Annotated in this window: 61 protein-coding genes (1 of these 61 only partly in view); 35 read left to right on the top strand and 26 right to left on the bottom strand. The window is 70.7% G+C overall.

Features of this window, described 5'->3' with window-relative positions; all coding sequences use genetic code 11:
* From VET29_RS28815 to VET29_RS28830, 4 genes are all read right to left on the bottom strand, one after another.
* The coding region (locus VET29_RS28815; RefSeq protein WP_414636643.1) for an ATP-binding cassette domain-containing protein at nt 1–1349 on the bottom strand (1349 nt) is incomplete at its 3' end.
* Nucleotides 1350–1398: 49 nt separating this feature from the next.
* Nucleotides 1399–3072 carry an ABC transporter substrate-binding protein gene (locus VET29_RS28820; protein ID WP_324926130.1) on the bottom strand — a complete coding sequence of 558 codons (1674 nt, stop codon included), beginning with the start codon at nt 3070–3072 and terminating at the stop codon, nt 1399–1401.
* Between the two features lie 11 nt (nt 3073–3083).
* On the bottom strand, nt 3084–4079 hold the full coding sequence (locus tag VET29_RS28825) for an ABC transporter permease (protein WP_324926134.1): 996 nt from the start codon (nt 4077–4079) through the stop codon (nt 3084–3086).
* Nucleotides 4079–4972, bottom strand: coding sequence for an ABC transporter permease (locus tag VET29_RS28830; RefSeq protein ID WP_324926139.1), 894 nt, complete (start codon nt 4970–4972; stop codon nt 4079–4081). Before VET29_RS28830 ends, VET29_RS28825 begins: the two co-directional genes overlap by 1 nt.
* A 433-nt stretch (nt 4973–5405) precedes the next feature.
* Between VET29_RS28830 and VET29_RS28835 the strand changes: the two genes are divergently transcribed.
* The 6 genes from VET29_RS28835 (at nt 5406) to VET29_RS28860 (ending at nt 8758) form a co-directional block, all read left to right on the top strand.
* A complete protein-coding gene (locus VET29_RS28835) occupies nt 5406–5606 on the top strand; it encodes a hypothetical protein (RefSeq protein ID WP_324926143.1) in 201 nt (66 codons plus the stop codon).
* Nucleotides 5607–5722: 116 nt separating this feature from the next.
* Nucleotides 5723–6076 carry a DNA polymerase ligase N-terminal domain-containing protein gene (locus VET29_RS28840; RefSeq protein ID WP_324926147.1) on the top strand — a complete coding sequence of 118 codons (354 nt, stop codon included), beginning with the start codon at nt 5723–5725 and terminating at the stop codon, nt 6074–6076.
* 51 nt (nt 6077–6127) lie between these two features.
* Nucleotides 6128–7267 (top strand): epoxide hydrolase, encoded by a 1140-nt coding sequence (locus VET29_RS28845; RefSeq protein ID WP_324926150.1) that lies wholly within the window; start codon nt 6128–6130, stop codon nt 7265–7267.
* A 58-nt stretch (nt 7268–7325) separates the two neighbouring features.
* Entirely contained in the window at nt 7326–7667 is a 342-nt protein-coding gene (locus tag VET29_RS28850) for a metalloregulator ArsR/SmtB family transcription factor (protein WP_324926153.1), read from the top strand.
* Nucleotides 7664–8170, top strand: a complete 507-nt coding sequence (locus VET29_RS28855; RefSeq protein WP_324926155.1) for an SRPBCC domain-containing protein — start codon at nt 7664–7666, stop codon at nt 8168–8170. Before VET29_RS28850 ends, VET29_RS28855 begins: the two co-directional genes overlap by 4 nt.
* 6 nt (nt 8171–8176) lie before the next feature.
* Entirely contained in the window at nt 8177–8758 is a 582-nt protein-coding gene (locus VET29_RS28860; protein WP_324926157.1) for a dihydrofolate reductase family protein, read from the top strand.
* A gap of 12 nt (nt 8759–8770) precedes the next feature.
* On the opposite strand, the gene VET29_RS28865 is transcribed toward VET29_RS28860, so the two are convergent.
* Nucleotides 8771–10252, bottom strand: coding sequence for an MFS transporter (locus VET29_RS28865; RefSeq protein ID WP_324926159.1), 1482 nt, complete (start codon nt 10250–10252; stop codon nt 8771–8773).
* A gap of 7 nt (nt 10253–10259) precedes the next feature.
* Nucleotides 10260–11156, bottom strand: a complete 897-nt coding sequence (locus tag VET29_RS28870; protein WP_324926161.1) for an ABC transporter substrate-binding protein — start codon at nt 11154–11156, stop codon at nt 10260–10262.
* Between the two features lie 170 nt (nt 11157–11326).
* Between VET29_RS28870 and VET29_RS28875 the strand changes: the two genes are divergently transcribed.
* From VET29_RS28875 to VET29_RS28890, 4 genes are read left to right on the top strand one after another with little or no spacing between them, the layout of a single operon-like run.
* A complete protein-coding gene (locus VET29_RS28875) occupies nt 11327–12940 on the top strand; it encodes an ABC transporter substrate-binding protein (protein WP_324926163.1) in 1614 nt (537 codons plus the stop codon).
* 8 nt (nt 12941–12948) lie between these two features.
* Nucleotides 12949–14010 carry an ABC transporter permease gene (locus VET29_RS28880; RefSeq protein ID WP_324926165.1) on the top strand — a complete coding sequence of 354 codons (1062 nt, stop codon included), beginning with the start codon at nt 12949–12951 and terminating at the stop codon, nt 14008–14010.
* Complete coding sequence (locus tag VET29_RS28885) at nt 14007–14867, top strand: ABC transporter permease (protein WP_324926167.1); 861 nt, start codon at nt 14007–14009, stop codon at nt 14865–14867. Before VET29_RS28880 ends, VET29_RS28885 begins: the two co-directional genes overlap by 4 nt.
* Nucleotides 14864–16474 (top strand): ABC transporter ATP-binding protein, encoded by a 1611-nt coding sequence (locus tag VET29_RS28890; protein ID WP_324926169.1) that lies wholly within the window; start codon nt 14864–14866, stop codon nt 16472–16474. The genes VET29_RS28885 and VET29_RS28890 overlap by 4 nt, the downstream gene beginning before the upstream one ends.
* Before the next feature lie 2 nt (nt 16475–16476).
* On the opposite strand, the gene VET29_RS28895 is transcribed toward VET29_RS28890, so the two are convergent.
* From VET29_RS28895 to VET29_RS28905, 3 genes are all read right to left on the bottom strand, one after another.
* Entirely contained in the window at nt 16477–16920 is a 444-nt protein-coding gene (locus tag VET29_RS28895) for a hypothetical protein (protein WP_324926171.1), read from the bottom strand.
* A gap of 95 nt (nt 16921–17015) precedes the next feature.
* Entirely contained in the window at nt 17016–17369 is a 354-nt protein-coding gene (locus VET29_RS28900) for a transposase (RefSeq protein ID WP_324926173.1), read from the bottom strand.
* 420 nt (nt 17370–17789) lie between these two features.
* Nucleotides 17790–18455, bottom strand: coding sequence for a fasciclin domain-containing protein (locus tag VET29_RS28905; protein ID WP_324926175.1), 666 nt, complete (start codon nt 18453–18455; stop codon nt 17790–17792).
* A gap of 224 nt (nt 18456–18679) precedes the next feature.
* On the opposite strand from VET29_RS28905, the gene VET29_RS28910 reads away from it, so the two are divergent.
* The 5 genes from VET29_RS28910 (at nt 18680) to VET29_RS28930 (ending at nt 23691) form a co-directional block, all read left to right on the top strand.
* Nucleotides 18680–20455 carry a cytochrome c biogenesis protein DipZ gene (locus VET29_RS28910; RefSeq protein ID WP_324926177.1) on the top strand — a complete coding sequence of 592 codons (1776 nt, stop codon included), beginning with the start codon at nt 18680–18682 and terminating at the stop codon, nt 20453–20455.
* A gap of 13 nt (nt 20456–20468) precedes the next feature.
* Nucleotides 20469–20789 (top strand): thioredoxin, encoded by a 321-nt coding sequence (gene trxA, locus VET29_RS28915; RefSeq protein WP_324926179.1) that lies wholly within the window; start codon nt 20469–20471, stop codon nt 20787–20789.
* A 72-nt stretch (nt 20790–20861) separates the two neighbouring features.
* The gene (locus VET29_RS28920) at nt 20862–22115 is read left to right on the top strand and encodes a cyclopropane-fatty-acyl-phospholipid synthase family protein (protein ID WP_324926181.1); all 1254 of its coding nucleotides are present in this window, start codon (nt 20862–20864) and stop codon (nt 22113–22115) included.
* Nucleotides 22112–22777 carry an anti-sigma factor gene (locus VET29_RS28925; RefSeq protein ID WP_324926183.1) on the top strand — a complete coding sequence of 222 codons (666 nt, stop codon included), beginning with the start codon at nt 22112–22114 and terminating at the stop codon, nt 22775–22777. Before VET29_RS28920 ends, VET29_RS28925 begins: the two co-directional genes overlap by 4 nt.
* Complete coding sequence (locus VET29_RS28930; protein WP_324926185.1) at nt 22774–23691, top strand: endonuclease/exonuclease/phosphatase family protein; 918 nt, start codon at nt 22774–22776, stop codon at nt 23689–23691. Before VET29_RS28925 ends, VET29_RS28930 begins: the two co-directional genes overlap by 4 nt.
* A gap of 52 nt (nt 23692–23743) precedes the next feature.
* On the opposite strand, the gene VET29_RS28935 is transcribed toward VET29_RS28930, so the two are convergent.
* A complete protein-coding gene (locus VET29_RS28935) occupies nt 23744–24520 on the bottom strand; it encodes an NYN domain-containing protein (protein ID WP_324926187.1) in 777 nt (258 codons plus the stop codon).
* A gap of 151 nt (nt 24521–24671) precedes the next feature.
* On the opposite strand from VET29_RS28935, the gene VET29_RS28940 reads away from it, so the two are divergent.
* A complete protein-coding gene (locus tag VET29_RS28940; protein WP_324926189.1) occupies nt 24672–25490 on the top strand; it encodes an enoyl-CoA hydratase-related protein in 819 nt (272 codons plus the stop codon).
* A gap of 28 nt (nt 25491–25518) precedes the next feature.
* Here the strand turns inward: VET29_RS28940 and VET29_RS28945 are convergent, their stop codons facing one another.
* Nucleotides 25519–25899 carry an anti-sigma factor antagonist gene (locus tag VET29_RS28945; RefSeq protein WP_324926192.1) on the bottom strand — a complete coding sequence of 127 codons (381 nt, stop codon included), beginning with the start codon at nt 25897–25899 and terminating at the stop codon, nt 25519–25521.
* Complete coding sequence (locus tag VET29_RS28950) at nt 25874–26314, bottom strand: ATP-binding protein (RefSeq protein ID WP_324926194.1); 441 nt, start codon at nt 26312–26314, stop codon at nt 25874–25876. Before VET29_RS28950 ends, VET29_RS28945 begins: the two co-directional genes overlap by 26 nt.
* Nucleotides 26315–26697: 383 nt before the next feature.
* Between VET29_RS28950 and VET29_RS28955 the strand changes: the two genes are divergently transcribed.
* Together VET29_RS28955 and VET29_RS28960 are read left to right on the top strand one after the other, a co-directional pair.
* Nucleotides 26698–27117 (top strand): ATP-binding protein, encoded by a 420-nt coding sequence (locus VET29_RS28955; protein ID WP_324926196.1) that lies wholly within the window; start codon nt 26698–26700, stop codon nt 27115–27117.
* A gap of 47 nt (nt 27118–27164) precedes the next feature.
* Nucleotides 27165–28262, top strand: a complete 1098-nt coding sequence (locus VET29_RS28960; RefSeq protein ID WP_324926198.1) for an epoxide hydrolase — start codon at nt 27165–27167, stop codon at nt 28260–28262.
* Here VET29_RS28960 and VET29_RS28965 read toward each other — a convergent pair.
* Entirely contained in the window at nt 28259–28807 is a 549-nt protein-coding gene (locus VET29_RS28965) for a hypothetical protein (RefSeq protein WP_324926201.1), read from the bottom strand. The two genes, VET29_RS28960 and VET29_RS28965, sit on opposite strands and share 4 nt — an antisense overlap.
* Before the next feature lie 152 nt (nt 28808–28959).
* Here VET29_RS28965 and VET29_RS28970 point away from each other — a divergent pair, with 152 nt between their 5' ends.
* The 4 genes from VET29_RS28970 (at nt 28960) to VET29_RS28985 (ending at nt 33346) form a co-directional block, all read left to right on the top strand.
* Entirely contained in the window at nt 28960–30489 is a 1530-nt protein-coding gene (locus tag VET29_RS28970) for a hypothetical protein (RefSeq protein WP_324926203.1), read from the top strand.
* Nucleotides 30486–31472 (top strand): alpha/beta hydrolase, encoded by a 987-nt coding sequence (locus VET29_RS28975; protein ID WP_324926205.1) that lies wholly within the window; start codon nt 30486–30488, stop codon nt 31470–31472. The genes VET29_RS28970 and VET29_RS28975 overlap by 4 nt, the downstream gene beginning before the upstream one ends.
* 54 nt (nt 31473–31526) lie before the next feature.
* Nucleotides 31527–32291 (top strand): SDR family oxidoreductase, encoded by a 765-nt coding sequence (locus VET29_RS28980; protein ID WP_324926207.1) that lies wholly within the window; start codon nt 31527–31529, stop codon nt 32289–32291.
* 116 nt (nt 32292–32407) lie between these two features.
* Entirely contained in the window at nt 32408–33346 is a 939-nt protein-coding gene (locus tag VET29_RS28985; protein ID WP_324926209.1) for an oxidoreductase, read from the top strand.
* Between the two features lie 3 nt (nt 33347–33349).
* Here the strand turns inward: VET29_RS28985 and VET29_RS28990 are convergent, their stop codons facing one another.
* The 4 genes from VET29_RS28990 to VET29_RS29005 form a co-directional block, all read right to left on the bottom strand.
* Nucleotides 33350–33949 (bottom strand): TetR/AcrR family transcriptional regulator, encoded by a 600-nt coding sequence (locus tag VET29_RS28990; protein ID WP_324926211.1) that lies wholly within the window; start codon nt 33947–33949, stop codon nt 33350–33352.
* A 57-nt stretch (nt 33950–34006) separates the two neighbouring features.
* Nucleotides 34007–35080 (bottom strand): hypothetical protein, encoded by a 1074-nt coding sequence (locus VET29_RS28995; protein WP_324926214.1) that lies wholly within the window; start codon nt 35078–35080, stop codon nt 34007–34009.
* The gene (locus tag VET29_RS29000) at nt 35077–36531 is read right to left on the bottom strand and encodes a hypothetical protein (protein WP_324926216.1); all 1455 of its coding nucleotides are present in this window, start codon (nt 36529–36531) and stop codon (nt 35077–35079) included. The genes VET29_RS28995 and VET29_RS29000 overlap by 4 nt, the downstream gene beginning before the upstream one ends.
* Before the next feature lie 163 nt (nt 36532–36694).
* Nucleotides 36695–37447 carry a class I SAM-dependent methyltransferase gene (locus tag VET29_RS29005; protein ID WP_324926218.1) on the bottom strand — a complete coding sequence of 251 codons (753 nt, stop codon included), beginning with the start codon at nt 37445–37447 and terminating at the stop codon, nt 36695–36697.
* A 177-nt stretch (nt 37448–37624) separates the two neighbouring features.
* Between VET29_RS29005 and VET29_RS29010 the strand changes: the two genes are divergently transcribed.
* Nucleotides 37625–38269: a class I SAM-dependent methyltransferase gene (locus VET29_RS29010; protein WP_324926220.1), complete on the top strand. Its 645-nt coding sequence runs from the start codon at nt 37625–37627 to the stop codon at nt 38267–38269.
* 24 nt (nt 38270–38293) lie between these two features.
* On the opposite strand, the gene VET29_RS29015 is transcribed toward VET29_RS29010, so the two are convergent.
* The 3 genes from VET29_RS29015 to VET29_RS29025 all read right to left on the bottom strand — a co-directional run bounded on the left by VET29_RS29015 (nt 38294) and on the right by VET29_RS29025 (nt 42789).
* A complete protein-coding gene (locus VET29_RS29015) occupies nt 38294–39433 on the bottom strand; it encodes an NAD(P)/FAD-dependent oxidoreductase (protein ID WP_324926222.1) in 1140 nt (379 codons plus the stop codon).
* 79 nt (nt 39434–39512) lie between these two features.
* The gene (locus VET29_RS29020) at nt 39513–39959 is read right to left on the bottom strand and encodes a MarR family winged helix-turn-helix transcriptional regulator (RefSeq protein ID WP_324926224.1); all 447 of its coding nucleotides are present in this window, start codon (nt 39957–39959) and stop codon (nt 39513–39515) included.
* An 85-nt stretch (nt 39960–40044) separates the two neighbouring features.
* A complete protein-coding gene (locus VET29_RS29025) occupies nt 40045–42789 on the bottom strand; it encodes a ricin-type beta-trefoil lectin domain protein (protein WP_324926226.1) in 2745 nt (914 codons plus the stop codon).
* Nucleotides 42790–42994: 205 nt separating this feature from the next.
* Between VET29_RS29025 and VET29_RS29030 the strand changes: the two genes are divergently transcribed.
* Nucleotides 42995–43192 carry a hypothetical protein gene (locus tag VET29_RS29030; protein WP_324926228.1) on the top strand — a complete coding sequence of 66 codons (198 nt, stop codon included), beginning with the start codon at nt 42995–42997 and terminating at the stop codon, nt 43190–43192.
* A gap of 34 nt (nt 43193–43226) precedes the next feature.
* Here VET29_RS29030 and VET29_RS29035 read toward each other — a convergent pair whose 3' ends face one another.
* Entirely contained in the window at nt 43227–43664 is a 438-nt protein-coding gene (locus VET29_RS29035; RefSeq protein ID WP_324926230.1) for an SRPBCC family protein, read from the bottom strand.
* 31 nt (nt 43665–43695) lie between these two features.
* Nucleotides 43696–44541: a DUF1295 domain-containing protein gene (locus VET29_RS29040; protein ID WP_324926231.1), complete on the bottom strand. Its 846-nt coding sequence runs from the start codon at nt 44539–44541 to the stop codon at nt 43696–43698.
* 483 nt (nt 44542–45024) lie between these two features.
* Here VET29_RS29040 and VET29_RS29045 point away from each other — a divergent pair, with 483 nt between their 5' ends.
* The 10 genes from VET29_RS29045 to VET29_RS29090 all read left to right on the top strand — a co-directional run bounded on the left by VET29_RS29045 (nt 45025) and on the right by VET29_RS29090 (nt 49913).
* Nucleotides 45025–45432 carry an SRPBCC family protein gene (locus VET29_RS29045; protein WP_324926233.1) on the top strand — a complete coding sequence of 136 codons (408 nt, stop codon included), beginning with the start codon at nt 45025–45027 and terminating at the stop codon, nt 45430–45432.
* Between the two features lie 25 nt (nt 45433–45457).
* Nucleotides 45458–46057, top strand: coding sequence for an RNA polymerase sigma factor (locus tag VET29_RS29050; RefSeq protein ID WP_414636647.1), 600 nt, complete (start codon nt 45458–45460; stop codon nt 46055–46057).
* On the top strand, nt 46048–46668 hold the full coding sequence (locus VET29_RS29055) for an Asp23/Gls24 family envelope stress response protein (RefSeq protein ID WP_324926237.1): 621 nt from the start codon (nt 46048–46050) through the stop codon (nt 46666–46668). Before VET29_RS29050 ends, VET29_RS29055 begins: the two co-directional genes overlap by 10 nt.
* Before the next feature lie 4 nt (nt 46669–46672).
* A complete protein-coding gene (locus VET29_RS29060; RefSeq protein WP_324926239.1) occupies nt 46673–47104 on the top strand; it encodes an Asp23/Gls24 family envelope stress response protein in 432 nt (143 codons plus the stop codon).
* Nucleotides 47101–47406 (top strand): hypothetical protein, encoded by a 306-nt coding sequence (locus tag VET29_RS29065; protein WP_324926241.1) that lies wholly within the window; start codon nt 47101–47103, stop codon nt 47404–47406. The genes VET29_RS29060 and VET29_RS29065 overlap by 4 nt, the downstream gene beginning before the upstream one ends.
* Nucleotides 47407–47559: 153 nt before the next feature.
* A complete protein-coding gene (locus VET29_RS29070) occupies nt 47560–48045 on the top strand; it encodes an Asp23/Gls24 family envelope stress response protein (RefSeq protein WP_324926243.1) in 486 nt (161 codons plus the stop codon).
* Between the two features lie 134 nt (nt 48046–48179).
* Nucleotides 48180–48362, top strand: a complete 183-nt coding sequence (locus VET29_RS29075; protein WP_324926244.1) for a hypothetical protein — start codon at nt 48180–48182, stop codon at nt 48360–48362.
* A 2-nt stretch (nt 48363–48364) separates the two neighbouring features.
* Nucleotides 48365–48796, top strand: a complete 432-nt coding sequence (locus VET29_RS29080; RefSeq protein WP_324926246.1) for an Asp23/Gls24 family envelope stress response protein — start codon at nt 48365–48367, stop codon at nt 48794–48796.
* Nucleotides 48793–49347, top strand: coding sequence for a DUF6286 domain-containing protein (locus VET29_RS29085; RefSeq protein ID WP_324926248.1), 555 nt, complete (start codon nt 48793–48795; stop codon nt 49345–49347). The genes VET29_RS29080 and VET29_RS29085 overlap by 4 nt, the downstream gene beginning before the upstream one ends.
* Nucleotides 49344–49913 (top strand): alkaline shock response membrane anchor protein AmaP, encoded by a 570-nt coding sequence (locus VET29_RS29090; protein WP_324926250.1) that lies wholly within the window; start codon nt 49344–49346, stop codon nt 49911–49913. Before VET29_RS29085 ends, VET29_RS29090 begins: the two co-directional genes overlap by 4 nt.
* A 31-nt stretch (nt 49914–49944) precedes the next feature.
* Here VET29_RS29090 and VET29_RS29095 read toward each other — a convergent pair whose 3' ends face one another.
* The 4 genes from VET29_RS29095 to VET29_RS29110 all read right to left on the bottom strand — a co-directional run bounded on the left by VET29_RS29095 (nt 49945) and on the right by VET29_RS29110 (nt 54323).
* Nucleotides 49945–50550 carry a DUF5134 domain-containing protein gene (locus VET29_RS29095; RefSeq protein WP_324926252.1) on the bottom strand — a complete coding sequence of 202 codons (606 nt, stop codon included), beginning with the start codon at nt 50548–50550 and terminating at the stop codon, nt 49945–49947.
* Nucleotides 50547–52004: a PepSY-associated TM helix domain-containing protein gene (locus VET29_RS29100; RefSeq protein ID WP_324926253.1), complete on the bottom strand. Its 1458-nt coding sequence runs from the start codon at nt 52002–52004 to the stop codon at nt 50547–50549. The genes VET29_RS29095 and VET29_RS29100 overlap by 4 nt, the downstream gene beginning before the upstream one ends.
* Before the next feature lie 244 nt (nt 52005–52248).
* Nucleotides 52249–52653, bottom strand: coding sequence for a VOC family protein (locus VET29_RS29105; protein ID WP_324926256.1), 405 nt, complete (start codon nt 52651–52653; stop codon nt 52249–52251).
* 50 nt (nt 52654–52703) lie between these two features.
* Entirely contained in the window at nt 52704–54323 is a 1620-nt protein-coding gene (locus VET29_RS29110; RefSeq protein WP_324926258.1) for an alpha-amylase family protein, read from the bottom strand.
* 425 nt (nt 54324–54748) lie between these two features.
* On the opposite strand from VET29_RS29110, the gene VET29_RS29115 reads away from it, so the two are divergent.
* A protein-coding gene (locus VET29_RS29115) for an NAD(P)/FAD-dependent oxidoreductase (RefSeq protein ID WP_324926260.1) crosses the window boundary here: on the top strand, nt 54749–55212 show its start. The gene runs 1036 nt beyond the window's last position; the window shows 464 of its 1500 coding nt (coding positions 1–464); it begins with the start codon at nt 54749–54751; the stop codon falls past the right edge of the window.

The raw sequence follows: 55212 nt of genomic DNA on the forward strand, positions 1-55212 counted from the left end.
CGCAGGTTCGCCGGCAGGGTGACCATCTCGAGCAGCTGGTCGACCCGTTCGGTCACGCCGGCGCCGCTCAGTGTCCGATGTAGACGGATGGGCTCCGCGATGCTGGCGGCCACGGTGGCGCGCGGGTTGAGCGAGGACAGCGGATCCTGGAACACCATGCCGATCCGGCGACGCACCAGCCGGCCGGCGCGTCGCCCGGCACGATGGATGTCGGTGCCGCCCACCCGGACCACGCCGTGTTCCGGGGTGATCAGGCCGGTGACGGCGCCAGCGACGGTGCTCTTGCCGGAACCGGACTCGCCGACGAGCCCGAGGATCTCGCCGGGTTCGACGTGCAGGCCGACGCCGTCGGCGGCGCGGATGGTGATGCGCCGGAACCGGCCGCGATAGGTCACCGACAGGTTCTCCACGTGCAGCACGGGGTCCACGGCGGCCGTGTCCGGCACGGAACCGTCCGCGGGATGGCCCGCCGCCGCGAGGTGGTTGTCGGAGTCCTGCCGGAGCTCGCCCCGCAGTGCCTGCGCCACCCCGTGTGCCGCGGCGTCACCGAGGGAGACGACCGCGCCGAGCAGCTGCTTCGTGTAGTCCTCGCGGGGCGCGGTGAAGATGGTCGTGACGTCGCCCTGCTCGACCACCTGCCCGTCGCGCATCACCACGACCCGGTCGGCGATGTCGGCGACGACACCCATGTCGTGGGTGATCAGCAGGATGGCGGTGCCGAGCTGCCTGCGCAGGTCGCGGAGCAGCTCCAGGATCTCGGCCTGCACGGTCACGTCGAGCGCGGTGGTCGGCTCGTCGGCGACCAGCAGGACCGGGTCGTTGGCGATGGCCATCGCGATGACCACCCGTTGCAGCTGTCCGCCGGACAGCTCGTGCGGGTAGGACCGCAGCCGCCGCGTGGGCTCCGGAAGCCGCACCAGGTCGAGCAGCTCGACCGCCTTCCGCCGTGCCGCGGCGGCGGTGACGTCCTGGTGCGTGCGGACGGCCTCGACAAGCTGTGCGCCGATGGTCAGCACCGGGTTCAGCGCGCTCATCGGCTCCTGGAAGATCATGCCGATGTCGTTGCCCCGCACGGCCCGCAGCTCCGCCCGGCTCAGCGTGTACAGGTCCCGCCCGTGCAGGCCGGCGCGGCCGGTGACGGTCGCGCTGCTCGGCAGCAGGCCGAGCAGCGACATCGCGGTGACCGTCTTGCCGGCGCCGGACTCGCCGACCACGGCCAGCACCTCGCCGGCGGCCACCGCGTAGCTGACGTCCTGTGCGGCGGGCACACCGCCGGTGGAGAACGTGATCGTGACGTTCTCCACCGACAGCAGTGTCTCGCTCACGACCGGCTCACAACCGCTCCGCATGGGCGAAGGGCGGTGTTCGTCCGGTCCTGGTGGCCATGGTTCGCTCCGCTCACCGGGACAACCCGACCAGCCGGTAGTCCTGGTAGGCGGGGAACTCGCCGATCACGAAGTTGACCACCCTGGACCCGCGCAGGAACGAGTTGCGGGTGTAGATCAGCGGCACGACAGGGGAGTCCTCGAGGATCTTCCTGTCGATCGCGGCCCACTTCCTCCCGGCGTCGTCCGCGTCGACCGTGCTCTGTGCCTCCTCGATGAGCTGGTCGACCTCCGGGTTGTCGTAGCGTGCGGTGTTGAAGCCGCCGCCGCCGATCTCGGAGGAGGCGAACAGCGGCTGCAGGTTGGCGTTCGGGCTCGGGAAGTCCGGCTGCCACGAGGTGAGCGTCAGGTCGTAGGTCGGGTTGGGGTTGGTGGTGACCTCCGCGTCGTAGGCGTCGCTGTCCAGCGAGCGGATGTCGACCTTGATGTTCGCCTTGGCCAGCGCGGCCTGGATGGCCTGCGCCTTCTCCGGGTAGTTGTTCTCGGTGCCGACCACGAGCTGCAGGCCCTCGAGACCGTTCGGGTGCCCGGCGTCGGCGAGCAGCTTCTTGGCCTTGTCGGGATCGCCGGTCGGCTTCGTCCTGTACAGGTCGAACTCCTCGCGGCCGCTGATGCCCGGGGTGATCAGCGTGGTGGCGATGTCGCCGGCGAGCTTCGCGTTGCCGGCCGAGGCGACCTGGTAGGCGCTCTTGTCCACCGCGTACTGGAACGCCTTGCGCACCTTGGGATCGGTGAGCGGGCCGCGCTGGGTGTTCAGCGCGAGGAACGCCAGGGCACCGGACTCCGACGTGACGAGCCGCAGCGCGGCCTTCGGGTCACCCTGCAGCTGTGCGAGCTGGGAGGGGGAGACGAACGACGCGCTGAACGCCGACCGGTCGTCGCCGGAGTCCTCGACGAGCCGCTGGGAGACGACCGTGGCGTCCTGGCCGAGCGAGAACACGATCTCGTCGGGCAGCCCGAGCCGCACGTCGTCGGTCTTCTTGTCCCAGTTGGGGTTGCGGGTGAGCTTGACCTGGACGCCCTTCTCGTAGGCGGCCACCTGGTAGGGCCCCGAGGTGACCGGGTGCTCGCCGTAGTCGGCCTCGGCGCCCTTCCCCTTCGGCACCGGGGCGAACGCGGGCGTGCTGACCACCCACGGCCAGTCGCCGTAGGGCCGGCTCAGGTGGAAGACGACGGTCTGGTCGTCCGGGGTCTCGATGGACTGCAGTTCCTTGCCCTCGAACGGTCCCTGGTACTCGGGGCCGCCGTCGAGCAGGGTCTTGTGGTAGCCGAGCCCGCCGCTGAACGCCGGGGCGAACGACCGCTCGACACCCCACTTGACGTCGGCGGAGGTGATCGGGGCGCCGTCGCTGAACTTCAGGCCGTCCTTGAGCTTGAACGTCCAGGTCCGGCCGTCGTCGCTCGCCTTCCCGGTGTCCGTGGCGAGGTCCGGCACCACGGTGGTCGGCTGTCCCTTCTCGACCTTCCACGTGGTGAGCCTGCGGTGCACCAGGCTGTTCGAGGTGATCGCGAGCCCCTGGCTCTTGGCGGGGTCGAACGGGAACGTGGTGTTGTCGGTCAGGATCGTCAGCGTGCCGCCTGGCTTGAGGTCCTGCCCCGCCGGTGTGGACGACGGCTCGTCGTTGGCGCCGCACGCGGCCAGCAGCAGTCCCACGCCGATCGCCGCGACCGCCTTTCCGAGATGCATCGTGTCTCCCCTTAGTTCAGGCGTACCCGCGGATCGAGTACGCCGTAGAGCACGTCGACGACGAAGTTCGCGACGACGATCAGGGCCGCGCCGAACAGCGTGCAGCCCAGCAGCAGTGGCAGGTCGACCGCGTGCACCGCGTCGACCATCAGTGAGCCCACGCCGGGCATGGCGAACACCCGCTCGGTGATCACGGCGCCGCCGAGCAGCCCGCCGAGGTCGATCCCGAACACGGTGACCACCGGCAGCAGCACGTTGCGCAGCGCGTGCCGCCTGACCACCCGCGCCTCGGTGAGCCCTTTCGCCCGTGCGGTGCGGATGTAGTCCTCACCGAGCACCTCGAGCATCTGGTTCCTGGTGAGCCGGGCGTAGAGCGCGCCGTGCAGGAAGGCCAGCACCAGCCACGGCAGGACCAGGTGCCAGGCCCAGTCCACCGGGCTGTCCGCGAGCTGGACGTAGCCGTGGGTCGGCACCATGTCGAGGGTGAAGCCGAGGACGAGGATGCCGATGAGACCGGTCAGGAACACCGGCGTCGACACCCCGGCCACCGCGCCGGCCATGGCGATCCGGTCGACCGGCCGTCCCGGCCGCAGCGCGGACAGCACGCCGACGCCGACGCCGGTCAGCAGCCAGATGATCGCCGCCCCGGCGGCGATCGACGCGGTCACCGGCAGCCGGCTCAGGATCAGGTGGAGGGTCTCCTCGTTCTGCTGGAACGAGTAGCCGAAACACGGTGCGGGGCAGTGGATCGCGGTCACTCCGCTGCCGAACGTCCGGCCGGCGAAGATGCCGCTCAGGAAGCTCAGGAACTGCTGGTACCACGGCTGGTCGAGCTGCATGAAGCTCTTCGCCGTGGCCAGCGACTCGGGGCTGCACGGGCGTCCGCACGACATCCTGGCGGGATCGGACGGCAGCAGGTAGAACACCACGAACGTGACCAGCGCGATGATCAGCAGCACCACCACCATGCCGGCCAGCCGGCCGAGGACGAACCGGGCGATTCCCACTACGCCTTCGCCTTTCCTCTCGGGTTCGCCTTCGGGTCCAGCGCGTCGGCGAGACCGTCGCCGAGCAGGTTGAACGCGCAGGTGGAGAGGAACAGGAACAGGCCGGGGAAGATCAGGAACATCGGGTCGGTCTGGATCCAGCCGACCGCGTCGCTGATCGACCGCCCCCAGCTCGCCGTCGGTGGCGGGATACCGACCCCGAGGAACGACAGCGCGGCCTCGATGCCGATTCGCTCCGGAATGGACAGTGTGGCCACGACGATGATCGGCGCCCACAGGTTGGGCAGCAGCTCGGTGGTGAAGACGTGCCACGGTCCGGCGCCCATCACGCGGGCGGCGGCGACGAAGTTCCGCTTGCGCAGTGTGAGGGTCTGCGCGCGCACGATGCGGGCGACCTTCGGCCAGCCGAAGAAACCGAGCACCACGATCAGCAGCAGCGGCCGTGGGATGCTCGCCGGCGCGACCGCGCCGAGCGCGATCATGAACACCAGGTAGGGGAACCCGAAGATGACATCGCTCGTCCAGCGCACCGTCCGGTCCCACCAGCCACCGAGATAACCCGCGCTGGCGCCCAGGAGCACACCGATCAGCATCGCCAGCGCGGTCGCGGCGAGGCCGATCAGGAACGAGGTCCGAGCGCCGTACACGACGATCGCGAACAGGTCCCGCCCGGTGAGCGGTTCGACCCCGAACCAGTGGTCGCCGCCGACGCCGCCCAGCGGACCGGCCGGCAGACCGGTGTCGGCCAGGGCGTCGTTGTGATAGGTGTACGGGTCCTGCCCCTCGATGGCGGTGAGCACCGGCGCCGCGACCGCGACGAGCACCAGCACGGCGATCGTGACGGCCCCGGCGAACGCCCACCGGTCGGCGCGCACCGCGCGCCACACCGCCACCGGCAACGACCGCGTGACGGTTGGACTGTTCAGCTCGTTCAGCCTTACACCACCATCAGATCAGTGACCCAGCCCACGGTGTGGACCTGGTATCGAGGCGAGACAAGGGAGTCGGGTCCGGGCAGGGACGCTCGCGCCCGCCGGCGGCCGACGTGTACGCGGTGCGCGATTTTCTACCCGAGCCACGGGCGGCAGCGTCACACCACCGGATCCCCCGGTCAAGCGCCGGAAGCGCGATCTCAGGACGTGGAACGGCCGCTCGCCGTACGTGATGGCCCTGGTGATGGTTCCGTCATGTGGGAAACGGCTTCGTCGCGTGGACTTGCCGGGGGAACACCGCTGAACTGTCCCGCATGGCAGGCCGTGGTGTCGACGTGGTGGTGGTCGGTGGGGGCGCGATGGGCTCCGCGGCCGCACGCAACTGGCGGCTGCCATGAGCACGCGACGTGCTCGCGTGTTCGCCTGGCTCGGCCGGAGGCTGGCCGGGTTCGGCGCGGCACTGGCCGCCGTACCGGATCCGCAGGGCCAGTTTCCCGCCGTGCCACTGCTGTGGCACCTGCCCGAGAAGCCGCAGGTGCCGGACCAGGCGGACGGACCACCGCCCGGCCACCCCGAGAAGCGGGTCACGCCCTAGCCTCACCGTCCACTGAGGACGCTTACCGCACCGCACCGCACCGCACCGCGGCGTGGCTCGTGGCGGCGCAGCGCCCGCCGCGGCGATAAGCTCGTGTCGGACGACGGAGGGCGGCGATGGCGGTGGGTGCACGGCCGGCGTTCGTGCTGCACGAGCACCACCGGCCGCGGCACCACTTCGATCTCCGTCTCGAGGAGAACGGGGTGCTGCGCTCCTGGGCGGTCCCACGCGGCCTGCCGGCCGGCGCGGGCGAGAACCGCCTCGCGATCGCGGTGCCCGACCACGACCTGGACCACCTGACCTACACCGACGAGCACAAGGAGATCGCCGACATCGGCTGGTGGGAGGAACACGACCGCACGGACCGCCGGATCCTCCTCACGCTGCACGGCAGGCAGGGATCGGTGCGGTACGCGCTCATCCACACCGGCCCCGACTGGCTCCTGCGCCGCACGACCGAACAGCCGTGACCGGACGTCGCCGCACCGCGGCCGGCCGTCGGCTGTGGGAGTGTTGGCGACATGGTCGAGGCGAGACGGTGGACGGTCCCGGTGGACGACGCGGCGGTGGACGACCTTCGTGCGCGGCTCCGGCACACCCGGTGGCCCGATGAGATCAACGACGGCTCGTGGGGTTGGGGCGTGGCCGCCGGCTACCTGCGTGAGCTGGTGACCGCGTGGGTCGCGTTCGACTGGCACGGCCGGGTGCGTGAGCTGAACGGCGTGGCGCACTACCTCGCCGACATCGACGGGCACCAGGTGCACTTCATCCATCTGTCGGCGCAGGAGGCGGGCGCGGCCAGGGTGCCGCTGCTGCTGTTGCACGGCTGGCCCGGGTCCTTCGTGGAGATGCTCTCGCTGGCGCCGCACCTGCGGGACGCCGCGCGGGCGCGTGGTCTCGCCGTCGACCTCGTGATCCCCTCGCTGCCCGGCTTCGGGTTCTCGTCCCGGCCCGGTGCGCCCGGCACGTCGCCGGAGGTGGCGGCCGGGCTGTTCCACCGCCTGATGACCGGGCTCGGCTACGAGCGGTACGGCGTCCAGGGCGGCGACATCGGCGCCGGCATCGCCGTCCGGATGGCGTTGCGGGAGCCCGAATCGGTGATTGGCGTCCACGTCAACTACGCGTCGTTCGGGGTGGAGAGGTCCTGGCCGGAACCGGACGACGGTCCCGGGGCCGCCTACGACCGCAGGCGGGAGCAGTGGGCGAAGGAGGAAGGCGCCTACGCCCACGTCCATGCCACGCGTCCGCAGACCCTGGGTTACGCACTGACCGACTCGCCCGTGGGACTGGCCGCCTGGATCGTCGAGAAGTTCCACGCCTGGACCGACCGCGGGACGAGTGGCGACGTCCCGCCCGTGGCACTGGACGAGCTGCTGATGAACCTGTCGATCTACTGGTTCACCGGGACCATCACCTCGTCCATGCGGATGTACAAGGAAAGCTCGGCCGATCCGCTGGTGCTGTCCGAGCGCAGGCGGATCCAGGTGCCGACGGGGGTGGCCGCCTTCCCGCACGAGCTGCCGATCCAGCCCCGGGAACGCATCGAGCGCGTCGCGAACCTCGTGCGCTGGACCGACATGCCGCGTGGCGGGCACTTCGCCGCGCTGGAGGCGCCCGAGCTGCTCGGTGCGGACGTGGCCGCCTTCTTCGCCGAACTCTGACCGCGAGGTACGCGGCGGACTTGCCAAGGTGATCGGGCCGAGACTAACGTACAACCACATGGTTGTACTTCGAGATGAGAGTGAGGAGTCGCTCAACCAGCTCTTCCGTGCCCTGGCCGACGGCACGCGCCGCGACATCCTCGAACGGTCGCTCACTGGGACGCCGTCGGTGTCCGAGCTCGCCGCGTGCTACGACATGAGCTTCGCCGCAGTGCAGAAGCACGTGGCCGTGCTCGAGCGGGCGGGCCTCGTGCGCAAGCGTGCCAACGGCCGCGAGCAACTGGTCTCGACCGACCGCGTGCGGCTCCAGCGCGCCGGTGAGCTCCTCGACCACTACGAGTCCATCTGGCGCCAGCGGGTGGCACAGCTCGACGACGTTCTTCTACCGAAAGAAAAATGACGATGCCGGTTACCTCTGTCACCAAGGACCCCGAGACGCTCACGCTCACCCTCGTGGCCGACTTTCCCGTTCCGCGGCAACGCCTGTGGGAGGCCTGGGCCGACCCGCGGCAGCTCGAGCGCTTCTGGGGGCCGCCCTTCGCGCCCGCCACCTTCACGCATCACGACTTCAGGGTCGGGGGCCGTGCCGAGTACTTCCTGACCGGACCGAACGGCGAGAAGTGGGCCGGCTCCTGGAAGTTCACCGCGGTGAACCCCATCGACTCGTTCGAGGCCTACGACGGCGAGGACAACGCCGACGACGAGAACGGGCCGGTGTCGATGACGTTCGCCTTCGACGACACGCCGACGGGCTCGCGCATGACCAGTGTGACCCGGTTCGCGAGCGTCGAAGCCATGGAGCAGACGGTCCCGGGCATGGAAGAAGGGCTCCGCGCCGGGCTGCCCCAGCTCGACGCGCTGCTGGCAGAGCCAGGCACGGCCGCGGCGGACACACAGGACTGAGGCACGATGAGAAACCTCAAGATAATCGAGCACGTCTCACTCGACGGTGTGATCCAGCACTCCGCCGATGAGGACGACTTCCCCTACAGCGACTGGAGTGCGCCCTACCGGACCCCCGCCGGCCGGGACGCCGTCATGGCCGCGCACGGCGAGAGCTTCGACCTGCTGCTCGGCCGTCGCACCTACGACATCTGGTCGGGCTTCTGGCCGACGGCGACGGCCAACCCGCTCGCGGACCGCATCAACGCGGCGAGGAAGTACGTCGTCACCCACCGTCAGGAAAGCCTGGGCTGGGGCCCGTCCGAGGGACTTGGACCGGACGTCGTCGAGGGCGTACGCCGCGTCAAGTCCCACGACGGCCCGGGCCTCGTCCTCACAGGTAGCTCCACCCTGACCTCGGCGGTGCTCGAACACGGGCTCGCGGACGAGGTCGTGCTGATCGTCTCGCCGATCCTGTTGGGCACGGGCAAACGCCTGTTCGCGCAGGGAACCCCGGCACAGTCGTTCGAGCTCACCGGCACGGCCGCGACCCCGTCCGGCGTGCTCCTCAACACCTACCGGGTGGCCGGTCCACTGAAGACCGCTTAGTTCGACGGGGCCTCACCGGGGGCCGGCTCGGACGGTCTCGGGCTGCGGGACCGGCGGCTGCCGCCGCAACCGGGTCTGGCGGTGCAGGTCGACGACCACGACGGTGATCGCCGCGGACAGGAACAGGCAGCTGGTCGTGGTGGCGAGGTCGAGTGCGTGGCGGTGCAGGAGGGCGGGGGCGTTGGTCAGCGTGTACCCGGCGCCGTAGATGGGGGAGTAGTAGGCCATCGAGGCGGTCGCGACGCCCATGCTGTTGCTGATGCGTTGGCCGAGCTGGCCGATGGCGCTCGCGGCGCTGCCCTGGGTGGCGGGGACGTCCATGAGCGTCATCGAATGGTTGGGGGAGACCACGAGGCCGCCGCCGAGGCCCCCTACAAGCTGCAACATCGGGATGCACGCCAACAGAACCGGTGTCGGGAGGCCGGTGTGCAGCATCGCCACCGTCCCCACCGTGCTGACCAGTACCAGCAGCATGCCAGTCCCGGTGAGCAGGCGGCCGAGACGCACCACGTGGCGGCCGCCGAGCCAGGCGCCCAGGACGGCGGTGGCCGACGACGGCAGCATGACCAGGCCGGCCAGGAACGGGCTTACCCCCAGGGCTTCCTGGAGGTACACGGTCAGCGCGAGTGCGACGCCCGGGCCGGCGGCGAACCAGGTCAGGGAGACGAGCACGCCGTTGCGGAACGACGGGATGCGCAGCAGGCCGGGATCGATGACGCCGGCGCGACCGGCCGTGACACGCCTGCGGCCGCGGGTCGCGAACAGCACCGCGAACCCGGCCGCCGGGACCAGCGAAAGCCAGCGGACCGCGACGTCGCCGGGACGCCCGGTGGTGAAGATGAACGGGGTCAGCAGCGCAACCAGTGCCAGGCTGCCGAAGGCCAGCCCGAGCACGTCGATGTCGGGCCGGCGGCGCTCGCCCTGGTCCCGGCCGACGGCCGGCAGCAGCGTGTGCGCCGCGACGACCAGCACGACGCCGACGGGCACGTTCAGCACGAACACGCCCCGCCAGCCGAACAGGGGCGCGGTGACGAGCAACCCGCCGAGACTGGGACCGAGCGCGGTGGCCAGGCTGACGCACATGCCGTAGACGCCGAACGCCCTACCGCGCTCCGCCTTGGAAAAGAGCTGCTGGACGATGCCCATCATCTGCGGCATGAGCAGGCCGGCCGCGACCCCGAGCAGGGCGCGGCCGGCGATGACCGGGCCCGCGGTGGGGGCGACGGCGCACAGCGCGCTGGCCGCCAGGTAGAGGTAGAGCCCCGCGTAGGTGAGCGTGAGCCGTCGTCCCGCGTCGCCGACGCGGCCGGCCGGGACCAGGGTGACGGCGAAGCAGACGACGTAGGCGGCCTGGATCAGCTGGATGCCGGCCGGACCGGGGTGCAGCGCGCGCTCGATCGACGGGACGGCGATGGACACCTTGTGGAGGTCCAGCAGGAGGAAGCCCGCGGTGCTGCCACACAGCAGCAGCACCGCGCGTCGGTTCACCGCCACGTGGTCGTCAGGCCTCCTGGAGGATCTTCGTGGCGTCGACGAGCCGGCCGAACTCGTTGTCCGAGTCGATCAGGCCCCAGCTGGCCACCCAGTCGAGCGTGCGGTTGAAGTGGTCCTCCGGGTACGGCCCGGGGTGGATGTAGCGCAGCCTGCCGAGCTTGAAGTCCTCCGGCACCAATTCGGCGACCGGCGCCGCCTGGGTGATGAAGTACTTCAGGTACGGCCGGATGTCCTCGTGGATCCTGTCGACGCCCCGCGTGACCGCCCGGTTGATCTTCGTGAACGTCTCGGCGTCGAGGCTGTCGTTCGCGACCTCCGCGCCGTAGTAGTGCGCCTCGGCGAGGACCTTGTAGCCCTGCTTCTCGGCCACGGTGATCCACGGCTCCATCACCGCGACGGCGTCGATGTCCCCGTCGCGCAGGGCCTCGAACCGCTCCTTGCCCTTGATGCCGACGAGGTTGATGTCCGCCCGCGGCAGGAAGCCCTCCAGCGTCTGGAGGACCAGGTAGTGCGAGCCGTGGTGGAAGTTGACGCCCACCCGCACGCCGGCGAGGTCGCCGGGGATGTTGTACGGCGAGTCGGGCCGGACGATGATCGCCTGGCTGGCCACCGCGGCGCGGCGGGCCACCACCTTGCCGTTCACCTGGCTGTCCTGCGAGCGGCGCAGCTGACCCCACTCGCACGCGTTGTAGAGCTGTGACGCGCCGGCCTCGAACAGCTTGAAGCTGGAGAACGACGAGACGTTGCGTGGGTCCTCGATGAACCGGAGCTCCGTCTCCTCGGCGGGCCTGCGGCGGATGAGCTCGACGTCGAGCCCCTCCGCGGAGAAGTAGCCCTCTTCCTCGGCCACGTAGTAGGGCAGGTAGAAGACGGCGCTGGTCGCCTCGATCTTGATCTTGGACATGAGTGACCTCGTGGCACATTAGAAGTTATACGACGATCACCTTGGATTCTAAGCAAGTTCTAACAGGCTCTCGTATAACTTTCACATAGTGGGAAGGGGTCCCATAACGCTCTCTACGGGCTTACGTTCCAAACGCACGTCGGTCTTCGGACGAGAGTGAGTCACCAACGATGAAGCGCCATTCCCACCACGCGACCGGTCGGACCCGGCTGTCCAGACGCGTCGCGGCACTCCTCGCCGTGGCCGGCCTCGCGCTGTCGGGCTGCGCCGCCGCCGGTGGCACCGAGGGGTCGAGCGGCAGCACTCCGGTCAGGGGCGGTGTTCTGAAGTACCGCGCGGCGGGCGGCGGCAAGTCGTTCGACCCCGCCACGACGACCGGCTACGGCCTCGCGGTGCCCGTGCGCGGCCTGGTCGACTCGCTCGTGTTCAACAACCTGGACGGGACGTTCGCGCCGTGGCTCGCCACCAGGTGGACGGTCAACGACAACGCCACCCGGTTCGACTTCACGCTGCGGGACGGTGTGACGTTCAGCGACGGCGAGAAGCTCGACGCCACCGCGGTCGCGGCCAGCTACCAGGCTCTACGCGACGGTGGCGCCAAGTACGCCGTCGCCAACCAGTGGATCGGCGCGCTCAGGTCGATCAACACACCCGACGAGCACACCGTGGTGTTCGACTTCGCCAAGCCGAACTCCTCGTTCCTGCAGTCGGCGTCCAGCACGGTGCTCGGCATCGTGGCGCCCGCCACGGCCAAGCTGCCGTTCGAGAAGCGCCAGGAAGGCATGGGGATCATCGGCTCCGGTCCGTTCGTCGCGGCCGAGAGCAGGGGCGAGGAGGGCTACACGCTCGTCCGCCGCAAGGACTACGCCTGGGCGCCGGCCCCCGCGAAGAACCAGGGCCCCGCGTACCTGGACAAGATCGAGGTCCACAACATCCAGGACAACAGCATCGCCGCGGCCGAGCTGCGCTCCGGCGGCCTGGACCTGCTGCACAACACCGAACCCGCGGACAAGACCGAGTTCGCCAGCAGCACCGAGATCACCATCCGGCGCGAACCTCTGCCCGGCTCGGCACTCGGGTTCGCCGCCAACATCGAACAACCCGGCCTCGACGACGTGAACGTGCGCCGCGCGCTCGCCCTGGCGATCGACCGCGACGCGGTGCTCAGGCGGGCCTCGGCCATCGACATCCTGCCCAGGAGCGCCTACACCGCGAGCAACCCGTACTTCACCGACCAGTCCGGCAAGATCAGGACGGACGTGCGGCAGGCGACCAGACTGCTGGACCAGGCGGGCTGGCGACCTGGCCCGGACGGCGTTCGCACCAAGAACGGCAATCGGCTGTCCTTCACCCTCGTCTACAGCCCGTCGACCATCTCGCACGAGCCGAACATCGCGGTGGTGCAGGCGCAGTGGAAGAAGATCGGCATCGAGCTGAACTTCGGCAGCCTCACCCAGGCCGAGCTGAACCAGCGCCTCCAGTCCGGTGACTACTCGTTCTCCTGGGGCTCCGGCACCCGGCCCGACGCCGACGTGCTGCGCTCCACCTACGGCGGGCTCGACCCGGAGCTGGACGCGGTGTTCGCGGCGATCCTCGCCGAGCCGGACATCGCCAAACGCAAGGTGCTGGCCGCCAAGGCATCGGGGATCGTGCTGGACAAGGCGTACTACATCCCGCTCTACGACTTCATCCAGCCGCTCGCGTACCGCGACAGCACCCACCTGCCGCTGTTCGAGGCCACCCACATCCCGTGGCTCGGCGACGCCTGGGTCGACAAGAAGTGAGTCGCGAAGTGACCCACACCGTGACCCACACCATGACCCGCGCGGAGACCCGCCAGGACGCACGGGCGCGAGCCGCGGAGAGCGGTGCGCGTGGCCTCGCCAGGCTCGCCGCGGGCAAGCTCGCACGTGCCGTCGTCGTGATCCTCGCCGCGTACTCCGCGTCGTTCTTCCTGCTGTTCGTGCTGCCGGGCGACGCCGTGCTGGCCCGCATCGGCACCACCGACACCATCGGCTCGGCCGACGTCTCCGACCTGAACCTGGACCTGCTCCGCGACCAGGTCGGCCTGTCCGGCAGCCTGTGGACGCAGTACCTCGACGGGCTGTCCGGCCTGGTGCGCGGCGACCTCGGCCACTCGCTGATCACCGAGCAGCCGGTCACCACGATGCTGGGCGAGGTGCTGCCGAACACCGTCACGCTGGCGGCCGTGTCACTGGCCGTCTCGGTGCCGCTCGGCTTCCTGGTCGCGGTGCTCGCGGTCCTCCCGCGTACCCGGTGGATCCGGTCGCTGGCGTCGCTGTTGCCGTCCGCCTACGTGAGCCTGCCGGTGTTCTGGGTCGGCATCCTGTTCGTCTACTTCTTCGCCATCACGCTGGGCTGGTTCCCGTCCAGCGGCAGCCAGGGCGCCGCGTCGCTGGTGCTGCCCGCCACGGTGCTGGCGTTGCTCGGGGCGGCGCAGTTCGCCCAGGTGCTGATCAGCAGCCTGCGCACCGAGCTGGGCGCCACGTACGCGGCGGTCACCGCGCCGGCGAAGGGCGCTGGCCGCTTCCACACCCTGCTGCGGCACTGCCTGCGCAACGCGTCGTTCCCGTTCCTGGCGGTGTTCGGGCTGCGGATCGGGCAGCTGCTCGGCGGCACGGTGGTCGTCGAGATGGTGTTCTCCCGTGTCGGACTCGGCCGGCTGATGGTCGACTCGGTGAAGGCCGTCGACCTGACCGTCGTGCTCGGCATCGTCGTGGTGCTGGCCGCGGTGTACGTCGTGATCAACATCGTGGTCGACCTCGGCTACGTGCTGCTCGACCCGCGCCTGCGCCGCCGGCCGGCCGCCGTCGCCCAGGAGCCCGGGGCATGACCGGCACCCTCGCGACGGTCGACCCCGTCGTCGTGACCGAGCGCCCGGCCGCGCCCCGGCGCGGGCGGCGGATCCGTGAGCTGCACGTCCAGCTGGCGCTGCTGGCCCTCCTGGTGCTCGTCGCGGTCTTCCCCGGTCTGGTCACCTGGCACGACCCGTACGAGCTGGACGGGCTGCCGTTCAGCCCGCCGGGCGGCGACTTCTGGTTCGGCACCGACGAGATCGGCCGTGACCTGTTCTCCCGGGTGGTGCACGGACTGCAGATCTCGCTGTTCTCGTCGCTGCTCGCCATCGGCGTCGCGCTGGCGGGCGGGCTGGTGATCGGCGTGCTGTCCGGGCTGCGGCCCGGCGGCCTGCTCGACCGCGTGCTGGGGGTGCTCTCCGAGGCGGTCATGGCCATCCCGGCCGTCCTGCTCGCCCTCGCGGTGATCACCACCTACGGGCGCGGCGCGTTCGTCGCGGCCGTCGCCATCGGCATCGGCGAGGCCACCGGGTTCGCCCGGCTCATCCGTGGCTGCGTGATCCAGGCCGGCACGCTGACCTACGTCGAGGCGGCCCGCACCTGCGGCGCGGGCCCGCTGCGCGTGATCACCCGGCACGTCATCCCGAGCATCTACCACCCGGTGCTGTCCTACACCGCGCTCCACTTCGGACTGGCGATGCTCGCCATCGGCTCGCTGTCCTACCTCGGCTTCGGCGAGGCGCCGCCGTCCGCGGAGTGGGGTGTGCTGATCGCCAGCGGGCAGAAGTACCTGTCCCACGCCTGGTGGGTCGCCATCATCCCGGGCCTGGCCCTGACCGCCGTCGTGATCCTGCTCAGCCGTATCGCCTACCTGCTCCAGGAGGACCGGGCATGACACCGCTGCTGCGGGTCAGCGACCTGACCGTCACCTACCAGCGCCGCGACGGGGCCGGCACCGCGCTGGCGTCCGCGAGCCTCGAGATTCCCCGGGGCGAGGTGACCGCGGTGATCGGCGAGTCCGGCTCCGGCAAGAGCACCCTTGCCCACGCCATCGTGCGCCTGTTGCCACGCAACGGGAACATCGCCTCGGGCGCGATCGAGCTCGCCGGCGAGGACGTGCTGCTGCGCAAGGACAAGGAGTTCCGCCCGTTGCGTGGCCGGCGGATCGGGTTCGTCCCACAGGACCCGCTCGGCGCGCTCAACCCGACCAGGACCGTCGGCGCGCAGCTGCGCGAGGCGTTCAGGCTCGCCCACTCACCGCTCTCGCCCGCGGCGGTCGACGAACGGATCCGCCAGGACCTGCGTGACGTCGGGTTCGCCGAGCCGGATGTGCTGCTGGCACGGTACCCGCACGAGCTGTCCGGCGGCATGCGGCAGCGCGTGCTCGTGACCATCGCGTTCTCGCAGCGGCCCGCCCTGGTCATCGCCGACGAGCCGACCAGCGCCCTGGACGTGCTGGTCGGCCAGGAGGTCATGCGCGCGATCCACGGCGCCCGTGCCCGGCACGACACCACGGTCGTGCTCATCACCCACGACCTGGCACTGGCCAGCCGCAACGCCCGGCACGTCGTGGTACTGGAACGCGGGCACGTGGTGGAGACCGGCCCGATCGACGAGGTGTTCACCGAACCGCGGCACGCCTACACCCGTGCGCTGCTCGCCAGCTCGGCGCGGCTGGCGGGCGGCCGGGTGCTCAGCATCGCCGAGACCCACGTACGCAAGGCCCCGCCCCCGGCCGCCGACCCGGACGCGCCGCCGGTGGTCGAGCTGGTGTCGGTCGCGAAGCGGTTCGGCACGGCCAGGCGCGGCACGCAGGCCGTCGACGACGTGTCCCTCACCGTGCGGCGCGGCACGACGTTCGCACTGGTGGGGGAGTCCGGCTCGGGCAAGACCACCACCAGCAGGCTGATCCTGGGCCTCGAACGCCCCGACCGCGGCACCGTGCGGGTGCTCGGCCAGGACGTGGGCGCGCTGCGCCGGACCGGGACGCGGCAGCTGCGCCGCGACATGCAGGTGGTGTACCAGAGCCCGTTCGAGTCGCTGAACCCCTGGCTGTCGTTGGGGGGCATCATCGGCGAGCCACTGGACGCCTACCGGATCGGCACCCGCGCACAGCGGCACGAACGGGTCCGCGAGCTGCTCGACCTGGTGCGCCTGCCGCGGACCTATGTGGACCGCCGGCCGCGGGAGCTGTCCGGCGGCCAGCGGCAGCGGGTGGCCATCGCCAGGGCGCTGGCACTGCACCCGAAGCTCCTGGTCCTCGACGAACCGGTGTCCGCCCTGGACGCCACGGTCCAGGCCAGGATCCTGGCGCTGCTCGCCGACCTCCAGCGCGAGCTCGGCCTGACCTACTTCCTGGTGACCCACGACCTCGCGGTGGTGGCCGACGTCGCCCAGCACGTGGCGGTCATGCGGGCCGGTCGCATCGTCGAGCACGGCCCGGCGGCCGACGTGGTGCTGACCCCGCGTGACGACTACACGCGGGCGCTGCTGGCCGTCTGAGATCAGGCGCTGACCGCCGCCGGGACGACTGCGCGGATGTCGACGTCCAGCACGGTCGACACCGCCGGCAGCACGCGGCAGCCCGCCCGGTACTGCTCGAGCAGGAGGTCCACGTCCGGCTCGGCCAGCCCGTCGACCATGACCTCGACCAGCACCCGGCCCGCCTTGAGCCGGTTGCGGGGGTAGCGCGACGTACGGGCCCGGACATGCACGGCACGGGTGTCCGGGTTGTCCACGTCGGGGTCACCGCCGGAGCTCACCACGTTGAGGAGGTTCACGACCAGCGCGGAGACCAGCAGGTCCAGCGGACCGGGTGCCCTACCCGGCCCGCCGGACGCCACCGACCCGTCCGCGAGCAGCTCGAACGCCGGGCCCCGCACGGCGAACCGGCCGTGGACATCGGTGGTGCAGCCGGTGAGCGCGCTGATGTAGTCGTATCCGGTCATGTGGTCTCCAACAGGCATGAGTTCGGCACGTCAAGTGTGCGCCACACACCGACCGGTGGGAGTGCCGTACCGCCATCTGGACACTGTGGACGAGCTCACCGCTTTGCCAGCTCCGCGGCGAAGATCGCGGACGCCTTCTTCAGCACCTCGATCTCCTCGCGCATCCCGTCGATGCGCTCGTTCGCGGTCGCCAGCTCCGCCTCCAGTTCGGCGATGCGGGCGAGCAGCCGTTCCCGGGGCGCCTGCCGCAACCGGGCGGCGTCGTCGGCGCTGAACATGCCGTCGTCCAGCCGCTTCACCCAGATCCGCAGCGACTGCTCACCGACGTCGAACTCCTCGGCCACCTCACGCAGGATCGACCGGTTGCCCGGCTCGGCCTGGCGGCGCTCGACGACCCGGCGGACAGCGGCGTTGCGCACCTCGTCGCTGTACTTCCGCTCGAACGCCATGTCCGCCCTTCCGCCATCACCGTCTCGACACAGCGTAACGACTGGCCACGGGCTCCTGCCCGCGACAGCCGGGATCGGGTGGGTGACGGCCGGTTGCCCGGCGAGGGTCGGCCCACCAGCCGGGCCGGAAGAAAGTTTTCACAGAACCGTCGGAAGATGTCGAGAGTCAACTCGGCGTGAGGCGGCAGGGCACAGCCATCGCGGGCAGAAGAGATGCAGGAGCGTGGGCCTTGTTCACCTGCCAGGCCTGGGGGTCGCCCGGCGGGATGGGCACCACGCCCCTGCACCTAGGGGTATCGCGAAACCGCGGCGAGCGTTACTCGACCCTCGTGGGTCGGTTGTGGACGGTGTCCGGGTGGGACCGGACAGTGTTCGATGTGGCGCCCACCAGGCTGATGGGCGCCACACCGAGGGTTCGCGTCAGCTCGTCGGCATGAGGACCGAGTCGATCAGGTAGACGGTGGCGTTCGCGGTGTGCACGCCGCCGCAGATGACGTTGGCGTCGTTGACCTTCAGGTTGTCACCCGAGCCGGTGACGTTGACCATGCCCTTCTCGACGGTCGCGTGCTCGCCACCGATCGCGTCCGGGGCCAGCTGGCCGGGGACCACGTGGTAGGTCAGGATCTTGGTGAGCAGCGCGCTGTCGGTCTTCAGCTTGTCGATGGTCGCCGCGTCGATCTTGGCGAAGGCGTCGTCGACCGGCGCGAAGACGGTGAACTCGCTGCCGTTGAGGGTGTCGACGAGGTTGACCTGCGGGTTGAGCTGGCCGGACACGGCCTGCACGAGGGTCTTGAGCAGCGGGTTGTTGCTGGCGGCGACCGCGACCGGGTCGGCTGCCATGCCCGCGACCGAACCGGCGCCGCTCGGCACCTGCTGCGCGTAGCCGGCGCAGCCGGGGCCGACCAGGTCGGCGGCGGGGTCGGCCATGGCCCCGCTGTCCGAAGAGGACTCGGTGGTCATCTGCTTGGTGGTCGCGGAGCCCGTGTCGTTGGAGGCTCCTTGTTCGGAGCCGCTGCACGCGGCGCCGAAGAACGCGATGAACGCGACACCGATGGCAAGCGTGCCGCGACGGATGTTCCGCTTCATGACAGGTATTTCTCCTCGTTCGATCTACGGATGGCCCAGCGTCGGGGGCCGCAATCACCCCGTGTTCGGAGGAGCCGCGGCGGCCGGATGGGTGCCGTCTCCGGTCGTTACCTGTCCGTTATCTCGCGGGGTTTTCCGTGTACGGAAACCAATCCGCGCACGGCCGTGGCGGCGAACCACCTCACGAACCGAAGTGGATCGTCGAGAAACCCTGTGAGGACACCGTGCTGACACTCGCGTTGATCGGGCTCATCGGCGGGTTGGTGACGGGGATATCGCCCTGCATCCTGCCGGTGCTGCCCGTCATCTTCTTCTCCGGCGCGCAGGCGGCCGACACCGGACAGGCTGGAACGACCGCGGCGCCGGCCGTCGCGGGGTCGGGTGGCGTGACGGTCGCCGAACGTGCCCCGGCCGCGCCGAAGGCGTCGCGTTCGCGTCCGTACCTGGTGATCGCCGGTCTGGTCGTGAGCTTCACGCTGGTGACCCTGTTCGGCTCGCTGCTCCTGTCCGTTCTCGGTCTGCCGCAGGACGTTCTGCGTTGGGCGGGCCTGGTCGTGCTGGTGCTGATCGGCGTCGGCCTGATCGTGCCGCGGTTCGAGCACCTGCTGGAGAAGCCGTTCTCCTGGCTGCCGCAACGCAGTCCGGACGCCGCCAAGGGCGGCTTCCCGCTCGGTCTCGCGCTCGGCGCGGTCTATGTTCCTTGTGCGGGACCGGTTCTCGCGGCGATCACCGTCGCGGGGTCGACCGGGCAGATCGGCCTCGACACCGTCGTGCTCACGCTGAGCTTCGCGGTCGGCGCCGCCATTCCGTTGCTGGTCTTCGCCCTCGCCGGCCGCCGGGTCGCCGAGCGGGTCAGGGCGTTTCGCAAGCGGCAGCGCGGCATCCGCCTCACCGCGGGCGTCGTGATGATCGCGCTCGCCGTCGGCCTCGTGTTCAACCTCCCGCAACTGCTCCAGCGCGCCATCCCCGACTACACCGGCGGCCTGCAGGACCAGGTCAACAACTCGAAGCAGGTGCAGGAGGCGCTCAACCTCGGCGGCATCGAGAACGACCAGAACAAGAACCTCGACAAGTGCACCAATGGCGCCGACACGCTCGAGGCCTGCGGCACCGCGCCCGACCTCCGGGGCATCCAGGGCTGGCTCAACACCCCGAACGGCGCCCCGGTCGACCTTCGGGCCCTGCGGGGCAAGGTCGTGCTGCTCGACTTCTGGGCGTACTCCTGCATCAACTGCCAGCGCTCCATCCCGCACGTCGTCGCCTGGGACAAGGCCTACCGCGACGCCGGTCTGGAGGTCATCGGCATCCACTCGCCGGAGTACGCGTTCGAGAAGGAACCCGGCAACGTGGCGTCGGCCGCCGCCAAGTTCGGCATGACCTACCCGGTCGCGCTCGACAACAACCTGGGCACCTGGACGAACTACCGCAACCGGTACTGGCCGGCGCACTACCTCATCGACGCCAACGGCACCGTGCGGCACATCAAGTTCGGCGAGGGCGACTACGACGGCACCGAGAAGCTCGTCCGTGAGCTCCTCCGCGACACGGACCCGAACGTGAAGCTGCCCAGGGCCACCGACACCGCCGACGACACCCCGAACACCACCGACATCACCCGCGAGACCTTCCTCGGCTCCACCAAACGCGTGAACTACGCGGGGAAGGGCACCTACTCGGCGGGAGACCGGTCCTTCACGTTCCCGGACAAGCAGGCCAGGGACACCTTCGCTCTCGACGGCGCGTGGACGCTCACGTCCCAGAGCATCACCCCCACCGCCGACCAGGGTCTCCTCCGCCTGAACTACCGGGCGAAGGAGGTCCGCATGGTCCTCTCCGGCAACGGCACCGTCACCTACCGGATCGGTGACCGGACCAGGACCATCCACGTCACCGGCACCCCTGACTCCTACCAGCTCGTGTCCACAAAGGACATCGAGGCGGGCACCGTCATCGTCACGGTGAGCAGGGGTGTCCAGGCTTACTCGTTCACCTTCGGCTGAGAGGCAGAAACCCATGGAGCTCAAGCACGTCACCGACGACACGTTCACCGCCGAGGTGCTCGAGGCCGGCAGGCCCGTGCTCGTCGACTTCTGGGCGCCCTGGTGCGGCCCCTGCAAGGCGCTCGCGCCGGTGCTCGCCGAGATCGCCGAGCAACACGCGGACAAGCTCACCGTCGTGAAGCTGGACATCGACGACAACCCGGCCACCGCGGGCAGCCTGCGCATCATGTCGATCCCGACCATGACCCTGTTCGTCGACGGCCGGCCGGCCACCACCATCAGCGGCGCCAGGTCCAAGAAGGCCATTCTCGACGGCCTCGCGAAATGGCTCTGACCGGAGGCCAATCCGTCCGACCGTCCACATCGAACACATCATGTCAGGTCATACCACCTGAGGAGGCGCGCGATGACCATATCGTCCACACGCGACACGACTCTGCTCCCGGACACGGAGCGGCTGCTGCGGTGGCCCGGTCTCGCCATCCCGCACCAGGCGCCCACGAAGGCATGGCTGGCCGCGAAGCTGTTCCGGCGGACCGTGCGACCGCTGCCGGTGCGGGTGGTGTTCCCCGGCGGCGAGGTGCTCGGCGCCGGCGGTCCCGGCTCGCCGGTGATGCGGATCGTGCGGCCGGTCACGTTCTTCCACCGCCTCGGCATCGACGCGAAGATCGGGTTCGGCGAGGCGTACATGGCCGGCGACTGGGTCAGCCGCGACCTGGCCGCGCTGCTCACCCCCTTCGCCGAGCGCATCACCACGCTCGTGTCCCCGGCGCTGCAACCGTTGCGCCGCTGGGTCGACGCCGTCCGGCCGACCGACGAGCGCAACACCGTCGCCGGGGCGCGGACGAACATCCACCGCCACTACGACCTGTCCAACGAGATGTTCGAGTCCTTCCTGGACGAGTCGATGACCTACTCGTCGGCGTGGTTTCCCACCGGCTCCGACGACCTGCATGCCGCGCAGCTCCGCAAGATCGACGGCGTTCTCGACCTCGCGGGCGTCCGGGCCGGCACGCACGTGCTGGAGATCGGCACCGGCTGGGGCGCGCTCGCCGTCCGCGCCGCGCGACGGGGCGCACGCGTCACCACCCTGACCATCTCCGCCGAGCAGAAGACCCTTGCCGAGAGGCGCGTCGCGGAGGCCGGGGTCGCCGACCGGGTCCAGGTCCTGCTGCGCGACTACCGCGAGGCCCGCGGTGAGTACGACGCGGTCGTGTCCGTCGAGATGATCGAGGCCGTCGGCGACGAGTACTGGCCGGCCTACTTCGGCGCGATCGCCGGCCTGCTGCGGCCCGGCGGCCGGGTCGGGCTGCAGGCCATCACCATGCCGCACGACCGGATGCTCGCCACCCGGCGGTCGCACACCTGGATCCACAAGTACGTCTTCCCCGGCGGCCAGATCCTGTCCGTGCCCGCGGTGCTCGACAACGCCGCCCTGGCGGGCCTCGACGTCACCGAACGTCACAGCCTCGGCCCGCACTACGCCCGCACCCTCGGCCACTGGCGCGACCGTTTCCTCGCCGGCTGGCCCCGCGTCGCGGCGGCCGGCTTCGACCCGACCTTCCGCCGCATGTGGGAGTTCTACCTCGCCTACTGCGAGGCGGGGTTCCGTGCCCGCTACCTCGACGTCTGGCAGTTCGCCATGTCCAGGCCGACATGAGCGCCGACCTGCACACCCTCACCGGCGCCTACGCCCTCCACGCCGTCGCCGACACCGAACGGGTGACGTTCGAACGTCACCTCACCGAGTGCGCCTCCTGCGCGCAGGAGGTTCGGGAGCTGCTCGCGACCGCGGCCCGGCTGGGCAGCGCGACCGCGGCCGAGCCGCCACCGCACCTCCGGCACGTGGTCCTCGCCCGCATCCACACCGAGCACCAGATCCGACCACGCCGGCGTCGCGGTCCAGCGCTCGCGACCCGGCTGCTCGCCGGCGCCGCGGCGGTGCTGGTCGCCGTCACCGTGTCCCTCGGCGTGCTCGTCGCACAGCGTGGCGACGAGCACCGGCAGGCCGATGTGCTCACCTCGGTCCTGCTGGCCCGGGACGTGCGAGCGGTCCACGCCGGGGGAATCACCGTCGTCGTCTCGCGGGCACAGGACCGGGGCGTCCTGCTCGCCGACCTCCCGCCCGCGCCGGACGGGCACGCCTACCAGGTCTGGACCATCGACTCCCGGTACCACCCGGCCGGCACGCTCGCCGCCGGCCGCGCCACCAGCGAGCTGACCGGCGTCGCCGCGGCGGACCGCGTCGCCGTCACCGTCGAACCGGACGGCGGCTCCCCGCGACCGACCACCGCCGCGGTCGCCGAGGCGGTGATCCCGTGACCGGCCGCGGCCGGCCACCCGGCCGTCGTCAGGTCCTCGGACTGGTCGCCGCCGCGGTCGTGCTGGTGTGCCTGACGATCTCACCCGCGTCGGCCGAGCGGCCCGACGGCCCGCCGTTGCTGGGGCCCACCGACGGGCCCGAACTGCGGGTGATGACGTTCAACCTGCGGTACGCGTCGGCGCGGTCACCGCACCAGTGGGCCCGGCGGCGTCCGGTCATGGCCGAGCTCATCCGCCGCGAACGACCGACCGTGCTGGGCACCCAGGAGGGCCTGGCCGGCCAGCTCCGCGACCTCGACGCCGACCTGCCGGACCACTACGACCGCGTCGGGCAGGGTCGCGGGGGCGGCGACCGCGACGAGTTCGTGGCCGTCTACTTCGACACCAGACGCCTCGTCCCCATGGCGCACGGCGACTTCTGGCTCTCGGACACACCGGCCGTGCCGGGTTCGGCGTCCTGGGGCAACACGACTTCCCGCATGGCCACGTGGGTCCGCTTCCGCGACCGCCGCACAGGCAGGGCGCTCGTCGTCGTCAACACCCACCTCGACAACGTGTCCGAGACGGCCCGGGTCCGCGGCGCGGAGCTCCTGCGCGACATGATCGGGGCGTTCGACCCCGGGCTGCCCGTCATCCTCACCGGTGACTTCAACGCCCCGGCCGGGCGATCCGCGGTGTACCGGACCCTGACCGCCGGCCTCGCCGACTCCTGGACCGCCGCGGCCACCCACCTGAGCCCGCGCTACGCCACGTTCCACGGTTTCCGCCCGCCACGGCCCGGTGACCGGATCGACTGGATCCTCACCCGCGGCGCGGTGTCCGTGCCCGCCGCCGGCATCGACACGTTCACCCGCGGCGGCGAGTCGCCCTCCGACCACTTCCCGGTCGAGGCACTGGTGTCGTTCGGCCCGTGACCCCGTGCCGCCGCCCGCGGGTCACTGCCGTGGACGGCACGCCGCGAGCCGGCTACTTGCCTGGTCGGCGGCGTTTGTCGCGCGCGTAGATGATGCTCTGTTTGCCGTCGCCGGGGCTGCGGCGGTCCATCTCGAACAGGGTGGTCTCGGTGACGAGGTCGCTGAGCTTGGCGTAGCCGTAGGTGCGGGAGTCGAAGTCGGGGCTCTGGTTGGTGAGGATGTGGCCGACCGAGGCCAGCGGGGCCCAGCCGTCGTCGTCGGAGGCCGCCTCCACGGCGTTGCGGAGCTGGTTGATCAGCGCGGCGTCCCGCTTGAGCTGGGCGGCGGCCGTGGACGATCGTGGCTTGCTCACCGCGTCGTCGGCCGTGACCGGGCTCTGCGGGTGGTTGAGGTTCTCGATGTAGATGAACTTGTCGCAGGCCGCCACGAAGGGTTTCGGGGTCTTGCGTTCACCGAACCCGTACACGGTCAGGCCGGACTCGCGCAGCCGCGAGGCGAGCCGGGTGAAGTCGCTGTCGCTGGAGACGAGGCAGAAGCCGTCGAAGCGGCCGGAGTACAGCAGGTCCATCGCGTCGATGACCATCGCGGCGTCGGTGGCGTTCTTGCCGGTGGTGTAGGCGAACTGCTGGATGGGCTGGATCGACTGGGCGAGCAGCTGGTCCTTCCAGCCCTTCAGGTTCGTGCCGGTCCAGTCGCCGTAGGCGCGCTTGACGTGCGCGGTGCCGTACTTGGCGACCTCGGCCAGCAACCCGTCGGTGATGGACGGCCGGGCGTTGTCCGCGTCGATGAGCACCGCGAGCTTGGCGGTGTTCTCGTTGACGGTGACCATGGTGCTCCTCGTTGGGGACGGTTCGTGCCCGACCCATGATCCTCGGGGGAGCCGCCGGTGGCCTGTTGGGACCGAGGGTTGATGCTGGAGGACGACTCGCGACGGCTCGCCAGGGAGGGCACGCCGCGGGTGGACCGAAAGGCTCGGACACATGCGTGAGATCGACACCGGCACCACCGACCTGCTCGCCCACGTCGAACGCGGCGTCGGGGTGGTCACGCTCAACCGGCCCGACCGGCGCAACGCGCTGTCGCCGGAGATGCTGAGCGCGCTCGCCGCGGTGCTGCCGGAGCTGGAAGCCGCGGCGGACGTGCGCGCGCTGCTGCTGACGGGTGCCGGCGCGGCGTTCTGTGCCGGCGGGGACGTCAAGGAGTTCGCGGCCCGGGGCGGGGAAGGCGGGGGCACGACGGTGCCGCACGAGGAGCGGATCAGGCGCCAGCAGGTCCTGCAACGCGCGACGACCGGGCGGCTGTACGGGTTCGCCAAGCCGACCGTCGCCGCGCTGCCTGGTGCGGCCGCGGGCGCCGGACTGGGGTTGGCACTGGCCTGCGACCTGCGGATCGGGCACGCGAAGACCGTGTTCGCGACGGCGTTCGGCAAGGTCGGGCTGTCCGGCGACTACGGCGCGACCTGGCTGCTGTCCCGGCTCGCCGGCCCGGCACGGGCGCGGCGCGCGATGTTCCTCGGCGAGCGGATCGACGCGGCGACCGCGCAGCGCTGGGGCCTGCTGGACTGGGTGGTCGACGCCGAGGAGCTGGCCGGCTTCGCGCTGGACACGGCGGGGGAGCTGGCGGCCGGGTCGCCGGAGTCCCTCGCCGCGATGAAGAAGAACCTTCTTGACGCGGACCGGTTCGACCTACCGGACGCCATGGACCGCGAGGTGCCGCGCCACCTCGCGTGCGGGCTGACCGAGAACCACCGGGAGGCGGTGCGGGCGTTCGTGGAGAAGCGCCCACCCGCCTTCAGCTGACACCGCCAGGACGTGGTGGTCCCGGCCGTCAGCGGGCCACGGCCTCCTCGACCGACGGGACCACGGTGATGATCTCGGTCAGCCCGGTGAGCTCGATGGACCGGAGCACCGCGCGGTGGGGAGCGACGACGGTCAGCCGGGCACCCAGGTCGGCGTAGCGCTGGGAACGCTCGGCGAGCAGGCCCAGCCCGGACGACGCGAGGAAGTCGACGCCCGTGAGGTCGACCACCAGCGGGACGTCCACCTGGACCGGTTCCTGGTCGAACCGTTCGGCGAGCAGCGGGGTGGTGCTCAGGTCGATCTCACCGGTGGCCCGGAGGATCACGACACCGCCCTCGACGAACCGTTCTACTCGTAACAGCGGGGCGACAGACGGACCGCCTTCACGCTGGATGGAAAGGTCGGCCATTGCTGCCTCCGGTGCTGGATGGGTCACTGTGCCGGGCGAACCGCGCCCACACGGTCTTTCCGCCGTCGTCGGGGTGAAGGGTCACTCCCCACTCCGTGGCGAGGCCGTCCACGAGGACCAGGCCGTTGCCCCGATGGGTTCCGGCGGCGAACCGGGAGCTGCCCATGGTGGGCAACCGCGCGTTGGTGTCGTCGACCTCGATCACGACCTGCCACGGGGAGTCGGAGCGGAGAAGCCGTACCTCGCACGGTCCGCCACCGTGGTCGTAGGCGTTGCTGACCAGCTCGGTGACCACGAGCAGGATGTCGCCGCGGGTCTCACCGGCGTGACCCGCCAACTCCGCCGCCACCCAGTGTCGTACGTCGGTCACCATGTCCGGCCGGGAGTCACGCAGGTCCATCGTCGAGGACGTCATCAGATGGCCTGGACGGTCCGCCAACGTTCCTCGCTCGGGTTCTGACCACCTGTCAACCAGGTCGTCGTGCCCGCGGGTTACCCACTGGGACGCCGTTCATGCGTGTGTCGCGCAGGTCGCCGCGACGCACTCAGCACCCCACTGGACTCTCGGCGTACCGGGACGAACTCAGTCGCCGGATCGCGGATACAAACGCCCGCCCACGGGAACCTCCGGTGCAGGTGTCCGGTCGGTTGAGAACCCAGCCGACCGGCCGCCGCAAACTCACCCGGCTCCCGGCCGTCGCCGATGGACCGTCCAGCCAGGTCCGCCGGCGAGTTTGCGTCCGGGCCGGCCGGGTATTCAGCTCTCGCATCGACACCGAGAGGCGGGGTGCGACAGCCATGGACGTGGTTTCGGACGACACGGAAGACGGCGCGGCAGACCTGGGGTTCTGCGTGCCGGCCGCCAGTGAGCGACTCCACCAGCTCCGGCAGGCGCTGATCGCGTGGGCTCGCCGCGTGGGCCTCGCGGCCGAGGCCGCCAGTGATCTCGTGCTCGCCACGTACGAAGCCATGGCCAACGTGGTCGACCACGCCTACCGCGGCCGCTCGAACGGCCTGCTCGACCTCCAGGCACGCGCCGACCGAACCCGCCGCACCGTCACGGTCACCGTCACCGACTACGGCCGCTGGCGGCCACCCACTCAGGGCCCCACCCTCCGCGGTCGCGGGCTCGCGCTCATCCGCGGCCTGGCCCAGCACACCGAGATCCGCCCCGGCCGGCACGGCACCACCGTGGCGATGACCTACCGCCTGGCGTGAGACCGGACGCTTGATCTCCACCATACTGGAGGTCCTACGGTCGGCCCGTGGCGTCAGAGACAGAGATCGACCCGTTCCGTATCGACATCCCCCAGCCCGCCCTCGACGACCTGGCCGACCGGCTCGCCCGTACTCGTTGGCCCAACGAGGTCGCCGGCGCCGGGTGGGACTACGGCTTCCCGATGGCGCGGCTCAGGGAACTGGCCCAGTACTGGCGCACCGGCTACGACTGGCGCGAGCATGAGGCAGCGCTCAACGAGCTGCCGCACTTCACCACCGAGATCGACGGCCAGAACATTCACTTCGTCCACGTCCGGTCCGCGAAGCCGGACGCGCTCGCGCTGGTCCTCACCCACGGCTGGCCCGGCTCGTTCCTGGAGTTCCTCGACGTGATCGAGCCGCTGTCGCGCGACTTCCACCTGGTGGTTCCGTCCATCCCGGGCTACGGCTTCTCCGGGCCGACCCACGAGCGCGGGTGGGATGTCGTCCGGGTCGCGCGGGCCTGGGCCGAGCTGATGTCCCGTCTCGGGTACGAGCGCTACGGCGCTCAGGGCGGCGACTTCGGCTCGGGCATCTCGCTGGCGCTCGGCGCGGTGGCCCCCGATCGGGTCGTCGCGGTGCACGTCAACTTCCTCCCGACCCGGCCGGTCCCCGGCGTCGAACTGTCCGAGCCGGACGAGGCTCGGCTGGCCAAGGTCCGGCAGCTGATGGCGAACCGTCCGCCCTACCAGGCCCTGCAGGCCCTCACCCCGCAGACCATCGGCTACGCCCTGACCGACTCGCCGGTCGGCCAGCTGGTCTGGATCGCCGAGCGCTTCGCGCAGTGGACGGACCCTCGCTCGCCGATCAGTGACGAGCGGATGCTCACCAACATCTCGCTGTACTGGCTGACCGCCACCGCGGCCTCCTCGGCGCGCCTGCACCACGACACGCCCCGCCGGACGGAGCCGTGCCCGGTACCGGTGGGCGTGGCGGTGTTCGCGCACGACATCACGCAGCCGGTGCGACCGCTGGCCGAGCGGCTGTACGACATCGCGCACTGGTCGGAGTTCGACCGCGGCGGCCACTTCGCCGCGATGGAGGTGCCGGACCTGCTCGCCGAGGACGTCCGGGAGTTCTTCCTCAACCGCCTGAAGCAGGACTAATGGATCGGACCGGCTCGGGAGGAGAGGCGTTCGCGTAGGCCGGCGGCCAGCCCGGCGACGGTGGCGAGGTCGACGAGCCCGCCGGCCGTAACGGCGAGGCGGCGATGCCGGACCGGGGCCATCCGCAGCCGGAGCAGCACCCTGGTTCGCGCCGTGCCGAGTGGGCGCAGCGTGATCGACCAGCTGACGAGGGTGTGGCCGCGGCGTGAGGTGTAGACCAGGAGCCGGGGCGGTTCGACCGCGGCGACCGTGAAGGTCTCGTCGCGGCCGCCGTAGTCCGGGACCACGTCGCCGACGTGCAGTTCGGACCAGCGCGGGTCCAGCCGCCGTGCCGCGCGGCGGTTCGCCGGCAGGAGTCGTTCGACGCGCCGGGGGAGGTACCAGCCGGCACGTCGTTTCCCGAGCTGGACCAGCCAGGGCCACACGGCCTCCGGTGCCGCGTCGACGGTGAAGCCGCGGTCCATCACCACGTCGGCCGGCGAGACGATGTCGTCGCCGGGACGAGGCTCGGCGCGCTCGCCGGGCGTGGCCCGAACCGAGGTCACTTTCGCCACGACCTTGCCCTTCGTGTCCGGTGGTGTGCCGGCTCGTCCCGAGGTGCCGACGTCACGAGATGAGGCGGCCCCGCAAGTGTGTGATGATCGTTCCGGGAACCCGTCACACCGATTTCTCCAGTTGAGCATCCCCTGGGAGCGCCATGATCACCGCGCGGGCATCGATCCGTTCGTCGCTTGCCGCGGTGGCGGTCGGCGTCACGGTCGCCGCCTGTACGGCGTCCGTCCCGGCGGCGTCCACCCGATCGTCCACCACCTCCGGACCCGTCGCACAGGCAGCGGAGCTGGTGTCGCCCACCGCGGACATGACGGTGCTCGACACGACGCCGGGAGCAGGGTCCGCGATCGCGGTCAGCTCGTTGCTGTTCCGGCACGCGCCGGTGGTGGTCGTGGTCGCCGAGGGGGATCCGGCGGGCGTGGCCACCGCGGCGGCGGTCGCGCCTCGGGTGGGTGCGCCCGTGCTGGTGCTGCCCCACACTGGACGGGAGGCGGTGACGCGGCAGATCGCCCGGCTGTCACCGTCGGCGATCCTCGCCGCGGGTGCCGCGGCGCGGCAGGCTGTGCGGGGGAGCGCGGTGCCGGCCTTCCTGCTCGGCACGGGGACCGGCGCGCTGCCCGCGGGCCTGCCTCCCGTCGTGGCGCCGAGGCCCTTGGCCGTCACGGTGCTCGTCGACGTCACCCGCGACGACGCGGCCGCCGCGGCGACCGCGCGTGCGGCGGGCGCGCGGGTCGTGCCCGTCCACGGCGCCGACCCGCGCGCCGACCCCGCGGCGATCGAGGCACTGCACGCGGCACCACCGAAGTCGGTCGTCGCGGTGGGCGGTGGCTTCGGGCCCGTCGAACGCCTGCGTGCACGGCTGGCCGCGGCGGCGACCGGCGTCCAGCTGCCGGGTGGCGGGCAGGTCATGATGCCGGGCCGGCGGCTTGTCTGCCTCTACGGTCACCCCGGGGCGAGGTCGCTCGGCGTGCTCGGCGAGCAGGACGTCGGCGGCAGCGTCGAACGCGCGAAACAGACCGCCAGGGCGTACGAGCCGTACAGCGACGTGCCGGTGGTGCCGGCGTTCGAGATCATCACCACCATCGCCGAGGGCGGTCCGGGCGCCGACGGCGACTTCTCGCGGGAGTCGAGTGTCGAGGCGCTGCGGCCGTGGGTCGAGGCAGCCGGCAACGCGGGTCTCTATGTCCTGCTGGACCTCCAGCCGGGGCGCGCGGACCTCACGGGGCAGGCACAGCGGTACGAGCCGCTGCTCAGCCTGCCGTACGTGGGCCTCGCGGTCGACCCGGAGTGGAAGCTCGGCCCCGACCAGCTGCCCCTCAGACAGATCGGCGGGATCGACGCCGCCGAGCTCAACCGGACCTCGGCCTGGCTGGCCGGGCTGACGGCCCAACACGCGTTGCCGCAGAAGTTGTTCGTCATCCACCAGTTCCGCCTGTCGATGATCCGCGACGAGCCCGCGCTGAACACCACCCAGGACGAGGTGTCCGTGTTGATCCACATGGACGGCCAGGGCTCGACCGCCCAGAAGGACTCGACCTGGCGCGCGGTGGTGACCGCGCGCCCGAGCGACATCCCCCTGGGCTGGAAGAACTTCTACGACGAGGACCACCCCATGCTCACCCCGGAGCAGACCATGTCCCGCCAACCCGCGCCGGTGATGATCAGCTACCAGTGACGAGCCATCCACCCGCGTCGCCACCCGCCGTCGAGCGGCGGGTGGACGTCGGCGACCTCGAACTCCGTGTGGTGGAACAGGGTTTCGGGCCTGCGGTGGTGCTGTGTCACGGCTTTCCCGGTCTCGCCCACAGTTGGCACCGTCAGCTGCCGGTGCTCGCCGCCAGCGGCTTCCGTGCGGTCGCACCGGACATGCGTGGCTACGGCGGCAGCGGCCGGCCCGCGGACCCGGCGGCCTACGACCGGCGCGGCACCGTCGCGGACATGGTCGGGCTGCTGGACGCGCTCGACATCGAGACGGCGGTCTTCGTCGGGCACGACTTCGGCGCCGACCTCGTGTGGGACCTTCCGCAGTGGGCTCCCGGCCGGGTCCGGGCGTTGGTCCAGCTCAGTGTGCCTCGCGGCGACACCTCACCGGTCCTGCCGAGCACCGCCTACGCCCGGGTCGCCCGTCGGCACTTCTTCCACCTGCAATACTTCCAGGACCCGTCGGCGGCCGACACCGAGTTGGCGGGAGATCCCGCAGGTTTCCTGTCGAGGGTGTTCTGGGCGCTCAGTGGCGATGGCCGGTATCTCGACGTCTTCCGGCACCCGAGCGAGGGAAACGGCTATCTCGACGTCCTCCCCGAGGCGCCCGCCCTGCCGTGGCCGTGGCTGTCGGAGGACGACTTCGCCGTGTACGTCGACGCGTTCACCCGGACGGGCTTCACCGGGGGCCTGAACTGGTACCGCGCCGCCGACCACGTCTGGCGCGAGAAGCAGGTTCGGCCCGACGAGCCGGTCACGGTGCCCACGGTCTTCCTCACCGGCGAGCGGGACCCGGTTCGCCGGATCGTGGGTGACGCGTCGACCGCCGAGATGCTTGCCTCGGTGCCCGGGCTGGCCGGTGTCCACGTCATTCCCGGGGCCGGTCACTTCGTCCAGCTGGAGGCGGCCGACGAAGTGAACCGGATCATGCTGGAGTTCCTCGGTTCGCTGAGTTGAACAAGAGGATTAATGCCCTGTAAACCTTTCCGGCTGATGCGGCACCCTTTAGCGATGATCATCTCTGGGAACACTGTCTTCATTCCTGGTGCGACGAGCGGGATCGGCTTGGCTCTGGCTCTTGCGTTGCGGGCGCGGGGGAACACCGTGATCGTCGGTGGGCGCCGTGTCGAGTTGCTCGAGCGGATCGCCGAGGAGCACCCCGGCATCGACACCGTGCGGATCGACACCGCCGACCCCGCCAGCATCGCCGCCGCCGCCGAGCAGGTGCTGACCACGCACCCGGATCTCAACGTCCTGATCACGATGGCCGGCATCATGCGATTCGAGGACTGGCACCAGCCCGAGTCGTTTCTCAGCACGGCGGAGGCGGTGATCACGACGAACCTGCTCGGCACCGTGCGCCTCGTCGCCGCGTTCGTCGAGCACCTGCGGACCCGCCCCGACGCGACGATCATGACCGTCACGTCGGGCCTCGCCTTCGTGCCGCTGAAGGTCACCCCCAGCTACAACGCCTCGAAGGCCGCGATCCACATGCTCACCGAGTCGCTCCGCCTGCAGCTCGCCGACACCACGGTGAAGGTCGTGGAGCTGGTGCCGCCCGCGGTGCGGACGGCGCTGGTGCCCGGCCAGGAGACCAGTGAGTTCGCCGTACCACTGGACGAGTACGTCGGCGAGGTCGTGAAACTGCTCGAAGCACAACCCGACGCCGACGAGATCCTGGTCGAGCGCGTCAAGTTCTTCCGCCACAGCACGGCCCGCGGCGAGTACGCCCAGGTCGTGGCGTTCCTCAACGAACACGACCCGCTCGGAAAGTAGCCGCCACCCACCGGGGTCCGCCTCCTTGCCGGGGTAAGCCGGCAAGGAGGCAGGTGTGGATATGCTTTCCCGCGGCGTGTGGATCATGCGTGTTTCCGTACCGGGAGAGGAAATCCGTGACTGGGGCGAGTTCGGGATGGTCGTCTGCCGACATCCCCGACCAGCGAGGCCGCACCGCGGTGGTGACCGGCGCGAACTCCGGCATCGGGTTCGAGACCGCGAGAATGCTCGCCGAGCACGGCGCGCGAGTGGTGCTGGCGTGCCGCAGCCTCGAGAAGGCGGCGGTGGCACGAGACGCGATCCGCGCGACCGCGCCGGAGGCCGAGCTGTCGCTGGTGCGGCTGGACCTGGCGTCGGCGGAGTCGGTGCGCGAGGCGGCGGCGACGGTCGGCGCCGAGCTCGACCGGATCGACCTGCTGATCAACAATGCCGGCGCGGCGTTCGGCAGGCTCACCCTGATCGACGGGATCGACCGGACCTTCGTCACGAACGTGTTGGGGCCCTTCGCCTTCACCGGGTTGCTGTTGCCGCGCGTGCTGGCCGCGTCCGCCGGGCGGGTGGTCACGGTCAGCAGTGGCAGTCACGAGGCGGGCCGGCTCGATCTCGACGACCTGGCCTACACACGCGGTCGCTACGGCCGTTGGCGTGCCTACGCGCGGTCCAAGCTCGCCAACCTGCTGTTCGCCTTCGAGCTCCAGCGGCGGTTGGCGGCGGCCGGAGAACGGGCGATCGCGGTGGCGGCACACCCGGGCGCCGCGGCCACCGACTTCGGCCGCAACAGCGGTGGCTTCACGCGCATAGCGTCCGCGCCACCACTGCGCTGGCTGGCGGCCCCGCTGGTCGCCACGGCCGCGGCAGGCGCGCTTCCCGTCCTGCGTGCCGCCGTCGACCCCGACGTTCGCGGCGGCGAGTTCTACGGCCCGGACGGGTTCCACGGCATCAAGGGGGCACCGCACAAGGTCCGGCCGGCGGCGGTGGCGGAGGACACGGCGGCGAGCGCGACGCTGTGGGAGACATGCGAACAGCTCACCGGCGTGCGCTGTTCGTCGCTGTGAACCTCACCCGTGGAGGGCCGGTCCGATCCAGCGCCGGACGAGGGCGCGGAGCTGGTCGTCGGTGAGTGGCGGCGTCGAGGGGTACCGCAGGAACGAGATGAACAGCCGCATGAGGATCTCGGCGAGCCCGCGCAGGTCGGCATCGGTGGTGACGCCGGCGGCGGACCAGTCGACGGGCAGGTTGCGCAGGATCCGGGCGCCGAGGGAGAAGGCGACAGGTGAGGTGACCCCTGCCGTGAACGAGTCGGTCTCGCCGGCCTGCAGGAGCAGGCCCAGGTAGGGCTCGTCGGGGAGGGTGCGGACGGCGAACACGACGGACTCCACGGCGGCTTCCGCCGCACTGCCGAACGTGGACAGGTGCCGTTCCATCCGCTCGGCGAACTCCTCGGCCCCGGCCACGGCGACGGCGGTGAGGATGTCCGCCAGGCTCGGGAAGTAGCGGTAGACGGTCTGGCGGGTCACCCCGGCCTCGGTGGCGATGTCGGAGAGGCTGGTCCTGGCGAGCCCGAGCCGGTCGATGCACGCCGTCGCCGCCCGCACGATCCGGCGGCGCGCCTCGTTCTCGGTGCCGGGTGGGTTGCCCTGCCACCCGTGGTAGCCCATGGCGGTTCGCCTCCCCGTGCTTGTGGCTGGTCCGCCATTTTGCCCTTACGTGGCAGGTCAGACGGTGGCAGGGGTCGGGCGGCGGTAGAGCGCGGCAAGCAACAGCCCGGCACCGGCGAAGCAGGCGAGCGCGTAGAGCCCGCTGCCGACCGGGGTGCCCTCGCTCGTGACGCCGTCGTCCGCGGCGAGGTACGCCGGGAGGGCGCCGGCCCAGAACACCGCCATCCCGCCGAGGTAGACGGCGGGGTAGAAGCGGGCGAAGGCCGACAGGGGCTCGGGTCGGGCGGACCGGAGGTGCGACACGAGGAGCCAGGAGCCCGCCAGCCAGAGCAGGGCCAGCTCGACGCCGAGGACCCAGGCCTGTGCCGTGGGGTTCCCCCTGAAGAGGCTCGACGGGATGCCGGCGATCGCCATGGCGGGTGGTGTCAGCACCCCAGCGACCAGGATGCGTGGCACCAGCGACCACCCGCGCCGCGAGCCGCCGGTCAGGCGCACGGCCAGGTAGGTCATGGCGCCCATCGAGACCGAGGCGAACAACAGCATGCTGTTCATCGGCACCGACGCCAGCGCGGGGTGGTTGACGATGTCGTTGTCCATGTTCCAGGTCCACCACCTCAGCTGGGGACCGAGGTGGTCGAACACCTCGTAGAACACCTGGCAGGTGAAGGCGACGGCCACCGCCCCGGTCAGCGCGCCGCGGCGGCGGAAGATCCCGAGCGACCGCACGACCTCGTAGGCGAGCTGGCTGAACGCGGGGTAGAACGCCACGATGTAGAGCGGCAACCGGTCCCACATGAACTGCACGGTGAACCGGTTGTGGGCGAAGATGAACCCGTACAGCTCGTCGAGACCGAACCATTCCGGGAAGTACAGCGGGGGCTCGGTCACGAGGAGGTAGACCAGCGAGGCGCACCACAGCGACAGGTTGACCGGATCGCCCGCGCGGTAGCGGCGGACGGCGTGCGCCAGCGCGAAGACCGCGCCGCCGATGATGATCACCTCGAGCAGCGGCATGGTCCAGTTGGCGAGCTCCCACGGGACGCGGACCGAGACCACGGGGGAGACGTCGTGGCAGTCGAAGCCGAGCTCGCGGGTGGCGGCCGCCGCGCCGGGGCCGCACACCGGGCTCACCGCGCCGCCGGCGCGGCGGTGGCCGCCGAGTAGTCCGTGGCGGGCGGCTCGGCGCGGGGGTCGAACCCGAAGGGCACCCGGCGTCGCCCCAGCGCGGCACGGATGCCGTGGCGCGCCAGTCGCGCGAGCACCCACGGGTTGCCCAGCATGTCGCCCAGCGACTCGTCGAGGTTGAACACCTTGGCGAAGTGCTCGTCGATCACCGGGTCCTCGCGGGCGGCGCCGACGATGAAGCTGAACGCGGGGTCTCCGACGGCCGCGAGGAGCCGGCGGCGCCACTCCGGCGGCTTCTCGGTGCCCACCGCGCACGCGTAGCCCTGGTCCCGTGCCATCGCCAGGCGCCAGGGCACGCCGAGCAGTTTCCGCTGTGCCACGAGGAACTGCGCGAAGAACGCCGCGTCGAGGTGGTCGGCGCGGGAGAGGTGCTCGCGCAGCAGCAGCGCGGAGCTCGCCGCGGAGCTGATGCCCTGGGCGTAGAACGGGTTGAACGCGCAGATCGAGTCGCCGACGAAGGCCAGGCCTCGTGGCGGTGTCGTCCACCGGTCGTAGCGGCGCCACGTGTTGCCGGTCGACCGCGTCAGGTGGACCTCCGAGGTGGGGGTGCACTCGTCCATGGCGGCCGCGAACAGCGGCGTCCGCACCCGGCGGGCCGACTCGACGAACGCGTCGTCGGTGCGTGGCATGTCAAGGCCCCACGAGCCCATGCAGGCGATGACCCGGTTGCCTTCGATCGGGAAGAAGTTCACCAGGAACTCGTGCTCGGCGGGGTGGTCGCCCCTGTCCCGGGTCGGCATGATCGCGAGGTGGCGCCACCACCAGGACGGCGGCCGCCGGGCGGGCAGGTCGTACCAGCGTGAGGTGTAGGTGACCTTGGCGTCGAGGGTCCTCGTCTCGACCTCGGGCCAGCCTGCCGCGACGAGCCATGTCCCGACCGAGGAGCCGCGCCCCATCGCGTCCACCACGAGGTCGGCGTCGAGGTGCTCCCCGCCGGCGAGGTCGACCCCGGTGACCGCGCCGGCGTCGGTGCTCAGGCCGGTCACCTGGACCTGCTCGCGGATGGTCACGTTGGCCAGCCCGCGAACCTTGTCGCGGAGCACCCGCTCGATGAGGACGCGTGAGCCGTAGATCATCGTCATCGCGCTGCTCTTGCGTGCCGACCAGCCCGCCCCGTCGAGGTAGGCGGCGTCCATCGACGGCATCAGGTGCAGCCCGCCGGCGGCGACGAGGTCGTCCTCGAAGCCGGGGAACAGCTCGCCGATCGCGCGCCGGCCCGAGTTCAGCAGGAAGTGGGGGTGCTTGCTCTGCGGCACGCCACGCCGGTGCTCGGCCTCCGCCGGCAGTTCGTCCCGTTCCAGCACCAGCACCTGGCCGAAGTACGGGGCGAGCGCACCCGCCGTGCAGAGACCGGCGGCACTGCCACCGAGGACGACGGCGGTCCTGCCCAGCTTCATCGCCGACCAACTCCCTCGTCATTCATACAGATTTTCATCGAATGTATGAATGAGGCCGCGGGGTGTCAAGAGTGGCCGACGTGGGCCGGCGGTGGAATTTCACGCGTCACCGCCGGCCCATGCGGTCGCGCGGGCAGCGAGAGCGGTTGACCGCGCGGGAACCTCAGCGGAGAACCAGGAGATCGAGCCAGTTGGTTCTGGTCTCCGCGCCGTGCTCCGCCACGGCGCGGCGGAGCAGTTCCTTGCCCCGCAGGAACTCCTCCTCGGTGAGGCCGCGCATGTTGGTGTCGGCGTGGCGGAAGGTGTCGATCCGGTCGAGGAACCCGGCAAGGCTGGTGAGTGTCTCGGGGACCCGTTCGAGTGCGTCGCGGCGGAGTCCCGCGGTGGCGAACGCCTCGCACACCTGCTCGACGGACGGATAGGTGTCGGTCACCATCTGGGCGATCTCGGGATAGAACTCCCAGGGAAAGGTGTGCGTCGTGTCGACCCTGCCCGCGAACCCCTGACGGAGCAGCACGGGGGCGCCCGGCCGGAGCACGCGCCGAATCTCTCGCGCGGCGGCCGCCAGGTCGGGGACGTGGTGGATCACGAGGGACAGCCAGGCGCCGTCCACCGAGCCGTCCGGCAGCGGGAGCGCGCCGGCATCGCCCGCCAGTGCCTCGATGCCCGCGCGGCGCGGAATCTGGGCCCGCATCGCCGCCGACGGTTCGACCGCGAGGACGCGCAGGCCGAACCAGTCGCTGAAGGCGCCGGCGAACGCACCGGTCCCCGCGCCGATGTCGGCCACGGTCATCCCGGGTGACGGGTCCAGGTGACGTCGGATCGCGTCGCGCCAGTGTTCGAGGCCGTCCCGCGGAATCTCGCGGACCGCCTTGAACGCCGCCGCGGTCTGGTCGTCATAGCTGATGCGGGCCATGTCCTGCCTCCTGGCCGACACCGCGTCGAGACCGGTCGCCCCGCGCGGCCGACTCCACGAGCATGCACAGCCGGGTCTGCCGGGGTCAACAAAGCCGGGTACCAGGCTCACCTTCCTCCGGGCTCGGTACGGTCGTCGGCGGGAACCGTGGCAGTGATCCTGGGTGGTGTTCGGGTCGTGAGTGCGCTTGACAACCAGCTGGGGTACTGGAACGGCCCGGGTGCCGTGAAGACCTTCGGTCACCCGCTCGAACCAACGTGGCTTGACAGGATTGGCCGCCGGGCGCGGATCCTCGACTACGGATGCGGCTACGGGCGGTTGGCGGGCCTGCTCACCGGACGGGGATTCGTGGACGTCGAAGGTGTGGACGTCGCTCCCAACCTCATCTCCCACGCTCGGGAGATGCGGCCGAGCACGCGTTTCGAGGTTCTCGACAGCCCGCCACGGCTGCGTCACGACGACCAGAGCATCGACGCCGTGTTCCTGTTCGCGGTCCTGACGTGCGTGCCGACCGACGACGGGCAACGCGACCTCGTCGCGGAGCTGCGTCGGGTGCTGCGGCCCCGCGGGCTCCTCTACCTCAGTGACCTGTGTCTGCAGGACGACCAACGCAACCGGGACAGGTACCAGGACTTCGCCGCGAAGTACGGCACCTACGGGATCTTCGAGACCGGCGACGGCGCGGTATGCCGGCACCACACCAAGGAGTGGCTGCACACCCTGCTCACCGGCTTCGACACCACGGCCACCCGTGAGGTCCGCGTCGACACGATGAACGGCCACCCGGTCGTGGCCACCCAACTGCTGGCCACCAGAACCTGACCGGGCCGGCTGGTGCCGCGCGACTCATGGGGCCGGCTTGTGTGCGGTGAGCATGTTGATCAGGCTCCCGACCGCGTTGTCGCCGGTGAGGCTCTCGTACAGTTCGGCGGCCTCGGTGGCGACCTTGGTGCTGCGGGCGAACATGGCCTGCTCGTACTCGGTGAGGGCGGCCTCGTGGTCGACGGGATGCGCGGCGAGCGCGGCGCCGAGCTCGGCGCCGTCGTACATGGCCAGGTTCGCGCCTTCGCCGTTGGGGGCCGAGAGGTGCGCGGCGTCGCCGATCAGGGTCACGCCCGGCACCCGGTCCCACCGGTGCCCGACGGGCAGGGCGTAGTGCGGGCGGTGGACCGGCGGGGTGTCCGCGTCGGTGATCAGCGCGGTGAGCTCCGGTGCCCAGCCGTCGAACTCCCGCGCGATCCGCGCGGTGGCCGCGGCGGGGTCGGTGAAGTCGATGGCGGCGAACCACTCCAGCGGCTCGGTGAGCGTCACGTAGGTGTGCAGGGTGTCGCCCTTCTCGCGGTGGGCCTGGATCCCCTTGCCCGGCGTGGGGCCGTCCGCGCCCATCGACCCGCCGCCGACCGCCTTCGCGGCGGCGGGGTGGCGGATGTCGGCGTCGAAGAGGTAGGTCTCGACGAACGAGATGCCGGTGTAGGCGGGGGTGGCGCCGGTGAGCAGCGGCCGGACCTGTGACCACGCGCCGTCCGCGCCGACCAGCAGGCTCGTGACGACGGTGGCGCCGTCGGCGAAGGTCACCTCGTGGCGGCCCCCGCCGAGCACACGGACGCCGCTGACCCTGTGTCCCCATTGGACGGTGCCTGCCGGGAGCGAGTCGAGCAGCATCTGCCGCAGCTCGCCGCGCTGCACCTCGGGCCGTCCACCCGTGCCGTCGTCGGCCTTGTCGAACAGGACGGTCCCGTGCCGGTCGAGGAGCCGCATCGACTGTCGGCCCGCCAGGATGAGGCCGCGGAACTCGTCCATCAGCCCCGCCGCCCGCACGGCCGGCTGGCCGTTGTAGTCGTGGATGTCGAGCATCCCGCCCTGTGCCCGCGCCGTCGGGGAGGTCTCCGCCTCGTGGACGGTGGCCGGGATGCCGTGGACGTGCAGGACACGGGCGAGGGTGAGGCCGCCGAGTCCGGCGCCGATGATCGTGACGGGAGTGCGCATGGGTGGCTCCTGTTTTCGGGCAGGTTCGAACGCGCGCCGGCGGACGCCGGCGCGGTGGCGTGGATCTTCCGGAGCCCGGCTACGAGCGGGTCGGCTGCGGCAGCTCCGCGGTGATCTTCGTGAGCAGGGCGTGCAGCGTGGCCCGCTCGGCCTGGTCCAGTGGGGCCAGGATCGTCTCGTCGGCGGCGGCCATCGCGGTGTCGAGCCCGGCGATGAGCTCGGTGGCCGCCGGTGTCGCGTACACGCGTTTGCTGCGCTCGTTGCCGCGCTCCGTGCGGCGCTCGACGAGGCCGCGGCGTTCGAGCCCCTGCAGCAGGCCCGAGACGCTCGCCGCGGTCGTGTGGGTCAGCTGCGCGATGTCGCGTTGGATCGCGCCGGGGCTGCGGATCAGGCAGCCGAGCACGAAGGCCTGCTCGAAGCTGAGGTCGCGGGCCCGGATCCAGTCCTCGCCGACCTTCCGCTGGGCCCACACGACCCAGCGCATCAGCTCGAAGCTGGGGCTGCGCGTGCTCTCCGGCGTGTCCATAGTAAGGATCCTAACTGTTCGGATCCTAACCGTCAACGACGGCGGCCGGTGGTCCGGCCGCCGCCGCGTCGTGGGTGACGGGCGCTCAGCCGCGCGACCAGTTCTGGTTGGGGGTGCCGCCGCATGTCCACAGGACCAGCAGGGTGCCGTTGGCGGTGCCGTGGCCGGTCGCGTCGAGGCACTTGCCGGAGCCGGTGTTGATGACCGCCCCGTCCGCGCGGACCTGCCACCGCTGGGTGGCGGCGCCGGTGCAGTCGTAGATCTGCACGGCTGTCCCGTCGGCGGTGCCGCCGCCCGTCGTGTCGAGGCACTTGGTGTCGAACACCTTCAGCTGGTTGCCGGCGGTGGACGTCCACGCCTGGTTCGTGCCGCCGTTGCAGTCCCACAAGGCGGGCCGGGTGCCGTTGTCCTGGTTGAAGGCCGGCACGTCGACGCACCGCCCGGACTCCTGGCCACGCAGCACGCCGGTGACGTCCGTGCGCGACCAGTTCTGGTTGGCGCCGCCGTTGCACGTCCACAGCACGACGGCGGTGCCGTTGGTGGTGCCGTGGCCGGTGGCGTCGAGGCACCTGCCGGAACCGGAGACCGTGCCGTCGGCGTTGACCGTCCACTTCTGGGTCGTGGCCCCGGTGCAGTCGTTGATCCGGGCCACCGAGCCGTCGGTGGTGCCGGCCGCCTCGAGGCACTTGGTGCCGTACACCGTGAGCTGCCCCGCGGGAGTGGCCGCCCACTGCTGGTTGGCGCCGCCGGTGCAGTCCCAGAGCGCCACCGCGGTGCCGTTCGCCTGGCCACCGCCGGGCACGTCCACGCACAACCCGGCCTCCAGTCCTTTGAGGACACCGGAGAGGTTGCCCGGCGCGGTGGGTGTGACGCTGAAGTTGTCGAACAGGTCGGTCTGGTACCCCACGACGCCCACCCCGGCGAGACCGGTGGTGAACGCGTTGTCCGTGACGGTGCCGAGCGTGGCGCCGTCGAGCGACGCGGTGATCTGGTTGCCCGAGAAGGCCAGCTTCAGCGTGTGCCAGGTGTTCAGGCCGAGTGCCGGGCGGGTGCCCGAGGTGAGCGTGGTCAGCACGCCGCCGCTGCTGTTGCGGGCGATGGACCACGCGCCCGTGTCACCGATCCGCAGCTGGTAGGCGGCCTGCTGGTTCTGGGGCCGGTTCTGCGTGTTCGCCCGGCCCAGCAGCGTGACCGTGCCGGCCTGCCGCATCGCGACGTCGGTGCTGACGGCGTAGTTGCTCCACCCCGGGTCGCCGGCGAGGCTGTACGCGTCGCTGTCGCCCTGCCACTCGATGGGCTTCACCGGCGCCACCTGCTGCAGGCACTGCCCGGTGTGCCCGGCCGTGCAGGGGCGGACCTCGAAGGCGCCCTGCATGTCGGCGAAGTACCTCGCCTCGCTTCGCGGGGTGTAGCTCTCGAAGTCGTCGGCGTAGGGGAGCGGCAGCGCGGCCGGCGCCGGGCTCGTTGCGGTGCCCTTGCCCTGGCCGGTGGTCGTGGTGACCGAGTAGATCCGGTTCGGTTGCAGGGTCAGGGTGTACGTGCCACCGGACGGGGTCACGTCGGCCTGCCGGACGAAGTGGTCGCTCGTGCTACCCGACCCCAGGTCGGTCGACCAGACGTGCACGGCGCCGGCACTCAGGCCGCCGGACACCGTGACGTTCACGGTCTGCGCGGCCGTCGCGGTCGTGGTCTCGTAGATGGTCGAGTAGTCGGCGTTGTTCGGCGACCTCAGCGAGACGTAGCTGCCGTCGGCCCGGTTCCCGCCGAGGTAGCCGCTGGCGGAGCCGGTGAGGAAGCGCCAGCCGGGCTGTGCGAACTGGGCGACGTGCGCGTTGGCCCACAGGTTGCGGCCGAGCCGGTAGGACCCGGACCACGGCTGGTTCGCCACGGCCAGGCCGTCGGTGCCGAACGGCAGCGTCGAGTAGAGCGCGGCGACCAGCGGCCAGTTCATGAACCCGGTCATCTGCCCGTCGAGGTAGCCGCGGAGGATCGAGCGGATGTACGGCGCGGCTCCGGAGTTGGTGTCCTGTGAGCCGAACTCCGCGGCCCACAACGGTTTTCCGGTCGCCACCGCGTTCGCCGACGAGCCGCACGAGGTGGCGTCCGACAGGTATCCGCACGGGTAGTGCGAGCCGACCACCCCGACGGCGGCGTTGAAGGCGCTGTCGGCGAGCATGTCGTCGGCGGTGTTCCAGCCGGTGTCGTCGCCGACGATCTGCACCGAGCCGAACCCGTTGGCGTTCAACGCCGATCGCAGGTTCTTGTACCAGGTCCGGTCGTGGCCGCGTTCGTTCCAGCCGCCGAGGTAGCCGACGGTCAGGCCGTGCTGGCGTGCGCAGTTCAGCCAGGAGATGTCGTAGTCGATCATGTCCTGCGACCAGAAGTTCCCGCCGCCGATCCAGCCGGGTGCCGCCCAGGGCAACGCGACGAGCCGGATCGCGGGGTTGCGGGCGACGGCCTGCTCACCCAGCCAGAACTCGTAGCCCGCGTTGCAGTTGATCTCACCCCGGACGTGCTGGTGGCTGGGTTCCGCGCCGTCGGTGGAGTTGGCGTCGCCGCCGATCTCCAGCTTCAGCAGCTGCACGGCCGCGCCGTAGCCGGGTTTGAAGAGATAGTCCAGGATCTGCGCGCGCTGCGTGGGCGGGTAGTCGATCAGCAACCGCGAATTGCCGCCACCGCCACTGATCGCGCCCACCCCGTCGAACGCGCGGCCGGCGAGCGCGCCGTTGACGGTCACGGCCGTGGTGGCCGCGGCGGCGGGCACCGGGCTGGCCAACGCCAGGAGGAGTACCAACGACCCGACGAGCATGCGGAGCCGGGGATGCGTCATGGCGCGTCCAATCATCCGAGCCTGCGGACAGGACGCGCGACACCCCGTGACAACGTTGTCGAGCGTCTGGAATCCAGCCAAGTGGTCATGCACCGGCATGTCAAGGGATCAGGCCGGTCATGTCCGATGATTGGTCTCGACCACTGTCCCGCCCGTTGCGCGTGGCGCGCTGGCCTTTGGTACCGGAACCGGTGACACTGTTCGGGTGAACAGTCGTGCGTTGATGATCGTCGGTCTGGTGGCCGTGCTGGTCGGCGGTGTCTGGGCGTTGCAGGGAAGTGGTGTGCTCGGTGGCAGCGGCATGTCGAACTCGCCGACATGGTTGGTCATCGGCGTCGTGGTGGTGGTCGCCGGCGCGCTGATGATCGTCATGGGGGCGCGAGGCCGCCGCGGGCGGGGTTGACGGCCGCGCCGAGCCCGGTCCCGCGTGACCCCCGTCAGACCGTGATGGCGTTGACCTTCGCGGTCATGGCGTCGACGACGGCGTCACCCAGTCGCTCGAACTCCCGTTTCAGGAACGGGTCGGCCAGCTTGGCGAGGCCGTTGAACACGATGGTCGCCTGGTAGGTGATCACGGTGCCGTTCGGGGCCGACACCAGCGTGAGGTCGTCGGTGGAGGTCGCCGTCCTGTTCCTCCCGACGAAGACCAGGTGCTCCGGTTCCAGGCGGGTGAGCTCGTAGGTCAGTTCGGTCTCCCTGCCCCTGAACCGGGAGACGTTGTGCCAGCGGGTCCCGACCCGGATCGGTCCCTCGCCGAGACGGATGCACGACACGGTGCCCGGGTCCCACTCCTCGGTCCGCGCGAAGTCCTTCAAGTAGTTCGCGACGACGTCGACCGGCTTCCGGACGACCATCGTGCGCCGCACCTGAACCACGGCAGGCCCTCCTCTCAGTACTTCGTGGACACTAGCGCCGCGTGGCGTCGGCACCCGCCGACTCCTTCCTGGGCGGCAGTGGCAGGAAACCGCTGGTCCGTCGCATGTAGGCGGGATATCCAGGGCGGGTGACCATGCTGCGTTCGAGCGTCCTCTTCCCCGAGCCCATCGTGAGCAGGTACGTCATCAGGATCGGTGCCGGCACCGTGAGGATCCCGGGCCAGTGTTCCGCGGCGACCAGGAAGAGTCCCCACCAGACGCACGCGTCGCCGAAGTAGTTGGGATGGCGGGTGAAACGCCACAGGCCCGTGTCCATCACACTCGCGGTGACGGTGTCGGGTGGTTGGGCCTTCTTCCGTCTCCGGTACCGCTCCAGCTGTGCGTCACCAACGGTCTCGAACACCATCCCGACGCACCAGAGCGCCACTCCGACGTACGCGACATAGCCGAGGTCGCCGGTCACGAAGGCGCCCACCTGTAGTGGTGCGGCGATCACGAACGCCAGTGCCGCCTGCGCCGCGTAGACCTTCACGAGGGCGTTCACGAGCGGATCGGCGTGGCCGGTGCGCAGCAGCTTCTCGTAGCGTGGATCCTCGCCCCTGCCGACCGACCGGCGTCCTATGTGGACGGCGAGACGAACTCCCCACACGCCCGCCAACACCGCCAGTACCCAGCGACGTCCCGGGTCGCCGTGGTCCCGCGAGGCGACCAGCGCCGTGCACCCGATCCCGGCGAAAAGCAGCCCCCACACCGTGTCGACCACGTTGTGCCGGCCGGCGACGATGCCGAACGCGAAGGTGACGGCCATCAGCGCGACCGTGACGGCGGCTGTCCACACGAGACTGTCGACGAACGCGCCGGTCGCGAAACCCGTCACGGCGCCACCCAGCCGCGGACGTACCGTCGTTTCTGCGTCACCTCCGCAGTGTCCCCGTCACGCGGGCACACTGCTCAACGAACGCCGACAGCTTGCCGGCTCGCATCACTTGTGGAACGATCCGAACAGAGGTGTCGGCGCAGTACACGGCGACCGCGCCTCGATCTTGAAGCGCGCAAGGTCTCAACCCCGCGCCACCGCCCCAGTCCTTGGCGGCACTCGTACCAACAGCCACAGTGCCAACGAACGCGGCGAAGTCCACAAAGCGGCGAAGTCCAAAAAGACGTGCGACAACCGGACCACGGCGATCCGCCACGGCCGCCCGGTTACTGAGACGTGCCTTCGTCATGCGCCGGCCGCACAGGAGCCCTACGGCGCGGCGACCGCCCGAACGCACGGCGAGCCCGGCGCCCCATCGGCCGCAGGGACGGCACGCACGAGGAACGACATCGCCATGATCCGACGGATGGGAGACACGACGACATGGGTGATTTCCAGGCAAACGCGACCGTGGACGCCTCCGAAGACGCGCTGTTCGACTACCTCTCCGAGGTGAGCAACCTGCCCCACTACTTCGCGCGGTTGACCTCCGCGACACCGGGTGAGGGCGAGGAGGTGCACACGACCGCACGGATGCCCGACGGGAAGCAGGTCGAAGGCAGCGCCTGGTTCCGGGTCGACACCGGCGTGCGCCGGATCGAATGGGGGTCGGAGGGCGCCAACGACTACCACGGCTCGCTCGAGGTCCACGAGACCGGCGGCAACGCCGACGTGCGGGTGAGTGTGCACACCACCCGCGTGGCCGACGGCGACAGCGAGGTCCAGAAGGGGCTCGAGGAAACCGTGGCCACCATCAAACGCATCGTCGAACAGCGCCACGTCAACAGCTGAGCAGGTGACGAAGTATCGCGCGGACATGCGTCGCGGGCTGGGAAAGGCGGACGACGTGGCGCCGGACGAGGTGTTGCTGGACGATGTCACGCTGGACGATGTCACGCTGGTCGTCCGCGCCCGCGACGGAGACGTGCGGGCGTACGAGCAGTTGGTGCGGCGGTATCAGGGGCCGATGTTCCGGCTCGCGGTGCGCATGCTGGCCAGCCGGGGCGACGCCGAGGACGTGGTCCAGGAGGTGTTCCTGGCGGCGTGGCGCAGCCTGGTGACCCTCCGTGAGGAAGCCGCGTTCGTCGGCTGGCTGTACCGGATGATCACCAACCGGTGCCTCAACGTGATCCGCGGCCGCCACACGACGGTGGACGTGGACCTCACGGAGCGTGAGTCGCACGACGCGGGTTCGCACCCGGAACGCGCGGTCGAGGTGAACGAACAGCTCACCGCGGTGACGGCCGCGCTACAGCGGCTGACCGGTGAACAGCGCGCGTGCTGGTTGCTGCGGGAGGTCCACGGCCGCTCGTACGAGGAGATCTCGCAGACCGTGGGAGTCACGACGACGGCGGTCCGCGGACGGATCGCGCGGGCACGGGCACAGCTGACGGAGATGATGGTGCCATGGCGGTGAACCCCGAGACCCAGGGTTACCTGCTCCCCTGCGGGCGAGACGTGGAGACGGTGTGGGAACGGTTGGCGGACTTGACCGCCGGCAGGGCCGACGAGCACGACCTGACCTGCCCGGACTGCCGCGACGCACGGGCGAGCCTGATCGCGCTGAAGGACATGACCGCGGAGCTTCGCGCCGACACCGTCGAGCCGACGCCGCACCTGACCGGTCGCATCATGTCGGCGGTCCGCGCCGAGGTCCGTCGCCGGCACGACATGGTCCCGCTGCCGACCGCCGAACCCGGCCTGGTGCGGATCAGTGAGCACGCGGTCGCGGCGGTGCTGCGGTTCGCCGCCGACAGCGTCGCGGGGGTTCGGGCCCACCGCTGCCGGGTACAGGACGACCGGGTGGGGGCCGCGGACGCCAGCGGGCACGGCGCCAGCGAGAACGGCGCCAGCGAGAACGGCGCACCGATGCTCGTGGTCGAGCTGACCGTCGCGGTGAGCTACCAGAGTTTCGCCTGGCGGGCCCTCGATCTCGTACGGGAGCGCGTCACCGCGGCGGCCGCGACCAGGATCGGGCCGCGGCTGCGCCGGCTGGACCTGATCGTCGAGGATGTCTACGGAGAGTGACCGGGTGAAGAACACGACCGAAAGGGGCACCGGCGGCACCCAGACTGCCGGCACACGTCCCCCGCCGTTGTTCGAGTGCGCGGTCGGCGGGTCCGTCGTCGCCGCCGTCGCGGTCAGTGCCGCGGCCGCGGTGCCCGGTGTGGTGCGGGTCGAACCGGGTCTGGTCGGGTTGATGAGCTCGGCGGTCCGTGCCACGCGCCAGCGGATCAAGGGGCTGGTGCCGGCTCCCACCGAAGGGGCACGGGTGGAGTTCGAACGGGCGGACACCGTACGGGTGGAGGTGGACGTGGTGATCTCCGGACAGGATCAGGCCACCGCGGTGGGGCATGCGCTGCAGCGTGTCGTGGCCGGCGCGATCACCGAGGCCACGGGTCTCCGCGTCGCCGAGGTGGGGGTGTCCATCCTCGACATCGTGTGGGACCGGGAAACCCGATGACCACGTCCGGCGAGCTGGTGCCCGAGCTGTTGACAGCGCTGGACGGTGTCCCCGGCCTGCGTGCCGCCACCTTGGCGGCGGGGCCGCGGATGCCGTGGGAACGCAACCGGGACGCGACGGCCGTCGACCTCACCGGTGACGACGGGACGGTGGTGGTTCGCGTGGTGGCGACCCGGCTACCGCTGGCACCGGTCGTGAGACAGGCGGAAAAGGCACTGCTGGCCGTGCTCGCCGCCCACGCCGTGCCCATCTCCCGGCTGCGGCTGGAGATCACCGACATCGACGGCGCGGCATTCGCCTGACTCCTTCGAGAAATCTCCCCGGGGAAATCTCCCGGAATATCCGCGGTCGTGCCGTGACGTTCTCGGCGCGCGGGGGTCCTTCCATTGTGCGAAGCCAACGGAACCACCGCCGGCTTCGCGAGAACAGCCACGCGAACATCCAGGAGCCGCATCATGACCGCCACCCACAGCCCGCCGGCCAACTCGAAGTCGGCATCCGACACCAGTACCGCCAAGAGCTCCTCCGCTTCGTCGCGCACCGCCACCCTGGTCACCCCACAGGGCACCACGACAGTGGCTGACACGGTCGTGCAGAAGATCGCCGGCCGGGCGGCCCGGGAGATCAGCGGTGTGTACGAGCTCGGCGGCAGCGCGTCCCGCGCGTTCGGCGCTCTCCGTGAGCGGATTCCCGGTGCCACGGCCAGCGCCTCGCAGGGTGTGGCCGTCGAGGTCGGCGAGACCCAGGCCGCCGTGGACCTCGAGCTTTTGGTCGAGTACGGCGTCTCCATCGCCGAGCTGGCGAAGGCGGTACGTCGCAACGTGATCAACGCGATCGAGCGGATGACCAGCCTGGAGGTCGTCGAGGTCAACCTCCACGTCAACGACGTGCACATTCCCGGCGCCGAGGACTCCGAACCCGAACCGGCCCGCGTGCAGTGACCGCCGGCGTCGACACCGACGCCCACCGCGTCCCGACCGCTGTCCAGGCCGTCCGCCACATCGCGGGCCTGGGCGGCGGCAGGTACGGCGAAACCGCCACCGGTCCGCCGCCGCAGCAAGGAGAACCAGATCAGATGAACTCCACGACCCTGGGCCTGTCGACCGGTCTGGCGCTGGGCTTCGCCGGCGCCTTCGGCGGCTTCGGCGCGTTCCTCATCGTGCTCGTCCTCGGTGCGCTGGGCCTGGTCGTCGGGCGCGTCCTCGACGGCAAGCTCGACGTGTCCCAGCTGACCGGCGTCCGCCAAGACCGAGGCTAGCCATGACCACCGCGACCATCCCGTCCGCCCTCCCGCGGCGACCCGATGCCGACCAGACCGGCAGCCAACACACCGCGCCGGACACCGGTCCCGACCTTCCCGGTCGGACCACCGTGGCCGACCGGGCGGTCGAACGCACCGCCGTCCAGGCGATCACCGAGCTCGACAACGTCGGTGGCTCGGCACAGCGGCTCTTCGGCGCGCCGGCGGAGTCCCGCGCGGCGCAGGTCAGCGTCACCAGCGACGACACGACCACGGCACTGCACGTCCGGCTCTCGATCGCCTACCCCGCCTCGGTGGCGCGCACCACCCACGAGGTTCGCGCCCATCTGATCCGGCGGCTGCGCGAGCTCACCGGCCTGGTGGTGACGCGAGTGGACATCACCGTCACCGCCTTCTACACCACCGCGCCGGAGCGGCGGCGAGTCCGATGAGGCGCCTGCCCCGCCGCGCCATCCCCGCCACGGTCACCGCGCTGGTTCTGCTCGGTGCGGCCGTACTGACCGCGATCAGCGCGATCCAGCTGATCGCCGGCCGTCGACCGGTGATCAGCTACGCCGCGATCGCCGAGCGGGCACACGCCACACACTGGGACAGTCTCGTCGTCGCCGTCGGCGCCTGCCTCGTCGTGCTCATCGGGCTCATCCTGCTGGTCGCCGCGACGCTGCCCGGCCGGCCCACGGTCATTCCCTTGCAGGACAAGGAGAACGGCACCGGCACGGACACCGTCCTGAACACCGGTGCGTCGCGGCGGAGTCTGCGCGCCACGCTGCGCGCGGCGGCGAACGCCGTCGACGGCGTCACCGCGACCACGCTGATGCTGCGCCGGAAGACGGTCACCGCCGCGGTGCGCACCCATCGCACCACCCCCGCGGGGTTGGGCGAGGCCGTCCGGGCCGCCATCGGCCACCGCCTCGACCAGATCTCCCTGGACAGCCGCCCGGCGGTGCGGGTGCGGGTCATCGCGACCAGGAGCGGCTCATGACCGGCGTGAACCGGCCGGCCCGGCTCAACCGCTTCCTGCTCGCGGTCATCGGTGTCGCGCTGGTGATCGGCGGCGGGCTCGCCCTGGCCGCCAGCCTGGGCAGGCTGTCGGTCGACCCGGCCGCCGCACTCGTGTCCGGCACCGACCTCCCGCCCACCTGGGTGCTGTACGCCATCGCCGCGGGTGCCGTCGTCCTGGCCCTGCTGTGCCTGCGCTGGCTGGCCGCGCAGCTCGCGACGAAACCCAAGTCCCGGACGTGGCGGATCGCGGACGACGCCGAGGACGGCCACACCGAGCTCGCCGCCCGGATCGCCACCACACCGTTCACCGCCGAGATCGCCGAGTACCCCGGCATCCACGCCGCGTACGCGGACCTCACCGGCGCCCGGCACGCCCCCACACTCGTCGTGGTCGTCACCACCGAACAGGACGCCGATCTCACCGACATCCGCCACCGTCTCACCACCCACGGCCTTCCCCGGCTCCGCAACGCACTCGACCTCACCTCGTTGCCGGTGACCCTCGAGTTCCGGTTCACCACCCAGGCCGGCGCCCGGACGGCGTAAGGCCACCCGCACGCCCGGCATGCGCCACAACTCACACGAGCACCGCCGCCATGAGCGCCATGCCGAGGCTCATGATCCCTTCCGCCGCGAGACCCGCGGTGGGCATCCGCAGCGTCTCCTCGTGGCGGCCGGCGTCGAACGCGCGGGCCAGCCAGGCGATACCGGCCACCAGGAACACCACGGCGAGCACGACGGCGACGAACACGACGTGCGCGGGCGTGTTCATGGTCATCGTCGCGCCGCCCATGTCGTGTCCGGCGTGCCCGCCGCCGGATGCCGTGCCCTCCATGGTCATTCCGGCCATCACCGTCGGCATGACGAGCACCATCCACGCCATCCCGCCCATCATCAGCGCGTGGTGGGCCAGGGACCACCGGCCGTGCCCACCTGCCCCGATCACGAGCATCCCGGCGAACCACACGGTCGCGGCGGTGAACAGGAACAGCTGCGGAACCCGCGCGAAGTCCATCCCGGCCGGCCACGCCATCGCGATCATGCCCGCGCACATCAGACCGTGCAGCACGTCGCTGACGCGACTCCGTGCGGGACCCCGGGTGACGGCACGGAAGTCGCAGAAGACCCCGACGGCGGCGAACGCGATGGTCACGATCCAGCGCAGCATCAGTTCGGCGATCACCGGGCCACCTCCTCGACACTGCCCACGGCGGCCTGACGCGTTCGCCGGCGGATGACCAGTCCGGCGAGGAGGTCGACGACCAGGAAGGCGGCCAGGCTGAGGCCGAGCAGGGGGAGGGCCCAGCCGAGCGCGACCACCGCCACGGCGCCGATGGCGAGGGGGACGGACGGCAGGTTCCGCCAGGTGCTGCGGAGCGGTGGTGTGCCGAGGGGCCGGCGGCGGTCCGCCCTGGTGGGCCGGCGTTGCCACCACATGCGGTAGCCCCAGAAGATCATGGCCAGCAGGCCGATCGCGGTCACGGCCAGTACGAGCTGGTTGGCGAGTCCGAAGAGGAGGCCCATATGGGCCTGGACGCCGAGCGTGGAGAGCTGGGCAAGCAGCGGTTGGTCCGCCCAGCGGACGTGGTCGGTGACCGCGAAGGTGCCGGGGTCGACCGCGACGGCGTCGTAGTGGACCGGCCAGACGTTGTCGGTCTGCGTGACGGTCCACGCCTCGCCCTCCGCGGCGGGCGTGATGTCCACGGGACCGCTCAGCCCCTGCTTGCGTGCCACCGCCAACACGCTGTCCACATTGGACAGGTCGGCCGCGGCGGGTTCGCTGTCGCCGCCGCCGGTGTGCCCTTCGTGGGCGCTCGTGGTGAGGGTGGTGTCCGGTGCCTTCTTGGTGGAGTCGAACGCCTCCTGTACGAGGTCGAACCGGGCGCCGGCATAGGTCGACCAGGTCAGCCCGGTCGCGGACAGGACGAGCAGGACGATCGCGATCCAGACGCCGGTGCTGGCGTGCCAGCCGCGGGTGCGGCGCACGCCGGCGTTGGCGCGGAGGTCGGGGCGGATCATGCGGCGTACCCGGCGGTGCCCGCGTTGGCGCCGCCACCACAGTGCGAGGCCGCCGAGCACCAGGACCCACAGCCAGCTCGCGGCGATCTCGGTGTAGATGCTGCCGAACTCGCCGAGCAGGAGGGTGCGGTGCAGTTCGTCCAGCCAGGTGGTGAGCGGCGTCGACCCGAACCACGTGGTGAGCGTGCCGCGGATCTGGCCGGTGTAGGGGTCGACGTAGACCGTGCGGTTGTTCTCGCCGAGGTCGGGCACCGAGAACACGACCTTGGTCGTGGCGTCGGCCGCGGCCGGTGGGCTCACGGTGACGACGGTGCCGTCCGGCACGACGGCCCGCGCGGCGTCGACCTGTTCGGCCAGCGAGACCGTGGACGTACCCACCGCGGCGACGTGCAGGTGGTCGCCGTAGGCGATCTCGTCGAGCTGCGGGGTGACCGTGTAGGCCAGCCCGGTCAACGCCGCGACCACCAGGAACGGCGCCACGAACACGCCGACGTAGAAGTGCAGGCGGCGTAACAGAGGTTCCAGCGACGGCGCTGAGCGGTCGCGCCGGGTGGCCGCCGGGTCGGCGACGGAGTCCGTCGGCTGCTCGGCGGGCGGGGACTGCGCGGTCGTTGACATGAGACAACTCCAGAAGTCCTCGGTGGACGGCCGGATGCCGTTCTTGGCACAAGGAGTCGTAACGGGACGCGTCAAAGTTCCCGGGATACCGCGACAGTCGACAAGCCAGCATCAAACATCGGATCTTTGCCCGCCGGGTATGGAACCGCTGCAAGGGACTTGCTAGAACGGAACGAGTCTCCCCAGTTGGCTTGCTGACGCCAGCAGGTCATCAGATGTCTGACCTGGCCGGCGCGCGGCAGGATCAGGTCGAGGTGGCGGGGCCGAGGAGGTCCCAGCGGTTGCCGGCGATGTCGCGGAAGACGGCGACCTGGCCGTAGGGCTCGGTTCGGGGTTCGGTGAGGAACTCGACCCCGGCGGCACGCATGTGCCGGTAGGTGGTGTCGAAGTCGTCGACCTGGAGGAAGAAGCCGACCCGGCCGGCGTGTTGGTCGCCGATCGCCGCCGTCTGGTGTTCGCCGTCGGCGCGGGCGAGGAGGATCCCGGTCTCCGCGCCCGGCGGGCGGACGACCACCCAGCGCTTGGCACGACCGTCGTTGGTGTGGGCCGGGGTGTCCTCGGCCAGCTCGAACCCCAGTGCGTGGGTGAAGAAGGCGATCGCTTCGTCGTAGTCCTCGACGATGATCGCCGTCAGTCGCAGGAACGCCATGAAGGTGATGATCCCGCATTCGGCCGGAGCCGCTCGCCGCCAGGCACCGCTCAGTGGTGTCCGTGGGCGCGGAACCAGCGGAAGCCGTACGGCTCGACGGTGATCTTCTCTCCTGGTTCGGCGTCGCGATCGCCGAAGAGGTCCGCCAGCCCGGTGCAGTTCTTCGGCAGGGGCGCGGTCGCCGGTTCGTCGCCGAGGTTGTGTACGGCGACGACGGCCGTGCCGTCCCACACGCAACGGTGGACGAGGACCGATCCCTTGGTGTGCAGGAGTTCCAGCCGGCCCCAGCCGAACTCCGGGCATTCCTTGCGTTGGCGGATCAGCCGTTCCATCCAGTTCAGCATCGAGTGCGGGTCGCGCCGCTGGTCGGCGACGTTCGCCGTGTGGTTCTCCGGTAGTGGGCGGCACAGGCGGGCGCCCTCGGGTGCGGTCGAGAATCCCGCGTGGGTACCGCCCGACCACTGCATGGGCGTGCGTGAGCTGAGCCGGCCCTCGATGTCCAGGTTCTCGACCATGCCGATCTCCTCGCCGTAGAACAGCGCGGGGGTGCCGGGCAGCGAGAACATCAGGGAGTACACGAGACGGACGCGATCCTCGTCGAGGTCCACCATGGACGGGAGCCTGCGCCGCAGACCGCGGCCGTAGAGCTGCATCCCTTCGTCCGGACCGAACGCCGCGAAGACCTCCGCGCGTTCGGCGTCGCTGAGCTGGTCGAGGCTCAGCTCGTCGTGGTTGCGCACGAAGTTGGCCCACTGGCACTCGGACGAGATGTCCGGCAGCTCCTTCAGAACCTTGGCCAGCGACGCGACCTTGCGGCGCGCGAGTGCCAGGTACATGGCCTGGTTGAGCCGGAAGTTGAACATCATGTTGAGCTCGTCGCCGTGGTCGCCGAAGAACTCGACACCCTTGTCGTACGGGAGGTTGACCTCGCCCAGCAGCACCGCTTCGCCATGGCGGCGGGTGAGGAACGCGCTGAGCTCACGCAGCAGCGCATGCGGGTCCTTGCCCCCTGCCGCCGCCCCGCTCACCTCCTCCAGCAGGAACGGGACCGCGTCGACGCGGTAGCCGGTCACGCCGAGCGCCAGCCAGAACGCCCCGATCTTCGCGATCTCGTCCCGTACGGCCGGGTTGGCGGTGTTGAGGTCCGGCTGCTCGGCGTAGAACCGGTGGAAGTACCAGCGCTGCGCCTGTTCGTCCCAGGCCCAGTTCGACGTCTCCTCACCGGGGAAGACGATCTCCTGTTCGCCCTCCGGCCGCTCGTCCTGCCAGACGTAGTAGTCGTGGTAGGGCGCGTCGCGGCCCTTGCGTGCCGACTGGAACCACCTGTGCTGGTGCGAGGTGTGGTTGACGACCAGGTCGATGATCACCCGGATGCCGCGGTCGTGGGCGGTGCGCAGCAGCTCGGCGAAGTCGCCGAGGTTCCCCAGCTTCTCGTCCACCGCGTAGAAGTCGCTGATGTCGTACCCGTCGTCGCGTTCCGGCGACGGGTAGCAGGGCATGAGCCACAGGCAGGTGACGCCGAGGCCGGCGAGGTAGTCGATGCGGTCGGTGAGCCCGACGAGGTCGCCGCAGCCGTCACCGTTCGAGTCGACGAAGGTCTGCACGTCCAGGCAGTAGATGACCGCGTTCTTCCACCACAGGTCGCTGGTCGCGGTGCGCTTGCCGGTCATGACGCCGGGGCCCACGGTCGCGCCCTGCCGCCGCCGGCCGGCAGCGCACCCATCGAATGGTCGGACGACCACGCTGCCGGGAACCTCACCGCCCGCGTGTGCGCGAGCTCGGTGCGCGACCGGCTCGACGGGATCTGCTCGTGCGTGGCGTACCACCCTGCGACCGGCATGGACCAGCCCTTTCGGTCGACGGCGCGGACCACCCAGACATGCCCACTGTCCCGCCGGCCAAACCCCGGCCAGCACACCACGCTTGCCGCGTGCCGCGAAAAGATCCGATGTTCGATGGAGGACGTTGGAATACGGATCGCTTTGCGAGAGGGAGAGGTCAACCTCCCGGACGTTGGCGGCGCCCTTTCCTCAACTCCCTTTTGTCTCGGGAAGGATGATGACGCCGCCCCGGCGACACACCACAATGTTGGCTTGTGAATGTTGGAGTAGCGACGAGACGCGGCCGGGTTGGCGTCATCGGGGCCGGGGTCGCGGGGTTGGCCACCGCCAAGGTGCTCGGGCAGGTCGGGTTCGACGTCGTTGTCTTCGACAAGTCACCCGATGTCGGCGGCGTGTGGAGTCGGACTCGACGGTATCCGGGGCTGATCACCCAGAATCCCAAGGAGCAGTATGCCTTCACGGATTTCCCCATGCCGGCCGAGTTTCCCGAATGGCCGTCGGGGGAGCAGGTCCAGTCGTATCTGGCCGCCTATGCGGAGGCGTTCTCGCTCCCTGTGCGGTTGAACACCGAGGTCACGGCCGTTTACCCGAGCGGGGACGGCTGGGTGGTCGAGGCCGGCGGCGTCGAGCGGTTCGACCAGGTCGTCGTGTGCAACGGGGTGTTGTCCGAGCCCACCGTGCCGGCGTATCCCGGGCTGGACGAGTTCACCGCCGCCGG

This window comes from Actinophytocola sp., from assembly GCF_035634895.1.
Taxonomy (GTDB): domain Bacteria; phylum Actinomycetota; class Actinomycetes; order Mycobacteriales; family Pseudonocardiaceae; genus Actinophytocola.

Bases quoted from the DNA above. Each gene is read 5' to 3' on its own strand.
- VET29_RS28820 (WP_324926130.1), bottom strand. From the start codon at position 3,072: ATGCATCTCGGAAAGGCGGTCGCGGCGATCGGCGTGGGACTGCTGCTG.
- VET29_RS28835 (WP_324926143.1), top strand. From the start codon at position 5,406: ATGAGCACGCGACGTGCTCGCGTGTTCGCCTGGCTCGGCCGGAGGCTG.
- VET29_RS28840 (WP_324926147.1), top strand. From the start codon at position 5,723: ATGGCGGTGGGTGCACGGCCGGCGTTCGTGCTGCACGAGCACCACCGG.
- VET29_RS28845 (WP_324926150.1), top strand. From the start codon at position 6,128: ATGGTCGAGGCGAGACGGTGGACGGTCCCGGTGGACGACGCGGCGGTG.
- VET29_RS28850 (WP_324926153.1), top strand. From the start codon at position 7,326: ATGGTTGTACTTCGAGATGAGAGTGAGGAGTCGCTCAACCAGCTCTTC.
- VET29_RS28855 (WP_324926155.1), top strand. From the start codon at position 7,664: ATGACGATGCCGGTTACCTCTGTCACCAAGGACCCCGAGACGCTCACG.
- VET29_RS28860 (WP_324926157.1), top strand. From the start codon at position 8,177: ATGAGAAACCTCAAGATAATCGAGCACGTCTCACTCGACGGTGTGATC.
- VET29_RS28870 (WP_324926161.1), bottom strand. From the start codon at position 11,156: ATGTCCAAGATCAAGATCGAGGCGACCAGCGCCGTCTTCTACCTGCCC.
- VET29_RS28875 (WP_324926163.1), top strand. From the start codon at position 11,327: ATGAAGCGCCATTCCCACCACGCGACCGGTCGGACCCGGCTGTCCAGA.
- VET29_RS28885 (WP_324926167.1), top strand. From the start codon at position 14,007: ATGACCGGCACCCTCGCGACGGTCGACCCCGTCGTCGTGACCGAGCGC.
- VET29_RS28890 (WP_324926169.1), top strand. From the start codon at position 14,864: ATGACACCGCTGCTGCGGGTCAGCGACCTGACCGTCACCTACCAGCGC.
- VET29_RS28895 (WP_324926171.1), bottom strand. From the start codon at position 16,920: ATGACCGGATACGACTACATCAGCGCGCTCACCGGCTGCACCACCGAT.
- VET29_RS28900 (WP_324926173.1), bottom strand. From the start codon at position 17,369: ATGGCGTTCGAGCGGAAGTACAGCGACGAGGTGCGCAACGCCGCTGTC.
- VET29_RS28905 (WP_324926175.1), bottom strand. From the start codon at position 18,455: ATGAAGCGGAACATCCGTCGCGGCACGCTTGCCATCGGTGTCGCGTTC.
- trxA (WP_324926179.1), top strand. From the start codon at position 20,469: ATGGAGCTCAAGCACGTCACCGACGACACGTTCACCGCCGAGGTGCTC.
- VET29_RS28920 (WP_324926181.1), top strand. From the start codon at position 20,862: ATGACCATATCGTCCACACGCGACACGACTCTGCTCCCGGACACGGAG.
- VET29_RS28925 (WP_324926183.1), top strand. From the start codon at position 22,112: ATGAGCGCCGACCTGCACACCCTCACCGGCGCCTACGCCCTCCACGCC.
- VET29_RS28935 (WP_324926187.1), bottom strand. From the start codon at position 24,520: ATGGTCACCGTCAACGAGAACACCGCCAAGCTCGCGGTGCTCATCGAC.
- VET29_RS28940 (WP_324926189.1), top strand. From the start codon at position 24,672: ATGCGTGAGATCGACACCGGCACCACCGACCTGCTCGCCCACGTCGAA.
- VET29_RS28945 (WP_324926192.1), bottom strand. From the start codon at position 25,899: ATGGCCGACCTTTCCATCCAGCGTGAAGGCGGTCCGTCTGTCGCCCCG.
- VET29_RS28950 (WP_324926194.1), bottom strand. From the start codon at position 26,314: ATGACGTCCTCGACGATGGACCTGCGTGACTCCCGGCCGGACATGGTG.
- VET29_RS28955 (WP_324926196.1), top strand. From the start codon at position 26,698: ATGGACGTGGTTTCGGACGACACGGAAGACGGCGCGGCAGACCTGGGG.
- VET29_RS28970 (WP_324926203.1), top strand. From the start codon at position 28,960: ATGATCACCGCGCGGGCATCGATCCGTTCGTCGCTTGCCGCGGTGGCG.
- VET29_RS28980 (WP_324926207.1), top strand. From the start codon at position 31,527: ATGATCATCTCTGGGAACACTGTCTTCATTCCTGGTGCGACGAGCGGG.
- VET29_RS28990 (WP_324926211.1), bottom strand. From the start codon at position 33,949: ATGGGCTACCACGGGTGGCAGGGCAACCCACCCGGCACCGAGAACGAG.
- VET29_RS29000 (WP_324926216.1), bottom strand. From the start codon at position 36,531: ATGAAGCTGGGCAGGACCGCCGTCGTCCTCGGTGGCAGTGCCGCCGGT.
- VET29_RS29005 (WP_324926218.1), bottom strand. From the start codon at position 37,447: ATGGCCCGCATCAGCTATGACGACCAGACCGCGGCGGCGTTCAAGGCG.
- VET29_RS29015 (WP_324926222.1), bottom strand. From the start codon at position 39,433: ATGCGCACTCCCGTCACGATCATCGGCGCCGGACTCGGCGGCCTCACC.
- VET29_RS29020 (WP_324926224.1), bottom strand. From the start codon at position 39,959: ATGGACACGCCGGAGAGCACGCGCAGCCCCAGCTTCGAGCTGATGCGC.
- VET29_RS29025 (WP_324926226.1), bottom strand. From the start codon at position 42,789: ATGACGCATCCCCGGCTCCGCATGCTCGTCGGGTCGTTGGTACTCCTC.
- VET29_RS29045 (WP_324926233.1), top strand. From the start codon at position 45,025: ATGGGTGATTTCCAGGCAAACGCGACCGTGGACGCCTCCGAAGACGCG.
- VET29_RS29050 (WP_414636647.1), top strand. From the start codon at position 45,458: ATGCGTCGCGGGCTGGGAAAGGCGGACGACGTGGCGCCGGACGAGGTG.
- VET29_RS29055 (WP_324926237.1), top strand. From the start codon at position 46,048: ATGGCGGTGAACCCCGAGACCCAGGGTTACCTGCTCCCCTGCGGGCGA.
- VET29_RS29065 (WP_324926241.1), top strand. From the start codon at position 47,101: ATGACCACGTCCGGCGAGCTGGTGCCCGAGCTGTTGACAGCGCTGGAC.
- VET29_RS29070 (WP_324926243.1), top strand. From the start codon at position 47,560: ATGACCGCCACCCACAGCCCGCCGGCCAACTCGAAGTCGGCATCCGAC.
- VET29_RS29075 (WP_324926244.1), top strand. From the start codon at position 48,180: ATGAACTCCACGACCCTGGGCCTGTCGACCGGTCTGGCGCTGGGCTTC.
- VET29_RS29080 (WP_324926246.1), top strand. From the start codon at position 48,365: ATGACCACCGCGACCATCCCGTCCGCCCTCCCGCGGCGACCCGATGCC.
- VET29_RS29085 (WP_324926248.1), top strand. From the start codon at position 48,793: ATGAGGCGCCTGCCCCGCCGCGCCATCCCCGCCACGGTCACCGCGCTG.
- VET29_RS29090 (WP_324926250.1), top strand. From the start codon at position 49,344: ATGACCGGCGTGAACCGGCCGGCCCGGCTCAACCGCTTCCTGCTCGCG.
- VET29_RS29100 (WP_324926253.1), bottom strand. From the start codon at position 52,004: ATGTCAACGACCGCGCAGTCCCCGCCCGCCGAGCAGCCGACGGACTCC.
- VET29_RS29105 (WP_324926256.1), bottom strand. From the start codon at position 52,653: ATGGCGTTCCTGCGACTGACGGCGATCATCGTCGAGGACTACGACGAA.
- VET29_RS29110 (WP_324926258.1), bottom strand. From the start codon at position 54,323: ATGACCGGCAAGCGCACCGCGACCAGCGACCTGTGGTGGAAGAACGCG.